At 74.8% G+C, this 55,094-nt stretch carries 57 protein-coding genes, 1 pseudogene and 1 riboswitch (2 of these 59 only partly in view); of the genes and pseudogenes, 33 read left to right on the top strand and 25 right to left on the bottom strand.

Features of this window, described 5'->3' with window-relative positions:
• Together LUW75_RS13920 and LUW75_RS13925 are read right to left on the bottom strand one after the other, a co-directional pair.
• A protein-coding gene (locus LUW75_RS13920) for an alpha,alpha-trehalose-phosphate synthase (UDP-forming) (RefSeq protein WP_250335889.1) crosses the window boundary here: on the bottom strand, positions 1–230 show its 5' end (the start). It extends 1,165 nt beyond the left edge of the window; 230 of the gene's 1,395 nt are visible here — the first part of the coding sequence; it begins with the start codon at positions 228–230; its stop codon lies off the left edge, out of view.
• Positions 231–274: 44 nt separating this feature from the next.
• Positions 275–1,231, bottom strand: coding sequence for a glucosyl-3-phosphoglycerate synthase (locus tag LUW75_RS13925; RefSeq protein ID WP_250335890.1), 957 nt, complete (start codon positions 1,229–1,231; stop codon positions 275–277).
• Positions 1,232–1,382: 151 nt separating this feature from the next.
• Positions 1,383–1,527, top strand: a riboswitch (SAM riboswitch).
• 18 nt (positions 1,528–1,545) lie between these two features.
• Here LUW75_RS13925 and thrC point away from each other — a divergent pair.
• Both thrC and LUW75_RS13935 read left to right on the top strand, forming a co-directional pair.
• Positions 1,546–2,835: a threonine synthase gene (thrC, locus tag LUW75_RS13930; RefSeq protein ID WP_250335891.1), complete on the top strand. Its 1,290-nt coding sequence runs from the start codon at positions 1,546–1,548 to the stop codon at positions 2,833–2,835.
• Between the two features lie 19 nt (positions 2,836–2,854).
• Complete coding sequence (locus tag LUW75_RS13935; RefSeq protein WP_250335892.1) at positions 2,855–3,133, top strand: MoaD/ThiS family protein; 279 nt, start codon at positions 2,855–2,857, stop codon at positions 3,131–3,133.
• Positions 3,134–3,704: 571 nt separating this feature from the next.
• Here the strand turns inward: LUW75_RS13935 and LUW75_RS13940 are convergent.
• On the bottom strand, positions 3,705–4,514 hold the full coding sequence (locus LUW75_RS13940; RefSeq protein ID WP_250333783.1) for a transposase family protein: 810 nt from the start codon (positions 4,512–4,514) through the stop codon (positions 3,705–3,707).
• A gap of 222 nt (positions 4,515–4,736) precedes the next feature.
• On the opposite strand from LUW75_RS13940, the gene LUW75_RS13945 reads away from it, so the two are divergent.
• The 4 genes from LUW75_RS13945 to LUW75_RS13960 all read left to right on the top strand — a co-directional run bounded on the left by LUW75_RS13945 (position 4,737) and on the right by LUW75_RS13960 (position 7,650).
• Entirely contained in the window at positions 4,737–4,940 is a 204-nt protein-coding gene (locus tag LUW75_RS13945; RefSeq protein WP_010474007.1) for a cold-shock protein, read from the top strand.
• A gap of 351 nt (positions 4,941–5,291) precedes the next feature.
• Positions 5,292–6,914: a chaperonin GroEL gene (gene groL / locus LUW75_RS13950; protein ID WP_250335893.1), complete on the top strand. Its 1,623-nt coding sequence runs from the start codon at positions 5,292–5,294 to the stop codon at positions 6,912–6,914.
• Positions 6,915–7,201: 287 nt separating this feature from the next.
• Positions 7,202–7,405, top strand: a complete 204-nt coding sequence (locus tag LUW75_RS13955; RefSeq protein ID WP_250337663.1) for a hypothetical protein — start codon at positions 7,202–7,204, stop codon at positions 7,403–7,405.
• Positions 7,402–7,650, top strand: a complete 249-nt coding sequence (locus LUW75_RS13960) for a hypothetical protein (protein ID WP_250335894.1) — start codon at positions 7,402–7,404, stop codon at positions 7,648–7,650. The genes LUW75_RS13955 and LUW75_RS13960 overlap by 4 nt, the downstream gene beginning before the upstream one ends.
• A 43-nt stretch (positions 7,651–7,693) precedes the next feature.
• Here LUW75_RS13960 and LUW75_RS13965 read toward each other — a convergent pair whose 3' ends face one another.
• The 4 genes from LUW75_RS13965 to LUW75_RS13980 all read right to left on the bottom strand — a co-directional run bounded on the left by LUW75_RS13965 (position 7,694) and on the right by LUW75_RS13980 (position 11,551).
• The gene (locus LUW75_RS13965) at positions 7,694–8,683 is read right to left on the bottom strand and encodes an aldo/keto reductase (RefSeq protein WP_250335895.1); all 990 of its coding nucleotides are present in this window, start codon (positions 8,681–8,683) and stop codon (positions 7,694–7,696) included.
• A gap of 403 nt (positions 8,684–9,086) precedes the next feature.
• Entirely contained in the window at positions 9,087–9,668 is a 582-nt protein-coding gene (gene thpR, locus LUW75_RS13970) for an RNA 2',3'-cyclic phosphodiesterase (RefSeq protein WP_250335896.1), read from the bottom strand.
• Between the two features lie 12 nt (positions 9,669–9,680).
• Complete coding sequence (locus LUW75_RS13975) at positions 9,681–11,069, bottom strand: MFS transporter (protein WP_284453834.1); 1,389 nt, start codon at positions 11,067–11,069, stop codon at positions 9,681–9,683.
• A gap of 29 nt (positions 11,070–11,098) precedes the next feature.
• On the bottom strand, positions 11,099–11,551 hold the full coding sequence (locus tag LUW75_RS13980) for a MarR family winged helix-turn-helix transcriptional regulator (RefSeq protein WP_250335897.1): 453 nt from the start codon (positions 11,549–11,551) through the stop codon (positions 11,099–11,101).
• 477 nt (positions 11,552–12,028) lie between these two features.
• On the opposite strand from LUW75_RS13980, the gene LUW75_RS13985 reads away from it, so the two are divergent.
• From LUW75_RS13985 to LUW75_RS14010, 6 genes and pseudogenes are all read left to right on the top strand, one after another.
• A complete protein-coding gene (locus LUW75_RS13985; protein WP_250335898.1) occupies positions 12,029–12,364 on the top strand; it encodes a WXG100 family type VII secretion target in 336 nt (111 codons plus the stop codon).
• A gap of 19 nt (positions 12,365–12,383) precedes the next feature.
• Positions 12,384–12,689 (top strand): WXG100 family type VII secretion target, encoded by a 306-nt coding sequence (locus tag LUW75_RS13990; protein ID WP_250335899.1) that lies wholly within the window; start codon positions 12,384–12,386, stop codon positions 12,687–12,689.
• On the top strand, positions 12,689–14,458 hold the full coding sequence (locus tag LUW75_RS13995) for an RNase A-like domain-containing protein (protein WP_250335900.1): 1,770 nt from the start codon (positions 12,689–12,691) through the stop codon (positions 14,456–14,458). Before LUW75_RS13990 ends, LUW75_RS13995 begins: the two co-directional genes overlap by 1 nt.
• A gap of 24 nt (positions 14,459–14,482) precedes the next feature.
• Entirely contained in the window at positions 14,483–15,049 is a 567-nt protein-coding gene (locus tag LUW75_RS14000; protein WP_250335901.1) for a hypothetical protein, read from the top strand.
• 36 nt (positions 15,050–15,085) lie between these two features.
• A pseudogene (locus tag LUW75_RS14005) lies at positions 15,086–15,386 on the top strand (RNase A-like domain-containing protein).
• A 12-nt stretch (positions 15,387–15,398) separates the two neighbouring features.
• Positions 15,399–16,055: a contact-dependent growth inhibition system immunity protein gene (locus LUW75_RS14010; protein WP_250335902.1), complete on the top strand. Its 657-nt coding sequence runs from the start codon at positions 15,399–15,401 to the stop codon at positions 16,053–16,055.
• 177 nt (positions 16,056–16,232) lie between these two features.
• On the opposite strand, the gene LUW75_RS14015 is transcribed toward LUW75_RS14010, so the two are convergent.
• Positions 16,233–16,625: a WXG100 family type VII secretion target gene (locus LUW75_RS14015; protein WP_250335903.1), complete on the bottom strand. Its 393-nt coding sequence runs from the start codon at positions 16,623–16,625 to the stop codon at positions 16,233–16,235.
• Between the two features lie 439 nt (positions 16,626–17,064).
• Between LUW75_RS14015 and LUW75_RS14020 the strand changes: the two genes are divergently transcribed.
• Positions 17,065–17,247: a ribbon-helix-helix protein, CopG family gene (locus LUW75_RS14020; protein ID WP_250335904.1), complete on the top strand. Its 183-nt coding sequence runs from the start codon at positions 17,065–17,067 to the stop codon at positions 17,245–17,247.
• A gap of 80 nt (positions 17,248–17,327) precedes the next feature.
• Here LUW75_RS14020 and LUW75_RS14025 read toward each other — a convergent pair whose 3' ends face one another.
• Complete coding sequence (locus tag LUW75_RS14025) at positions 17,328–18,776, bottom strand: NCS2 family permease (RefSeq protein WP_250335905.1); 1,449 nt, start codon at positions 18,774–18,776, stop codon at positions 17,328–17,330.
• 169 nt (positions 18,777–18,945) lie between these two features.
• On the opposite strand from LUW75_RS14025, the gene LUW75_RS14030 reads away from it, so the two are divergent.
• Entirely contained in the window at positions 18,946–19,230 is a 285-nt protein-coding gene (locus LUW75_RS14030) for a DUF2530 domain-containing protein (RefSeq protein WP_250335906.1), read from the top strand.
• 214 nt (positions 19,231–19,444) lie between these two features.
• On the opposite strand, the gene LUW75_RS14035 is transcribed toward LUW75_RS14030, so the two are convergent.
• Together LUW75_RS14035 and LUW75_RS14040 are read right to left on the bottom strand one after the other, a co-directional pair.
• Positions 19,445–22,588: a sacsin N-terminal ATP-binding-like domain-containing protein gene (locus LUW75_RS14035; RefSeq protein ID WP_250335907.1), complete on the bottom strand. Its 3,144-nt coding sequence runs from the start codon at positions 22,586–22,588 to the stop codon at positions 19,445–19,447.
• Between the two features lie 493 nt (positions 22,589–23,081).
• Entirely contained in the window at positions 23,082–24,002 is a 921-nt protein-coding gene (locus LUW75_RS14040) for a DUF3027 domain-containing protein (RefSeq protein ID WP_250335908.1), read from the bottom strand.
• 278 nt (positions 24,003–24,280) lie between these two features.
• On the opposite strand from LUW75_RS14040, the gene LUW75_RS14045 reads away from it, so the two are divergent.
• From LUW75_RS14045 to LUW75_RS14060, 4 genes are read left to right on the top strand one after another with little or no spacing between them, the layout of a single operon-like run.
• A complete protein-coding gene (locus LUW75_RS14045) occupies positions 24,281–25,756 on the top strand; it encodes an MFS transporter (protein WP_250335909.1) in 1,476 nt (491 codons plus the stop codon).
• Entirely contained in the window at positions 25,753–26,250 is a 498-nt protein-coding gene (locus tag LUW75_RS14050) for a DUF2771 domain-containing protein (protein ID WP_250335910.1), read from the top strand. Before LUW75_RS14045 ends, LUW75_RS14050 begins: the two co-directional genes overlap by 4 nt.
• Positions 26,247–27,005 (top strand): futalosine hydrolase, encoded by a 759-nt coding sequence (locus tag LUW75_RS14055; protein WP_462933733.1) that lies wholly within the window; start codon positions 26,247–26,249, stop codon positions 27,003–27,005. The genes LUW75_RS14050 and LUW75_RS14055 overlap by 4 nt, the downstream gene beginning before the upstream one ends.
• A 6-nt stretch (positions 27,006–27,011) precedes the next feature.
• Positions 27,012–27,851: a 1,4-dihydroxy-6-naphthoate synthase gene (locus LUW75_RS14060; RefSeq protein ID WP_250335911.1), complete on the top strand. Its 840-nt coding sequence runs from the start codon at positions 27,012–27,014 to the stop codon at positions 27,849–27,851.
• 125 nt (positions 27,852–27,976) lie between these two features.
• On the opposite strand, the gene LUW75_RS24335 is transcribed toward LUW75_RS14060, so the two are convergent.
• Positions 27,977–28,360, bottom strand: a complete 384-nt coding sequence (locus LUW75_RS24335; protein WP_168439385.1) for a cold-shock protein — start codon at positions 28,358–28,360, stop codon at positions 27,977–27,979.
• A 128-nt stretch (positions 28,361–28,488) separates the two neighbouring features.
• Between LUW75_RS24335 and LUW75_RS14070 the strand changes: the two genes are divergently transcribed.
• Positions 28,489–28,746 carry a hypothetical protein gene (locus LUW75_RS14070; RefSeq protein ID WP_250335912.1) on the top strand — a complete coding sequence of 86 codons (258 nt, stop codon included), beginning with the start codon at positions 28,489–28,491 and terminating at the stop codon, positions 28,744–28,746.
• Here LUW75_RS14070 and LUW75_RS14075 read toward each other — a convergent pair.
• Both LUW75_RS14075 and LUW75_RS14080 read right to left on the bottom strand, forming a co-directional pair.
• Positions 28,716–29,339 carry an HAD family hydrolase gene (locus LUW75_RS14075; RefSeq protein ID WP_250335913.1) on the bottom strand — a complete coding sequence of 208 codons (624 nt, stop codon included), beginning with the start codon at positions 29,337–29,339 and terminating at the stop codon, positions 28,716–28,718. The genes LUW75_RS14070 and LUW75_RS14075 overlap by 31 nt on opposite strands.
• A gap of 299 nt (positions 29,340–29,638) precedes the next feature.
• A complete protein-coding gene (locus tag LUW75_RS14080; protein ID WP_250335914.1) occupies positions 29,639–31,675 on the bottom strand; it encodes a HelD family protein in 2,037 nt (678 codons plus the stop codon).
• 552 nt (positions 31,676–32,227) lie between these two features.
• On the opposite strand from LUW75_RS14080, the gene LUW75_RS14085 reads away from it, so the two are divergent.
• Positions 32,228–32,416, top strand: coding sequence for a hypothetical protein (locus LUW75_RS14085; protein ID WP_250335915.1), 189 nt, complete (start codon positions 32,228–32,230; stop codon positions 32,414–32,416).
• Positions 32,417–32,544: 128 nt separating this feature from the next.
• Here LUW75_RS14085 and LUW75_RS14090 read toward each other — a convergent pair whose 3' ends face one another.
• Together LUW75_RS14090 and LUW75_RS14095 are read right to left on the bottom strand one after the other, a co-directional pair.
• Positions 32,545–32,757: a DUF397 domain-containing protein gene (locus tag LUW75_RS14090; RefSeq protein WP_250335916.1), complete on the bottom strand. Its 213-nt coding sequence runs from the start codon at positions 32,755–32,757 to the stop codon at positions 32,545–32,547.
• Positions 32,754–33,584, bottom strand: a complete 831-nt coding sequence (locus tag LUW75_RS14095) for a helix-turn-helix domain-containing protein (protein ID WP_250335917.1) — start codon at positions 33,582–33,584, stop codon at positions 32,754–32,756. The genes LUW75_RS14090 and LUW75_RS14095 overlap by 4 nt, the downstream gene beginning before the upstream one ends.
• 138 nt (positions 33,585–33,722) lie before the next feature.
• Between LUW75_RS14095 and LUW75_RS14100 the strand changes: the two genes are divergently transcribed.
• Both LUW75_RS14100 and LUW75_RS14105 read left to right on the top strand, forming a co-directional pair.
• On the top strand, positions 33,723–33,965 hold the full coding sequence (locus tag LUW75_RS14100) for a hypothetical protein (RefSeq protein WP_250335918.1): 243 nt from the start codon (positions 33,723–33,725) through the stop codon (positions 33,963–33,965).
• Positions 33,965–34,417, top strand: a complete 453-nt coding sequence (locus tag LUW75_RS14105) for a hypothetical protein (RefSeq protein ID WP_250335919.1) — start codon at positions 33,965–33,967, stop codon at positions 34,415–34,417. The genes LUW75_RS14100 and LUW75_RS14105 overlap by 1 nt, the downstream gene beginning before the upstream one ends.
• Before the next feature lie 47 nt (positions 34,418–34,464).
• Here LUW75_RS14105 and LUW75_RS14110 read toward each other — a convergent pair whose 3' ends face one another.
• Positions 34,465–36,108, bottom strand: a complete 1,644-nt coding sequence (locus LUW75_RS14110) for a DNA repair helicase XPB (protein ID WP_250335920.1) — start codon at positions 36,106–36,108, stop codon at positions 34,465–34,467.
• 114 nt (positions 36,109–36,222) lie between these two features.
• On the bottom strand, positions 36,223–38,730 hold the full coding sequence (locus LUW75_RS14115; protein ID WP_250335921.1) for a helicase-associated domain-containing protein: 2,508 nt from the start codon (positions 38,728–38,730) through the stop codon (positions 36,223–36,225).
• Positions 38,731–38,814: 84 nt separating this feature from the next.
• Between LUW75_RS14115 and LUW75_RS14120 the strand changes: the two genes are divergently transcribed.
• From LUW75_RS14120 to LUW75_RS14130, 3 genes are all read left to right on the top strand, one after another.
• Entirely contained in the window at positions 38,815–39,999 is a 1,185-nt protein-coding gene (locus tag LUW75_RS14120; protein ID WP_250335922.1) for a hypothetical protein, read from the top strand.
• Between the two features lie 423 nt (positions 40,000–40,422).
• Positions 40,423–41,088, top strand: coding sequence for a winged helix-turn-helix domain-containing protein (locus tag LUW75_RS14125; protein ID WP_250335923.1), 666 nt, complete (start codon positions 40,423–40,425; stop codon positions 41,086–41,088).
• Positions 41,085–42,449 carry an MFS transporter gene (locus LUW75_RS14130; RefSeq protein ID WP_250335924.1) on the top strand — a complete coding sequence of 455 codons (1,365 nt, stop codon included), beginning with the start codon at positions 41,085–41,087 and terminating at the stop codon, positions 42,447–42,449. The genes LUW75_RS14125 and LUW75_RS14130 overlap by 4 nt, the downstream gene beginning before the upstream one ends.
• A gap of 156 nt (positions 42,450–42,605) precedes the next feature.
• Here the strand turns inward: LUW75_RS14130 and LUW75_RS14135 are convergent, their stop codons facing one another.
• Complete coding sequence (locus LUW75_RS14135) at positions 42,606–43,508, bottom strand: aminoglycoside phosphotransferase family protein (protein ID WP_250335925.1); 903 nt, start codon at positions 43,506–43,508, stop codon at positions 42,606–42,608.
• Positions 43,509–44,411: 903 nt separating this feature from the next.
• Between LUW75_RS14135 and LUW75_RS14140 the strand changes: the two genes are divergently transcribed.
• Entirely contained in the window at positions 44,412–45,107 is a 696-nt protein-coding gene (locus LUW75_RS14140; RefSeq protein WP_250335926.1) for an HD domain-containing protein, read from the top strand.
• 134 nt (positions 45,108–45,241) lie between these two features.
• Here LUW75_RS14140 and LUW75_RS14145 read toward each other — a convergent pair whose 3' ends face one another.
• On the bottom strand, positions 45,242–45,517 hold the full coding sequence (locus LUW75_RS14145; protein WP_250335927.1) for a DUF4031 domain-containing protein: 276 nt from the start codon (positions 45,515–45,517) through the stop codon (positions 45,242–45,244).
• Positions 45,514–45,870, bottom strand: coding sequence for a hypothetical protein (locus LUW75_RS14150; protein WP_250335928.1), 357 nt, complete (start codon positions 45,868–45,870; stop codon positions 45,514–45,516). The genes LUW75_RS14145 and LUW75_RS14150 overlap by 4 nt, the downstream gene beginning before the upstream one ends.
• 57 nt (positions 45,871–45,927) lie before the next feature.
• On the opposite strand from LUW75_RS14150, the gene LUW75_RS14155 reads away from it, so the two are divergent.
• From LUW75_RS14155 to LUW75_RS14165, 3 genes are all read left to right on the top strand, one after another.
• The gene (locus LUW75_RS14155) at positions 45,928–46,866 is read left to right on the top strand and encodes a MurR/RpiR family transcriptional regulator (RefSeq protein WP_462933734.1); all 939 of its coding nucleotides are present in this window, start codon (positions 45,928–45,930) and stop codon (positions 46,864–46,866) included.
• Positions 46,867–47,310: 444 nt separating this feature from the next.
• Positions 47,311–48,270 (top strand): N-acetylmuramic acid 6-phosphate etherase, encoded by a 960-nt coding sequence (murQ, locus tag LUW75_RS14160; RefSeq protein ID WP_250335929.1) that lies wholly within the window; start codon positions 47,311–47,313, stop codon positions 48,268–48,270.
• A gap of 26 nt (positions 48,271–48,296) precedes the next feature.
• Positions 48,297–49,793, top strand: coding sequence for a PTS transporter subunit EIIC (locus LUW75_RS14165; protein WP_250335930.1), 1,497 nt, complete (start codon positions 48,297–48,299; stop codon positions 49,791–49,793).
• 203 nt (positions 49,794–49,996) lie between these two features.
• Here the strand turns inward: LUW75_RS14165 and LUW75_RS14170 are convergent, their stop codons facing one another.
• On the bottom strand, positions 49,997–50,344 hold the full coding sequence (locus tag LUW75_RS14170; protein WP_250335931.1) for a DUF1036 domain-containing protein: 348 nt from the start codon (positions 50,342–50,344) through the stop codon (positions 49,997–49,999).
• 19 nt (positions 50,345–50,363) lie between these two features.
• Entirely contained in the window at positions 50,364–50,570 is a 207-nt protein-coding gene (locus LUW75_RS14175; RefSeq protein WP_250335932.1) for a hypothetical protein, read from the bottom strand.
• Positions 50,571–50,833: 263 nt separating this feature from the next.
• Here LUW75_RS14175 and LUW75_RS14180 point away from each other — a divergent pair, with 263 nt between their 5' ends.
• Together LUW75_RS14180 and LUW75_RS14185 are read left to right on the top strand one after the other, a co-directional pair.
• Positions 50,834–51,346: a 2OG-Fe dioxygenase family protein gene (locus tag LUW75_RS14180; protein WP_250335933.1), complete on the top strand. Its 513-nt coding sequence runs from the start codon at positions 50,834–50,836 to the stop codon at positions 51,344–51,346.
• Positions 51,347–51,405: 59 nt separating this feature from the next.
• The gene (locus LUW75_RS14185; RefSeq protein WP_250335934.1) at positions 51,406–52,026 is read left to right on the top strand and encodes a LysE family translocator; all 621 of its coding nucleotides are present in this window, start codon (positions 51,406–51,408) and stop codon (positions 52,024–52,026) included.
• A 161-nt stretch (positions 52,027–52,187) separates the two neighbouring features.
• On the opposite strand, the gene LUW75_RS14190 is transcribed toward LUW75_RS14185, so the two are convergent.
• A complete protein-coding gene (locus LUW75_RS14190; RefSeq protein WP_250335935.1) occupies positions 52,188–52,784 on the bottom strand; it encodes a TetR/AcrR family transcriptional regulator in 597 nt (198 codons plus the stop codon).
• A gap of 94 nt (positions 52,785–52,878) precedes the next feature.
• On the opposite strand from LUW75_RS14190, the gene LUW75_RS14195 reads away from it, so the two are divergent.
• The gene (locus LUW75_RS14195) at positions 52,879–53,736 is read left to right on the top strand and encodes an alpha/beta fold hydrolase (RefSeq protein ID WP_250335936.1); all 858 of its coding nucleotides are present in this window, start codon (positions 52,879–52,881) and stop codon (positions 53,734–53,736) included.
• Positions 53,737–53,904: 168 nt separating this feature from the next.
• Here the strand turns inward: LUW75_RS14195 and LUW75_RS14200 are convergent, their stop codons facing one another.
• Positions 53,905–54,246 (bottom strand): hypothetical protein, encoded by a 342-nt coding sequence (locus LUW75_RS14200; RefSeq protein ID WP_250335937.1) that lies wholly within the window; start codon positions 54,244–54,246, stop codon positions 53,905–53,907.
• Positions 54,247–54,596: 350 nt separating this feature from the next.
• Here LUW75_RS14200 and LUW75_RS14205 point away from each other — a divergent pair, with 350 nt between their 5' ends.
• Positions 54,597–55,094, top strand: partial view of a GNAT family N-acetyltransferase gene (locus LUW75_RS14205; protein ID WP_462933735.1) — the 5' portion only. The gene runs 99 nt beyond the window's last position; only the first 498 of its 597 coding nucleotides appear in the window; the start codon lies at positions 54,597–54,599; the stop codon falls past the right edge of the window.

Here is a 55,094-nt window from a genome sequence, read left to right on the forward strand (position 1 = left end):
TCGACGTCCAGCATCCGGACACCCTTTTCGCCGACGCCGCGCCGCACCGCCTCCCGGTCGCCCTCGCCCAGCGCCGCGCACACCCACACCGCGCCCGCCTCGGGCCCGATCGCGGAGAGCCCCGACACCAGCCCCCCGCCGCCGCGCCGCGCCTCCAGCCCGCCGTCCGCCCCGCGCAGCGCGTAACTGACCGGACCGCGATTCGATGCCACCAGGATGTCCGAGACCATGAGCCCAACCTAGCCCGACCGGGAAACGCTCAAACGTGCGGGGATCAGGCCACCCGGCGCCTGTGCAGGTACTCCGCGACCTCCCGCATCGGCGGCCGCTCCTCGGTGTCCACGGGGTGGGTGCGCGGCGTGAAGCCCGCCTCCGTACGGTCGAACTGCGTCAGCCGGGGCCGTACGAGGTGCCCGCGCGACAGCCGCAGTTGGGCGGTCCGGTAGATCGCCGCGGCCATCCGCCCCAGGGCCCGGTCGTCCTGGTGCCGGTGCAGCCGCACGCCCACGTCCACCTGCGCCAGCGCGTCCAGGCCCACCAGGTTCAGCGCGCCCACCAGCAGCCCCAGCTCCACCCCGTACCCCACCGGGAACGGCAGCCGCTCCAGCAGCGTGCGCCGGGCCGCGTACTCCCCGCCCAGCGGCTGGACGAACCCGGCCAGCCGGGGCCAGTGCAGGTTCAGCAGCGGCCGCGCGACCAGCTCCGTCACCCGCCCGCCCTGACCGCCGGCGCCGCCGGCCGTGAACGGGCGGTCGTACATCGCCTTCACGAACTCCACGTCCGGGTCGGTCAGCAGCGGGCCCACGATCCCGGTCACGAAGTCCGCGTCGAACTCCCGCAGGTCCGCGTCGACGAAGCACACCACGTCGCCGTCGGTCGCCAGCAGGGAACGCCACAGCACCTCGCCCTTGCCGGGCAGGGCGGGTATGCGCGGCAGCACGTCGTCGCGCGCCACCACCCGCGCGCCGGCCGCCGCGGCGACCTCCGCCGTGCGGTCCGTCGACCCCGAGTCGACGACGACCAGCTCGTCGACGAGCGGCACCGCCTCCGACATCAGGTCCCGGCGGATCACGGCGACGATCTCGCCGACCGTCGCCTCCTCGTTCAGCGCGGGCAGGACGACGCTCACCGTCGTGCCGCCGGTCAGCTTCGCGGCGAGCAGCCGGTCGATCGGCCGGTCGGCCACGGACCAGGACCGCCGGGCCAGCCAGCGCTCCACCTCTTCCAGCACGCGCGCCACTCCTCAGGTCGTTCCGGGGACGTAGGGGATCCGTCTCGTGGTGCGGACGCCCGTCTCCGACGCCCGCCCCTTCGGCTACAGTCTTGAGCAACGCGCGAGACCGCCGCATGCCGGGGGTCCCCCCGCGCCGACAACCGCATACCGCTCATCCAGAGGGGCAGAGGGACACGGCCCGATGAAGCCCCGGCAACCCTCCAGTCGGTTCTCGCACGTCCACGCGGGGTCCCCGGCTAGGGAAGGTGCCAAATCCGTCTCACGGCGACGTCCGCCGGTGAGGAAGATGAGGAGAAAGGGCCTCGCCACTCATGGCTGTGCAGACCGCCGCCCCCACCACCACCCCCGCCGTCGACCTCGGCCCCGCCGCGGGCCTCTCCTGCCGCGAGTGCGGCGAGCGCTTCCCGCTCGGCCCCGTCTTCGCCTGCGAGCACTGCTTCGGACCCCTGGAAGTCGCGTACGACCTGCCGGACTGCGGCCCCGAGGAGCTGCGCCGGCGGATCGAGGCCGGCCCCGCCAGCATCTGGCGCTACGCCCCGCTGCTCCCCGTCCCCGCCGACGTGGCGGACAGGCCGAACCTCCACCCCGGCTGGACCCGGCTCGTCAAGGCCGACAACCTCGCGCGCGAGCTGGGCGTGACCGGCGGGCTGTACGTCAAGGACGACTCGGGCAACCCCACCCACTCCTTCAAGGACCGGGTCGTCGCCCAGGCCCTGGAGGCGGCCCGCGCCTTCGGCTTCACCACCCTGTCGTGCTCCTCCACCGGCAACCTGGCGGGCGCGGTCGGCGCCGCCGCCGCCCGCGCGGGCCTCCGTTCCTGCGTGTTCATCCCGCACGACCTGGAGCAGGGCAAGGTCGTCATGGCCGCGGTGTACGGCGGCGACCTGGTCGGCATCGAGGGCACGTACGACGACGTCAACCGCTTCTGCTCGGAGCTCATCGGCGACCCCCTCGGCGAGGGCTGGGGCTTCGTCAACGTCAACCTGCGGCCGTACTACGCGGAGGGCTCCAAGACCCTCGCCTACGAGATCTGCGAGCAGCTCGGCTGGCGCCTGCCCGACCAGCTGGTCGTCCCGATCGCGTCCGGCTCCCAGCTGACGAAGATCGACAAGGGGCTGCGGGAGCTGATCGCGCTGGGCCTCGTCGAGGACAGGCCGTACCGGATCTTCGGCGCGCAGGCGCAGGGGTGCTCCCCGGTGTCGGCGGCCTTCAAGGCGGGCCACGACGTGGTACGGCCCCAGAGGCCGGACACGATCGCCAAGTCGCTCGCCATCGGCAACCCGGCCGACGGCCCGTACGTCCTGGACATCGCCCGCCGCACCGGCGGCGCGGTCGAGGACGTGGACGACGAGGGGATCGTCGACGCGATCAGGCTGCTCGCCCGCACGGAGGGCGTCTTCGCCGAGACGGCGGGCGGGGTGACCGTCGGCGTCACGCGCAAGCTGATCGAGAACGGGCTGCTGGACCCGTCCCTCACCACCGTCGTCCTCAACACCGGCGACGGCCTGAAGACCCTGGACGCGGTCGCCCCGACGGCCGGGCCCACCACCACGATCCGCCCGAGCCTGGACGCGTTCCGCGACGCCGGCCTCGCCCACTGAACCCCGGGAGAACACGAACATGAGCGTGAACGTCCGCATCCCCACCATCCTGCGCACCTACACCGGAGGTCGGGCCGAGGTCCCGGCCGAGGGCGCGACCCTCGCGGAGGTCATCGAGTCCCTGGAGAGGAACCATCCCGGCATCGCCGCCCGGGTCCTCGACGACCAGGGCAGACTGCGCCGCTTCGTGAACGTGTACGTCGACGACGACGACGTCCGCTTCGAGAAGGGCCTTGAGACGGCCACCCCGGAGGGCGCGGGCGTCTCGATCATCCCGGCGGTCGCCGGCGGCTGCTGACCCGCCGGCGTCGGGCCGCCCCGCACGGCCCGTACGCCTTCGCGTGCCCCGTGCGCCTTCGTGCGTCCGGGGCGCGCACCGGACGGAACCGTCCCGAGCCCCGGGTCCCGCGAGGACGCCCCGGCCCTCCCGCGGGGGCCGGGGCGTTGCCCTGCCCGCCGTGCCCCCCCGCCCGCTCGTGCCGCCCCCGGACGCGGCGGGGCGGGCCCGGCGAAAGGGACGGTCCGTGCGCCCGGGTCGGGCGGCCGGGAAACGGAGGCGGTAATTCTGGGGATTGAGCGCGGTAGAGTTGGGGAAGTCGGGGCTGCAGCCCATACCGGGAACATATGAGAATGCGCCGGGGCCCGAAAAGAAGCGGCCAAAGTGCCGCCGCTCAATGCGCACTTCGCGGCTTTTGTCCGGCCCGACTTGCCCGGGATCCATACGGTTCCGGCCGCTGTTTCCCTTCGTCGGTATCCGGCTTTTCCGTCCGATCGACCTGTTGCTGAAGGCAGTCCGGCCGATACATTCGCCGCGGTCGACGCGTTCCGGCGCACGCCCACCCCTGTCAGTGAGGTTTTCTCAGCGGTGTTCACTTCCAGATTTCGTTGAGGACGAGGGCGGCTCGGGCGATGTCGCCGATCCGGTTGGGGCTGAGCGTGACGTGCTGCAGGGTGCGCCATCGCTGCTTGAGTTCGGCGGCGGTGCGCTCACCCAGCGCCCTCACGTGCCGTACCAGGGCGTTGAACATGCGGGTGTCGGCGTGGAGTGCCTGTTCCGACTTGCCCTTCGGGCGACGGACGGGGACGCGGATGCCGATACCCGCGCCGGTGTAACCCTTGTCCGCCAGGGTCGGCAGGCCGCTGGCCGCTGCTTTGTACAAGGCGGGCAGGGCGTGGGTGCGGGCGGCGGTGATGTCAGGGGTCGAGCCGGGTTCGACGTCGGAGACCCACAGCGGGGTGCCGTCCGGAGCGGACAGGAACTGGACGTTCCCACCGAATGCCTTGTGCTTCTGGCTGAACCACAGGTCGTTGCCGTTCTCACGGACGCCGGCCACGCGGTCGCAGGGGATGAGCGTCCCGTCGAGGATCACGTGTGTCATGCCGGCGCGTCGGCAGCGGGAGAGGACCTCGTGCAGGTCCGGGGCCTTCTCGGCGAGGACGTCGATGCCTTCGTGCAGGTAGCGGTAGCCGGTGGCCTGGGAGATTGCGGCGTCACGGGCCAGACAGTGCACACACCCCCGCTCGCGAAACCAGCGCAGCACCAGCACGGCCTGGCGGAACGGGCCCAGCGCCCGCGAGCCCTTCGGCGTGCCGATGCGCCGCCGGTGCGCGGCCAGCAAGCGGGACAGATACTCCACGACAGGGCGCGGGACGTCGAGCGTGGCAACATAGGTGACCAACGTAAAGCCTCTGGTTCAGCGGACATGATCTTGGCAGACCTGTTCCTACCAGGGGCTTTACGTCTGTCCAGAGCCGGGGCCGCCTGGCCCGATCCACCCGGACATGCATCGATCAGCCCGCTTCGCGGAGATCATTCCGCTGAGAAAACCTCAGTGGGCGAGGTCTGACCCGGGTCCGCGAAGTGCGGTCCTGTGCAAGGGCCAGTAATAGGGGAGTTAGGCATGGCTCAGGGCACCGTCAAGTGGTTCAACGCGGAGAAGGGGTACGGCTTCATCGCGGTCGACGGTGGTGCGGATGTTTTCGTGCACTACAGCGCGATCCAGATGGACGGCTACCGCACCCTTGAGGAGGGCCAGCGGGTCGAGTTCGAGATCTCGCAGGGTCAGAAGGGTCCGCAGGCGGACATGGTCAAGATCGCCGTCTAGCCACGACGCGTTCCGGCCAACGGTACTGGGCGGAGGGCCCGCACCCCACCGGGGTGCGGGCCCTCCGTGCCTGTGCCGCCCGGCCGGAAAGCCCCCGGACGGGGCCCGCCGCCGCCCCGGAGCGCTTGCACTCTCCTAGGGCGAGTGCTAATGATTGCGTTAGCACTCTCCCAGTGAGAGTGACAACGAAAGGACCTCGTCGGTGAGGCCCGCAGGACGCGTGGGGCAGGGAACCACGCGGCACGCGGGTCGTCCGTCGCGGGCGCCAGCGCGGTCCGGAGCAATCCTTCCCCAAGCTCTCAACTGCGTTCGAGCAGGGGAGACCCCATCAGTCCGGGAGGACCACTTCACATGGCCAAGATCATCGCGTTCGACGAGGAGGCACGGCGCGGTCTCGAGCGCGGGATGAACCAGCTCGCCGACGCCGTCAAGGTCACCCTTGGCCCCAAGGGTCGCAACGTCGTCCTCGAGAAGAAGTGGGGCGCCCCCACGATCACCAACGACGGCGTCTCCATCGCCAAGGAGATCGAGCTCGAGGACCCGTACGAGAAGATCGGCGCCGAGCTGGTCAAGGAAGTCGCCAAGAAGACGGACGACGTCGCCGGTGACGGTACGACCACCGCGACCGTGCTCGCCCAGGCGCTGGTCCGCGAGGGCCTGCGCAACGTCGCCGCCGGCGCCAACCCGATGGCCCTGAAGCGCGGCATCGAGAAGGCCGTCGAGGCCGTCTCCGGCGCGCTGCTGGAGCAGGCGAAGGACGTGGAGACCAAGGAGCAGATCGCCTCCACCGCCTCCATCTCCGCCGCCGACGTCCAGATCGGCGAGCTGATCGCCGAGGCCATGGACAAGGTCGGCAAGGAAGGCGTCATCACCGTCGAGGAGTCCAACACCTTCGGCCTGGAGCTCGAGCTCACCGAGGGCATGCGCTTCGACAAGGGCTACATCTCGGCGTACTTCGCGACCGACATGGAGCGCATGGAGGCCGTCCTCGAGGACCCGTACATCCTCATCGTCAACTCCAAGGTCTCCGCGGTGAAGGACCTCCTCCCGCTGCTGGAGAAGGTCATGCAGTCCGGCAAGCCGCTGCTGATCATCGCCGAGGACGTCGAGGGCGAGGCGCTGTCCACGCTGGTCGTCAACAAGATCCGCGGCACCTTCAAGTCCGTCGCCGTCAAGGCCCCGGGCTTCGGCGACCGCCGCAAGGCCATGCTCGGCGACATCGCCATCCTCACGGGCGGCCAGGTCATCTCCGAGGAGGTCGGCCTCAAGCTGGAGAACGCCGGTCTGGACCTCCTGGGCCGCGCCCGCAAGGTCGTCATCACCAAGGACGAGACGACGATCGTCGACGGTGCCGGTGACAGCGAGCAGGTCCAGGGCCGCGTCAACCAGATCCGCGCCGAGATCGAGAACTCCGACTCGGACTACGACCGCGAGAAGCTCCAGGAGCGCCTGGCGAAGCTGGCCGGCGGCGTGGCCGTCATCAAGGCCGGTGCCGCCACCGAGGTCGAGCTGAAGGAGCGCAAGCACCGCATCGAGGACGCGGTGCGCAACGCCAAGGCCGCCGTCGAGGAGGGCATCGTCGCCGGTGGTGGCGTGGCCCTGCTCCAGGCGTCCAGCGTCTTCGAGAAGCTGGAGCTGGACGGCGACGAGGCCACCGGTGCCGCCGCCGTCAAGGCCGCCCTGGAGGCCCCGCTCAAGCAGATCGCCGTCAACGCCGGCCTCGAGGGCGGCGTCGTGGTGGAGAAGGTCCGCAACCTCACCCCGGGCCACGGCCTGAACGCCGCGACCGGCGAGTACGTCGACCTGGTCGCCGAGGGCATCATCGACCCGGCCAAGGTGACGCGCTCCGCGCTGCAGAACGCCGCGTCGATCGCCGCGCTGTTCCTCACCACCGAGGCCGTCATCGCCGACAAGCCGGAGAAGGCGGCCGCGCCGGCCGGCGGCGGCATGCCGGGCGGTGACATGGACTTCTGATCTCCGGATCGGACCAGTCCAGCGGTACGGACCGAGGGCGGCACCCCCAGCGGGGTGCCGCCCTCGGGCGTGTCCGGCCCCGCCGGGCGCCCGGTCCCTCCGTCCGGGGCGCGGGCGCCCGGCACCGGGCGCCCGCAGGAGGGGGCCGGGCCGGGACCCGCCGGCGGGCGCGGCGCAACCCCGGTTAGTCAGATGGGGTTGTCAGGGCCGCGACTCCACTCGGACCGCCGACTCTTTGACCACGCTGTGTATGGGATACCAATACCCTGCGTGTGGAGGTGCTTGTCATGAAGGAGCGGCTGCGGGCGGCGGAGGAGGCGGTGGCCAGGTTGCGCGGCGAACTGCTCAAGGCCGGTGTGGTCCTGCCGTCGCTGCGGGTGGACCTGGTGACGACGACGAGCGAGGTACCGTACCCGCTGGTGGAGCTGGGGCGGTGCAATCTGGACACGGCGGCCCGGCTGGCGGCGGCACTGGAGGGGGCGAGGAAGTGAACCTCACGGACGGCGGCGGAACCGGCACGGCGGGGGACGGCCCCCGCACCGCGGGCGCGTACGTGGTCGACGTGCGCGACGGGCGGGTGGGCCAGGTCATGGGCCACGTCGGGGGGTACGTGCAGCTGCGGCCGCCCGGCGGCGGCCGGGAGTGGGACTGCCCTCCCGACGCGACGGCCCTCGCCACGCCGGACGTGGTCCTGCGCGCCCGGGTGCGGGAGCTGAACCGGGCGAGCCTGCGCTGACCCCGGGGCCGGTGCCCGCGGGGCGGCGCACGGGTCCGCCACCTCACCACGCGAAGGCTTCGGGGGACGGTCCGGGACCGGGGAAGATCTCGTCCAGGGACGCCAGCAGCTCCTCGCCCAGCTCCAGTTCCAGGGCGCGCAGCGCCGAGTCCAGCTGCTCCCGCGTGCGGGGGCCGACGATCGGGCCGGTGACGCCGGGGCGGGTCAGCAGCCAGGCGAGCGCCGTCTCACCGGGCTTCAGGCCGTGCTCGCCGAGCAGGCCCTCGTACGCCTGGATCCGCTCGCGCGTCCCGGTGTCCTCGAGCGCGTCGGCGGCGCGGCCGCTCGCCCGGCGCCCCGGCACGGCCTCCTTCCCGAGGACGCCGCCGAGCAGTCCTCCGTGCAACGGGGACCAGGGGATGACGCCCAGGCCGTAGTCCTGCGCGGCCGGGATGACCTCCATCTCGGCGCGGCGCTCGGCGAGGTTGTAGAGGCACTGCTCGCTGACCAGGCCCATGCGGCCGTGCCGGGCGGCGGTCTCGTTGGCCTGGGCGATCTTGTAGCCGGGGAAGTTGGACGACCCGGCGTAGAGGATCTTGCCCTGCCGGACCAGGACGTCGATCGCCTGCCAGATCTCCTCGAACGGTGTCGACCGGTCGACGTGGTGGAACTGGTAGACGTCGATGTAGTCCGTCCGCAGCCGCGTGAGGGAGGCGTCGACGGCCCGGCGGATGTTCACCGCGGAGAGCCTGTCGTGGTTGGGCCAGGCCTCACCGTCGCCCGCCATGTTCCCGTACACCTTGGTGGCGAGGACCGTCCTGTCCCGCCGCCCGCCGCCCCGGGCGAACCAGGCGCCGATGATCTCCTCGGTGCGGCCCTTGTCCTCACCCCACCCGTAGACGTTGGCCGTGTCCACGAAGTTCAGACCCGCGTCGAGGGCGGCGTCCATGATGCCGTGGCTGGTCGGTTCGTCCGTCTGCGGGCCGAAGTTCATCGTGCCGAGAACGAGTCGGCTGACCTTGAGCCCGGTGCGTCCGAGCTGTGTGTACCGCATGGGCCACAAGCCAACTGCTTCGAGTCCGCTCCGGGCAAGGACATCGGGCGCGCCGCCGTCGGAAGTCGCCTGAGGGGCGGCGGTACGGCGTGGCCCGGGAGGCGCCCGGGGCCCCGGCGGGGTCCTCGGCACGTCCTCGCCGAGCCGCCGCGCGACGCCGGTCGCCGGCCCCCGCGAGGGGCGGCGCGCGATCCCACGGCGCGTCCCGGCCGTGTCGCTCCGGGGTCCGTCCCCCCGGATCCCGGGCCGTCCCCGCGGGGACTCCGCCCGGCGGGCGGGCGCCGTGGAGCGGCGGCCGGACCGGCTACCGGCCGGACGCCGCCGCCGCCGCGGTGACGGCGAACATCAGGACGAGGACGGCGGCCATGATGCGGTTTCGGGTCTTCGGGTCCACCCTTCGAGGTTAACCGGCGGCCGGGCGCGGTCCGCCCAGGGGCCACGTGGCGACCGTCTCGTAGCGGGGCGCCTCCCCGGGGACACCGGAGACCGGGAGGTTACTGCGGACCAGGGCCAGCTCCGCGACCTCCCAGCGGTCGCCCTCGAAGTGCTCCAGCTCCGCCACGAACGGCCGCAGATCGGTGTCGGCCCGGCTGCGGGCGAGGGTGAGGTGCGCCTGGTACCGGTGGTGCCCGTCCATCGCGACGCCGGCACGCCGGGCCGCCGCGTCGGAGCGCTCGGCGAGCAGCCGCATGTCGTCGAGGCCGCCCGCCGCACCCGCCCACAGGGCGCGGTGGCCGAACCGGCCGCCCCCGCGGACGCGCAGCGGGAACGGCCCCGTGCGGTGGGCGGCGCGGGCGAGCCGCTCCGACAGCTCCGGCAGCAGGGCCTCGTCGACCTCGCCCATGAAGGCCAGCGTGTAGTGCCAGCCGGGGCGGCCCGTCCAGCGCAACCCGTCCGCGCCCGGCATCCTCCGCAACCCCTCGACGAAGAGCGCCAGTTCCTCGACGGCCGCACGGGGCGGCAGCACGGCAGCGAAAAGCCTCATGCGGCGAGTCTGTCACGCCGTCGCGGCGAGGCGGGCGCGCCCTTCACGCCCTTCCCGGGGCACGAAACGCACCTGCGGGTGGCGGCCGCGGCGCCCCGGCCGCAGCTCGACGCGCAGCCGCACGCCGGTCGCCCGGGACAGCAGCGCGCCGATCACCACCGCGGCGACCAGCGACACGACGCCGCCGGTGGCGAAGCCGACGCGTGCGCCGTACGTGTCGGTGACCCAGCCCAGCAGCGGCGCGCCCAGCGGCGTACCGCCGACGAAGACCATCATGTACAGGCTCATCACCCGGCCCCGCATCGCGGGGTCGGTGGCGAGCTGGACGAACGAGTTCGCCGTGACGTTCACGGTCAGGCCGAACATCCCGATCGGGACGAGCAGCAGCGTGAACAGCCAGAAGCCGGGCGCCGCCGCCGCGGCGACCTCCAGCACGCCGAAGACCGCGGCGGCGCCGATCAGCAGCCGCAGCCGGGAGGTGCCGCGCCGGGCCGACAGCAGCGCGCCCACCAGCGAGCCGACCGCCATGAGCGTGTTGAGCAGGCCGTACGTGCCGGGGCCAACGTGGAAGACGTCGTCGGCGAAGGCCGTCAGCCAGATCGGGAAGTTGAACCCGAAGGTGCCGACGAAGCCGACGAGCGCGATCGGCCAGACCAGCTCGGGCCGCCCGGCGACGTACCGCAGGCCCTCGCGGAGCTGGCCCTTGCCGCGCGGGGCGCGTGCGGCCGGATGCAGCTCGGCGGGCCGCATCAGCAGCAGCGCGGCGAGCGGGGCCAGGAACGACAGGCCGTTGACGAGGAACGCCCAGCCGCTGCCGACCGACGCGATCAGCAGGCCCGCGACGGCGGGGCCGACGAGGCGGGCGGACTGGAAGTTGGCCGAGTTCAGACTGACCGCGTTGCGCAGCTGGCCGGGGCCGACCATCTCGGAGACGAACGACTGGCGGGCCGGGTTGTCCACGACGGTGACCATGCCGAGCAGGAACGCGACCAGGTACACGTGCCAGACCTGGACGTGCCCGGACAGGGTGAGTACGGCGAGGCCGATCCCGCACAGGCCGAGGGCGCCCTGGCTGAGGACGAGGAGGCGCCGCTTGGGGTACCGGTCGGCGATCACCCCGCCGTACAGGCCGAACAGCAGCATCGGGAGGAACTGCAGCGCCGTGGTGATGCCGACGGCGGCGGCGGAGCCGGTGAGGCTCAGGACCAGCCAGTCCTGGGTGATGCGGGCCATCCACGTCCCCGTGTTGGAGACGATGGCCCCGGCGAAGAAGAGGCGGTAGTTCCGCACTCTCAGCGAGGCGAAGGTGCCGCCTGCGGCGCGGTGCGGGGCGCGGGGGGTGCGGTTCGGGGGTTGGGGGGTGCGTCCGGGGGCGGAGAGTTCTCCGGTTCCCGTACTCAAAAGGGGTCGCCTCCTCGTCTCGGGTCGTCCTACAGGTGCGCGAGCTTCTCCAGTACGGGGGCGGCGGCGCGCAGCCTGGCCCACTCGTCCTCGTCCAGACCCTCGGCGAGGGAGGCCAGCCAGGCGTTCCGCCGGCGGCGGGACTCCTCCAGCATGGCCTCGGCCCGCTCGGTCTGGCTGACCACCTTCTGGCGGCGGTCGTCCGGATGCGGTTCCAGCCTGACCAGGCCCTTGGCCTCCAGCAGGGCGACGATGCGGGTCATCGACGGCGGCTGCACGTGCTCCTTGCGGGCCAGCTCGCCGGGGGTGGCCGAGCCGCACTGGGCGAGCGTGCCGAGCACCGACATCTCGGTCGGGCTCAGCGACTCGTCGACGCGCTGGTGCTTCAGGCGCCGGGACAGCCGCATGACGGCGGAACGGAGCGCGTTGACGGCGGCCGCGTCGGCGTCGTCGCCGGCTCCGCCGCGGGACAGGTCGGGCATGTTCTTAGCGTAACTCATTACTCTGTCTAACGACTAGTCGGATGGTCGCATGGCGCCCCGCGGTGAGGGACGTCACCCCGTTCCGTCGGCGTGAGGGTCGTGGCCCGCGTATGGGCGAAGTGGGGTGGCCGCCGCGTACCGCCTGGCCGGATGCCGTGCCGACCTGCCGAGATCCGTTGATTCCCGAGCTCGGATCGCGGGTTCCGATCCCCCTCCCCCGCTCCGGGGCCAAGCGCCCAGGCCGGCGACCTGGGGCTTCGTCGCTTTCCAGCTTTTGCGCGGCTTTTGATCAGCTTTTGTGTGGCTTTTACGCGGCCCCGGCTTCGATCGGGAGGGTGCTCCCCGCGTAGGGTGATCAGTCGTACAGGGAGGCACACGCGTACGAACAGCGTGCGGAGCGGGGGCTCGGGATGCGGAACGCCGAGGGGGGACGTCCCGGAGGACGGCCTCACCGGGTCGGCAGACGACGTCGACACGGTGCGGCGCCGTCCGGAACTGCGGACCGGCACCGCGGACGGGGCCATCGACGAGACCGCCGCGTGCGGGGAGGGACCCACCGCCACCGCGTACCGCTCCCTGCGCGCCGGCGTCGCCGGGGAGGCCGTACGCATCCGCCAGGCGACGGTCCTCCCCGAAGCGGCCAGCCGCGCCTCGCGCGACGGCTCCACCGGGCGGGAACCCGACACCCTCGCCCGTGGCCGGCGGATGCGGGACGGGGAAGACGTGTCCGCCGCCGCCCACGCCCTCACCGTGCCCGAACCGGCGCCCGCACGGAACGCCGGCCGGCCGAAGAGCCGCATTCCGAACATGTGAACCACGGGGGATCAGCACCATGCCCGACGAAGACCGGATCACCGTCGACTTCGCCACCCTGCAGCGCCTTTCGGGGGAGCTGGAGGACATCCTCCGCGCCCTCAACGAGAGGCTGGAGCACCTGTACGGGCGCGTCGCCAAGGTCGTACTGACCTGGGAGGGCGAGGCCCGCGAGGCCTTCATCGACGAACTGGACAAGTGGAGTCGCTCCGCCGACGACCTCAAGGCCGCCCAGGCATGGCTCCACGAGGTCGTCGTCAAGGGGCACCTCAACTACGCGGCGGCCAACAGGTCCGTACTCGAGGGCTGGGGAGGCGGCGCCTGATGGCAGGGCCCTCCGCGCCCGCCCAGTCGCCGGGCGGCAACGGCACCATCGACGTCAAGCCCAGCGACCTGTGGTCGGTCTCCGGGCGGGTCGCCGCGCAGCAGGACTTCCTGATACGGACCGCCAACAAGCTCATGGAGGAGCTCGGCAAGTACCCCGACGCCGGGGGCGCCGGCACCGAGGCGCAGAGGTTCGCCCAGGCGTACAAGAAGACCGGTGACCGCTGGCTGGAGGTCCTGGGGCGGTCCGTGCTCAGCGTCGGCGGCGCCGCGGTCGGGTTCACCGAGACGGCCAACGCCTACACCAGGGCCGACGCGGCCGCCCACCCCAAGCCGGGGAAGACGGCCGAGCAGCGCCCGCGGCCCGCGGTCGTCGACAAGGCCCCCGACTTCGGCCCCATGCCCCTCATCAAGTGGGGCGACGACGACGGCGGCGACGACTTCGAGCGGCGCGCCATGGAGGGCATCCCCGAGATCGTCCGGGACGTCCTCCAGCCCCTGTGCAGGAACGTGCTCCGGATCGGGCGGGTCGCGGACGTCTTCCCGTACCCCCAGCAGCACTACCTCAACTCCCTGCACCACAGCTGGATGAACACCGCCATCGCCGTGACGACGGGCGCGGACCAGCTCACCCAGGCCGTCGGCGCGATCACCAACCCGCAGCAGGCGGAGTGGGAAGCCGCCATGAGGACGTTCTGCAGCGCGCTGTGGGGTGCGACCGCCTGGGGCCAGTCGCGGCACGGCAAGCAGTGGGCGCAGACGGCCAACTCCGGGCCGGGCACGCCCCGCACCCCCACTGACAGCCAGCCGGTCCTAGCCGTACTGAAGGACACGGCCGACGACATCGCCACCATCCTGCGCGAGTACGCCGAGGCGGCCGTCGACCTGAACCGCGACGTCATCGACGAGGTCCACCGCGCCATGCTGGTGGCCGCCAAGGAGATCCTCGACGACCTCGCCAGACCTTCGAGCCCCACGAGCCTCCTCACCGGCGCCACCTCCGTCATCGGCAAGGGCGTGGGCCTGATCCTCTCGTTCGACGTCAAGACCGTCCTCAACATCAACACGGCGAAGCTCAACCGGATCGTGGACACGTACACCGGCATCCTCGACGGGCTGACCACCCGCATGGAGGCGCTGAAGGCACCGCTGGACGAGGCGTACCTGAGCGCCCCCAAGTTCGAGGCCGGCGTCGCCCGCGCCCGGGGCTTCGGCATGCGCGCCCTGGAGGAGTTCAAGGAGTCGCAGGTCTGGCTGAAGGTGGACTCCACCGGGAAGTACGACCTCAACCTCGCCGCCAACGAATACTTCGAGCACGGCCACACCCTGGATCGACACGTCGGCAAGACGGACGAGCAACTGGCGCAGCGCCTGCGCGACCAGCAGACGGCCGGGCCGACCCAGGCCTGGCCGTACGGCAAGCCGAAGCCCGGTGCCGCTTCGGCCTTCCCGAACTACCAGCGGGCCGAGGAACTGACCGAGTACAACCTCAACCAGAACAAGGCCGCCATCGAGGCGTGGATCAAGGGCCCGCCGCCGCCGGGGGACGGACAGGTCAAGGACTTTCACTCGACCGCGCCCCACGGCGAGACGAGCGGCCGCAGTGTGTTCAAACAGCCGGTGGACCCGAACGACCCGACGTCCGGGTACAAACAGGGCGGGATGGGCGCCAAGGCATACGACGTGAACGGCATCGACACGCGCATCCGGTACGACAGCAGCCGCACCCCGCCGTTCACCGTCATGACGTCGATGCCCTCGAAGTCCTAACGCCCCGAGGAAGGCCAGCACCACATGTCCGTCGACCAGACGTCCTGGGAAGCCGCTGTACGCCACCTGTTCGAGGACGCGTATCCGTTCGACGCCACGGGTCCGCGCCGTCACGAGGACTGGGTCCTCGACGTCCTCGCGCTGATGGCGCGGGCCGTGCCGGACCCGCGGGGCTGGGCCGGTCTCGACGACCCGGCGCAGGCCCCGGAACGCGAGTGGAATCCCTCGTACCCGTTCGCCGTCCATCCCCCGGAGTACATCGCGCGGCGTCTCACCGAGATCGACCGGGCCAGCGCCGAGAACCTGCTGCTGGCCCTCACGGACGACTGCTGCACTCTGTCCAACCTGCGGCGCTTCACGGAGAGCGAGGAGGAATTGCGGGCGATGGCCCGCACGGTCCTCGCGCGGTACGGAGACGCGGCCACCTACCACACCAACGTCAGCAGGCCCGGCCCCGTGCCCGGCACACTCGACTTCACAACATCGCACTGGGGGTACAACCCGCTGAGCGACGTCTACTCGGAGGACTGCGGCCTGGTCGTCGTCTCCGACACCGAGGTGGGCATGTTCTGGAACTTCTCCGACTACTGACCCAGCCGCCGACCAGGTGATTTGAGAGGATGCCCCGTGCTGACCCGTTCCGCTTCCTACCCCGACCGGGAGACCGCCCGGTGGGCGACCCAGCAGGTGGTGACCGCCAACGAGCAGGCCATCCACCGCTGGCTGGCCCAGGGCACCCGGCCCCGGCTCACCATCGAGGCCGCCTGGCCGTCGCGGGAGGAGCCCGTGGGGCGGGTGCAGCTGGAGGGGGGACCTGCTGGCCGGGCGCGGACCGGTCGATGTCCGGGCGGCGCGCGTGGTGCTGCGCCGGGAGGCGTCCAGCCCGTACGGCTTCGTCGTCCACGCGACCTTTCCGTTCTACCTGTAGGGGCGTACGCCGATGTCCATGAAGCCGCTCGAACACGACCGCCGGTACGGTGAGCTGGACCAGGTGATGCGCGCGTACCTGGGGCAGCCGGCCGACGACACCCCGGAGCGGCGCAGCCGCGCTCTGGACGCGTACCTCCGGCACACCTGGCACACGCGCCCCTCCGCCATCGCGGAGGCGGAGCGCCAGCTGCGTGAGTACAGCCGCAATCCTCCGGGCCGCATCCGGCAGGAGCTGGGCGAGTTCTACGCGATCCCGGACGTCGGGCTTCCCCAGTCGGGCATCGGCGACTGGCTGACGGTCCTGGCCGACCACCTGAAGGAAAGCATCGAGGAGGGCGACGTCCCGGAACCGTCGTCCCCGCAGACGCACTGGGAGTGGCACGCGCGCTTCCCGGAGACCGCGCAACTGCTCGGCGGCTGGTTCTCGCAGGACGTCGTCGACGAGTTCCCCGACCACGACGCCGCCCTCGCCGACTACGCCGCCACCACCCATCCCCAGCTGGTCGCCCGCCTCGTCGGCGAGCTCCACGAGCTGCTCGCCCTCCCCCTGGACGAAGGCGACTACGCCTTGGCCGCCGCCGAACTCGGCATGGAGGTCGGCCCGCCCGCGCCGTTCTCCTACGGCGCCTGGTTCCAGTCGGCGGCGACGACGCTGTCCGGTGTCTGATCCGGACTTGGTGGCCGGTCCTCGCTCGTCCCGGACGGAGTCGCGGAACCCGGAAGGCCGACCGTGGGTCGTGGAGGGTTGCCTCACTCGTGCCCCGGCCGCACTGCTTCACCGCGGAGGGCAGCGGTCGACACGAGTTTCCAAGGCCGCTTGCCGGCTCTCGCGGAGCCGCCGGACTCAGTAGTCGGAGATCCGGCTGCGCGACGGGGCGGAAGCGTCCGAGTGCGGCGTGGAGAGGTCACGCGCTTCGGCGGCCACGTCCACATCGGCCTGGACCTGACGGAGCTGCTCCATGACGTCCAGGTCCTGCGCTGAGAAGCCGTCCCGGCTCAGGCGTACGGCCTGCTCCAGCCGTTGCAGGACCAGCCGGATGCGTACGGCGTCCTCCGCGGCGCCCCGGTGCAGCGACCGGTAGGCCTCGGCCGCCGGTCCGCGCCAGCCGGCCTCGATGCCGTCGACGATCGCGTCCATGCGTTTGACCTGCCGGTCCAGGTAGACCTGCGTCTCGTCCAGGTCATCGGCGAGCGCGGTGAGCTTGTCACGTTGCGCTTTGAGCCTGGGCTGGTCCATGCGTCCCCCGGTGTGCATCCGTCGTGGCGGCCTCGGCGAAGGCGACTGGGCAACCCTAACGAACGCCCGGGACGAGGGCTCTTGCCGGTCCGGAGTGTCAGTACGCCTCGAACCGCCGGAGGCAGGCGGCGCCGGGAGGGTACCGGTCGAGCAGGGTGCGGGCGGTCCCGCGGTGAAGGGTACGGGGCCCCGAGCGCCGGGTTCGCCGCGATCTCCTGGTCCACCCACCGCAGTGTCGGCCGGCCGCGCGGGTCCCGGACGGCGCGGGCCGCGGCCGCGAGTGCACCGGTACGCCGCTCCTCGTGGCCGCGCCGGCCCGTGGCCACGGCGGGCCCTGTACCGGAGGCCGCCGGGTGGCGGGAGGGCGGATCACCCGTAGGGGTGATAATCCGACGAAAAGAGGCGCGGGTGCGGAGCGGGTACCCGGACGCTGGGCGGCATGGGATCGACAGTGCTGAGCCTGCGCATGGACGGGGAGCTGCTCGACCGGCTCCGGCAGCACGCCGCGAGAAGCGGGACGAGCGTCCAGGACTACGTCGTCCGGACGCTCGTCCGCGAGGACTTCGACGAGCGGTTCAGGGCGGCCGTCTCCGAGACGGAGAAGTTCTACGGCGCCACCTGAGTTCCCGGCGCCCGGCCGGCGCGCCCCGGCCCCGACCGCCTGCCGGGGCCGGGGCCGCCCGGCGGGGACGCGGGAAAGGGCTACGTCAGGCCGAGCGCCGGCATGGCGTAGTAGAAGACGAACACCGCCGACACCGCGTACATCGGGACCGGCACCTCGCGGCCGCGGCCCGCGGCCAGGCGCAGGACGCTGAAGGCGATGCAGCCGATGCCGATGCCGTTGGTGATCGAGTACGTGAACGGCATCATCACCATCGCGAGGAAGGCCGGCACGGCGATGGTGAAGTCGTCCCAGTCGATGTCCCTGACCGACCCGGCGAGGATCAGGAACCCGACCGCGACCAGGGCGGGGGTCGCCGCCTGCGACGGGACCATCGTGGCGAGCGGCGTGAGGAACAGCGCCACGGCGAACAGACCGCCGGTCACCACCGAGGCGAGGCCCGTGCGGGCGCCCTCGCCGACGCCGGCGGTCGACTCGACGTAGCAGGTGGTCGCGGACGACGAGGTCGCGCCGCCCGCGGCGACGGCGAGGCCGTCCACCAGGAGGACCTTGTTGATGCCGGGGAAGTAGCCGTCCTCGTCCGTGAGCTTCGCCTCGTCGCCGACGCCCAGGATCGTGCCCATGGCGTCGAAGAAGCAGGACAGCAGGACGGTGAAGACGAAGAGGGAGCCGGTGAGCAGCCCGACCTTCTCGAAGCCGCCGAACAGGCTGACCTGCCCGAGCAGCCCGAAGTCCGGGGTGGAGAGGGGGTTGCCCGGCCAGGTGGGGGCGGTCAGACCCCAGGACGGGACCTCGGCGACGGCGTTCAGGATCATCGCGACGACGGTCATGACGACGATCGAGATCAGGATGGCGCCCGGCACCCTGCGGATGAGCAGGGTCAGGGTGAGGAGCGTGCCGAGGGCGAAGACCAGGACCGGCCAGCCGCCGAGGTGGCCGTCGGCGCCGAGCTGGATCGGGACGGTGGTGTGGGCGGCGTCCGGGATGCGGGAGACGAACCCGGAGTCGACCAGGCCGATCAGCAGGATGAACAGGCCGATGCCGATCGCGATGCCCTTGCGCAGGCCCGTCGGGACGGCGTTCATGACGCGTTCGCGCAGGCCGGTCGCGACGAGGAGCATCACGACGACGCCGGCGAGGACCACCATGCCCATCGCGTCCGCCCACGCCATGCGGGGCGCGAGCTGGAGGGCGACGATCGTGTTGACGCCCAGGCCGGCGGCGAGGGCGATCGGGACGTTGCCGACGACGCCCATGAGGAGCGTGGCGAACGCCGCGCTCAGCACGGTCGCCGTGACCAGTTCGCCGCCGTCCAGCCGGTGTCCGTACACGTCCTCGGCGCTGCCGAGGATGATCGGGTTCAGCACGATGATGTAGGCCATCGCGAAGAACGTCGCGAAGCCGCCGCGTATCTCGCGGCCGACGGTGGAGCCACGCTCCGAGATCTTGAAGAACCGGTCCAGGACGTTGCCGGGGCCGGCCGGCTGCCGTCCGGACGCGGCCGGGGGAGCGGTGACCGTGGAGGGCATGCGGAACCTCGTGGTGCGGGGGCGGTGGGGGCGGCGTCGGCCGCGCGGAACCCGGTTCGTCTGTTCGTACGAGGGGAACAGGCCAGCGGCAAACGTTTTCAGTATGAACATATGGGGCGAAGATCGCCACCCCCGTGCCGGGGGCGGCGGGCCGCTTACGATGAGGAGCATGGCCAAGTGGACCCCCAAGTACGAGGCGCCCGAACCCCTGGAGGGGCCGGTCGTCGCCACCGTGACCGGCGGCACGATCATCTGGTTCGCCCTCTTCCTGGTGCAGGTCCCCTTCTACGGCTGGTTCGCCGACCGGGACCTCGCCTGGTGGGTGTGGACCTGCCTCGCGGGCGCGGGACTGGGCCTGTTCGGGATCTGGTACGTGCGCAGGCGCGACGCCGCGATCAGGCGTGCCGCCGCCGGGCGCGCCGCCTCCGGGGACGGGTCCCGCCCCGCCGTCTGACCCGGCGCCCGCGCCCGTTCCCCGCTCCCGTGGAGGCCGGCGCCCGCGCCCGTTCCCCCGTTCCGGCCCGGTGCCGGGCCGGTGCCGGGCCGCGGCCCCGTACCCGTCCTCCCGCCGCGGCGTCCGCCCGCCGGCCGGTCGGCCCGGCGTCCGCCCCCGCCCGCCGGCCCTCCGGGCGCCCCGCCCGCACGCCCGCCGACCCGGTGTCCGCCCGTCAGTCGAACCAGCGGTCCCGCGCCAGCTCCTCCGTCCTCGACGGGTCCTCCAGCAGCGCCGCCACCTCGAACCGGCGCGGCCACTGCCCCGCCGCCCAGGCCAGCCCCGCCGCCACGCCCTCCAGCGTCGCCGCGTGCAGCGTCCCGTCCGGCGTGATCCGCCAGTCCAGCTCCACCCCGCCGGCCACCAGCTCCCCGTGCTCCACGTACGTCGCCGGGGTCGCCGGACCCAGCAGCGCGTGCACCGGCGCCGGGACCTCGTGCTCCTCGCCCTCGGTCGTCACCTCCGCCGCCACGACCTCGCCCAGCCGCCGCACCTGCAGCAGCTCCGCCAGGTCCGCCGCCCGCCCCGGTGCCACCGGCAGCAGCGGCCGCCCGCCCGCCAGCGGCAGCAGGTCCGGCGCGTCCGCGATCACCGCGTCCGCCGCGTCGACCACCCGCACCTCGCCGTCCACCACGGCCCGCAGCTCGTCCGGGAGCGTCACCTGCTCCGGGTCCAGCCCCGCCAGCGCCGAGTACAGCCCGTGCAGCTGCGCGGCCGTCACCTCCCGGCCGGGGTCCGCGAGCCGGCCCAGCAGCTCCGCCGCGCCGCCCGGCTCGTCCAGCAGGGCCGCCACCGACGTGCGGACGCCCAGGGCGCGCAGCACCTGCGCGTCGTCGAAGCCCGTCGTGTCCACCGGCTCGTACAGGCCCTCCAGCAGCGGGTCGGCGCCCGCCGCGCGCAGGCCCGCCGGGCGGCGTCCGTCCAGCACCGGGTGGTCGCGCAGCCACCACGCCGTGTAGGAGCGGACCGTCTCCGTCGTCCCGTCCGGCAGCAGCACCCGCACCGGCTGGGTCAGCGCGTCCCGCAGCGGTGGGCGGGACAGCAGCGCCAGCGCGCGCGGCCACGCGTCGTCGTCGACCAGGTCCAGGTCCCGCACGGCGACGATCTCCGCGGCGACCGGCGGCAGGGCGGTCCGCCCCCACCCCCCGTCACCGCCGCCGCGCGGCGGCGACTCCAGCCGGTCCAGCACGTCCTCGCACCACACGTCGACGGCGTCCAGCAGGCCCACGTCGTCCGGCTCGGCGTAGTCGGAGTCGCGGGGCTCCAGCTCGTCCGGGTCGAGCACCACGTCCGACGCCCGTACCAGCGCGAAGTCGGCCAGCACCCCGCACGCCGCGAGCGGCTGCCCGCCCCAGCGGGCCGCCAGCTCCTCGTCGCACAGCGCCAGCTCGCCCTCCCGCATCACCGACGCGAACGGGCTTCCCGGCAGCACCAGTTCACCGGCCGGGGCGAGCTCCCCGTCCTCGTCCGGCAGCGCCAGCGCGCCCAGCCACGGCTCGTCGCCCGGCTCCAGGCCCGCGTCCCGCACCAGCGCGAGGACGGCCTCCGCCAGCTCCTCGGCGTCCACGCCGTCCTCGTCCCACACCTCGTCCGCGTCCAGCGACGCCGCGACCGCCGCCCGCACCTGCGGGGTCGTCAGCACCGCGCGCGGGGTCGCCGGGAGGGCGCCCAGCTTCTCCAGGACCGGGTGCGCCGCGTCCGGGTGGGCGATCCTCAGCCCGAGCCGGGCCAGGTCCGCCGGGGTGTCCGGCAACGGCAGCAGGACCTGCCGGGGGCCGGTCGCCGTCCGGCCGTCCACCAGCGGCACGGGCAGGCCGGTCAGCCGGTCCGGGGCGACGCCCGCCAGCGAGTCGTACAGCCGGCGCCACCACTGCGGGGCCCGCTCCACGCCCGCCAGCCGGTCGATCGCGTCGCCCAGCGACAGCCGCGCCACCCCCAGCGCCCGCAGCTCGGAGCGCCGCTCCAGGCCGGCGGGAAGCAGTGTCGGCAGCACCTCCGCCAGCACCCGCACGGTGTCCGCGCCGGCGCCCTCGACGACCTCCGCCTCGAACGGGCGCAGCGCCGTCAGCTCCTCGGACGGCGCCGCCGGGGCGAGGAAGGGGACGCGGGGGAGCAGCTCCAGGACCGCCCCGCGGATCGCGCCGTCCAGGACGCCCTTGCCGAGCGGGCCGGGCACCAGGTCGATCGTGCCGGTCGACACGGGCCGCCACGCGGCGAGGAGTTCGGCGTACGCCTCGGCGGCGCGGGCCACCGTGAAGTCGGTGAGGGGGCCGGGCGCGGGGTGGCGGCGCGTGGAGTCCAGCGGGAACGACGCGATGAGCAGCGCCGGTACGGTCAGCGGCTCGTCGGTCGGCGTCGGCGCGTGCACGACGGGCGCCGTGTCCGGGCGGACGGGTGCGCCCTCCGCGTCGACCGGGACGGCCCAGGTGACCGACCATTGCGGGCGCAGCCGCTCCTCGACGGGGCGGTCCTCCAGCAGCTCGGGCGGGGTCGCCCCGGTGCGGGTGGCGGTCCGCCAGCGGGTGGTGCCGCGCACGGAGTCCTCGACGACCGTGTACTCCCCGTCCCGGCCGCGGGTGAGGGTGCGCGTGCCGGAGGGGGTCTCCACGACGATCTCCACGAGCCCCGCCAGGGTGAGCAGGAGCGCGTCCCCCACCCCGGCGAGGAGCCGCTCCACCAGGTCCACGGCCGCCGCGTCGCGCAGCGGGAGGACGACCACCGTGTCGTAGCCGGCGGGCGGGGCGCCCTCGGCGGGCAGCGGCAGGCGCAGCAGCGGCACGTGGCCGTCGCGGCGGCGCAGTTCGTCGCCGAGGCCGGGGCTGACCCTCGCCGCCTCGGCGGCCATGTCGCGGGCCTCCGCGAGGGACCAGCGCACGCCGCCGTACCGGCCGATGACCGCCGGCTCGTCGCTCACCGCGAGGACCGCGGCGAAACCGACGCCGAACCGGCCGACCGCCCCCTCGTGGCCCTCCCGCTTCGCCGAGGCGCGGAGCGTGGACAGCGACTCGACGCCCGTCGCGTCCAGCGGCGCGCCCGTGTTGGCCGCGGCGAGCACGGCCGGGCCGTCCGCGCCGGCCGGGTGCAGGGTGAGCCGGAGGCGGCCCGGCACGCCGGCGCGGGCGGCGGCGTCGGCGGCGTTCTGCGCCAGCTCCACCACCAGCCGGTCGCGGTAGCCGCCGAGGCTCAGCTCCTCCTCGGCGTTGGCGTCCTCCCGGAAGCGCGCGGGTCCGGCGCCCCACGCGTCGAGCACTCCGCGCCGCAGCCGCGCGGTCCCGAACGGGTCGGCGCCCTCGCCCGCCGCCGTCGCCCTCACGCTCACGATGTGCTCCGCTCTCCTCGACGTACGAAACGGTCTGCGGCCGAAGGTACCGCGCACTCCTCCGCCACCCTGAACGAGCAGGTGGGGAGGGGCGTGCGGGGTCCCCGGGAGGTCGCCGGAACCTCCCGGGGACCACCGGCGGCCCCGGGAAGGCCGCACGTCCGCCCGCGCGGGGGCGGACGTGCGGCCGCCGGGGCCGGGAAGGGGGCCGGGGGTGGAACGGGGGCCGGGCGGAGCCCGAACGGCCGTCGGGGCCGTGTGCCCCCCGGCGGGAACCCGTCACGCACGAGCGCCTCCCGTCCTCCCCCGGCGCCCGCCGCGCACGCCGAGGGGCCGCGCCGTGACACCACGGCGCGGCCCCCGGGGCGTACGCGGTCGGGTACGCGGTCGGCACGTACGGCCGGCCCGGATGACCGGACCCGACGGTCGAACCGCGCGGTCGGACCCGGACGGCCGGGCCGCGCGGCCGGACCGCGCGGCCGGCGCGGGCGGGCTACGAGTGGCCCAGGTCCTCCGACGCGGGGTCCGGGACCACCGGGACCGAGCCGGGGGACGGCGTCGGGTGGAGGGGGAAGGCGTCCGCCGCCATCGAGTCCAGCACGGGCTCCGCGGGGCGCGGAGGCTTCGGCATGACGGCCGCCTCCGAGTGCCCGCCGCACCCGTAGTCCAGCGACACGACCCGTCCGTCCGCGGGCGAGAACTCGTTCGCGCACACCCCGAAGGCCTGCCCCAGCGACCCGCCGACCGCCATCAGGAAACCGCAGGACACGCAGGACGCCGGCGCCGCCTGGGCCATCGGGGTCTTCGCCCCGTACGCCTCCTCCCAGCGGTCCGCCGCCATGTGCAGCCCGTACCGGGACAGCACCCGGGCGCGCCGCATCCCGAGCTCCTCCGCGACGGCCGCGATCGCGCCCCGCGACGGTGTGCGCGACACGAACTCGGCGTCCTCGGCCTCGGCCCGGTCCGTCAGCTCCTCCGACACCGCGGAGTCCGGCGGCGGCTCGTCCTCACCGGCGTACCCCGGCTCCAGCCTCGGGTCGTCCGCCTCGGTCGGCAGCAGGTCGCCCGGCCCCATGTCGCCGGGGCGCAGCCGCTCGCTCCACGGCACCCACTCGGGCGCGAGCAGCGCGTCCGGGCCGGGCAGCAGGACCGTCTCGTCGAGTGTGACGTTCTTCGCGCGCGACGCCCGGGCGACCGTCACCGCCCAGCGCCAGCCCCGGTACCCGGGCTCGGCGCACTCGAAGAGGTGCGTGACGACCCGGTCGCCCTCGGCCACCGCCCCCACGTGCGCGCCGACGACGCCCGGCGCCGCCGCCTCTTCGGCCGCCTCCCGTGCGAGGTCCACCGCCTCGGCGCACAGGCGGTCCAGGGCGGGGGCACGCCGGGCACGGCTTCGCGTCGTCGCAGCACTCACAGGTTCGCTTCTCTCCTACGCCGTCTTGACGGTGCACCGGCCGACGCGCGACTGCACGGGCGGCGGACGGAGCGGACCGGAGGACCGCATCGACGTCCGCGCCCGACGTGCTCGGGCACACCTCACGTCACCCATTCTGCGGGATGCCGAAGAAGCACGCGGCCGAGACCTTTTCCGTCGGTGGCGCGTTACGCACGCTACCCCTTCCGCAGCCCGCCGCCCACACGGCCGCCCCAAGTGACCCTCCGCGAACGGGGGCGGTGGGGCACTATGACGACGTGGCATCCGCGCGGTGGTCCCGGAAACCGTCGCAGCGCGCCGACCGGTACGGACGCGCTGGGCGGGTCCGCGCGGCGGCCCGGCACCTCGGCCGCGCCGCCCGCCTGCCGTTCGCCTCCACCGCCCGGGGCGTCCGCCGCGTCACCCGCGCCCAGGGCGCCGGGGAGTCCGGCCTGGGCGAACTGATCGAACTGCACGCCGTGAACGGCGCGGGCGACGTGATGATCACCGTGGCCCTCGCCGCGACGGTGTTCTTCTCCGTGCCGACCGACGAGGCGCGCGGCCGCGTCGCCCTGTACCTCGCCGTCACGCTCGCCCCGTTCACGCTCCTCGCCCCCGTCGTCGGCCCGCTCCTCGACCGCGTGCCGCACGGCCGGCGCGCGGCGATGGCGGGCGCCATGCTCGCCCGCGTGCTCCTCGCGCTCGCCCTGTCGGGCGCGGTCGCCACGGGCGGCCTGGAGCTGTACCCGGCGGCGCTCGGCGTGCTCGTCGCCTCCAAGGCGTACGGCGTGGTCCGCTCCGCCGTCGTCCCGCGGCTGCTGCCGCCCCGCTTCTCGCTGGTGAAGGCGAACTCCCGGGTCACCCTCGCGGGACTCCTCGCCACCGGCGCGGCCGCGCCCGTCGCGGTCGGGCTGCACCGGATCGGGCCGGAGTGGCCGCTGTACGGGGCGTGCGCGCTGTTCGCGGCGGGCGCCTTCCTGGCGTTCACGCTGCCGCACGGGGTGGACTCCGCCAAGGGCGAGCGCAAGGCGCACATCCTCACCCACGGCGAGCGCAGGCCCGGCCTGCGCACCGTCGGCCCGGCCGTCCTGCACGCCCTCCAGGCCAACGCGGCCCTGCGGGCGCTCTCCGGGTTCCTCATCTTCTTCCTGGCGTTCCTGCTGCGGGTCCACCCGATCGGCGGGCAGAGCGCCGCCGTCTCCCTCGCCGCCGTCGGCGTGGCGGCCGGCGCGGGCAACGCCTGCGGCACGGCGGTCGGCGCCTGGCTCAGGGACCGCGCCCCCGAGGCGATCATCGCCACGATGCTGGCGCTGGTGCTGACCGTGACGATCCTGACGGCGGTCTTCTTCGGCGGGCCGCTCGTCGTCCTGCTGGGCGCCGTCGCGGGGCTGGCACAGGCCCTGTCGAAGCTGTCCCTCGACGCCCTGATCCAGCGGGACGTGCCCGAGTCCGTCCGCACGTCCGCGTTCGCCCGCTCCGAGACGCTGCTGCAGGCGGCGTGGGTGGCCGGCGGCGCCGCCGGCATCGTCCTGCCGCTGGACGGCACGCTCGGGACGGCCGCGGCGGCGGCCGTCCTCGCCGCCGGGTCCGCCGTCGCCGGCCGCGGTCTCCTCCACGCGGCGCGGGACGGCGGACGGGCGCCCCGGGGGGCCGCGCACGGCACGGGACCCCGGGCGCGCCGGGTGAGCGTGCGCGCGTCGCGCGAGCCCCCCATGCGCCCGCGGCGGCCGAGACCGATACCCTTCGGCCCATGACCGTTGCGTTCTTCTCCGGAAAGGCCCGCCGGGCCGGCGTCGCCCTGGGTGCCGTCTCCGCCGGCCTGATCGTCCTCTCCGCCTGCGGCTGGTCCAAGCCGACACCGATCGCGACCGTGACGGTCGGCTCCGACTCCTACAACACCGAGGCGGCCGAGAGCTGCTACGACGAGGGCGGCCTGAAGGAGTCCCGCGTCCAGGAGTGCCTCAGCGCCAAGGGCGGCAAGCCCGTCGAGGTGTCCGTGGACGACCGGATCCGCTTCGGCGTCGACCCGGAGATCGCCGAGAACGGCTGGACGATCTTCCTGGACGGCGAGCGCGCCGAGCAGGAGCCGTACACGAAGACGTACCGGACGATCAGCGCCAGCTCGTTCTTCGCCGGTCCGGCGATGGGCGGCCAGTCGCCCTCCAGCATCCGCGTGGCGATCCTGGAGACGGACACGAAGACGAAGAAGGCCATCGGCGTCTACCGCTTCCTCCTCAAGAAGGTGTGACCCTGCGCGTCCTGGTGGTGACCGCCGTGGCGGCGGAGGCGCACTCCGCCGCCGGCGGACTCGTCGGCTGCGCCGCCCGCTCCTCCCGGCCGCTGCCGAGCGGCCACACCGTGACGAGCCACCTGCTCACCGGCCACACCCTGGCCCGGCTGACCGGGTCCGCCGCGTCCGCCGTGGACGTCCTCGCGGCCGGTGCCGGGCCCGCCGCCGCGGCGGTCGGCACCGCGACCGCGCTGGCCACCGCCCCCTACCCGTACGACCTGGTGATCAGCGCCGGGATCGGCGGCGGCTTCGCGCCGCGCGCCCCGCTGGGGTCCCTCGTCGTCTCCGACCGCATCGTCGCCGCCGACCTGGGCGCCGACACCCCCGACGGCTACCTGCCGGTGGAGGAGCTGGGCTTCGGCCGCTCCGTCCACACCCCGCCCGCCGCGCTGACCGCCCGCATCGCGCGGGCCGTGCGCGACACCGGCCGGCCCTGCCTCGTCGCGCCCGTCCTGACCGTCTCCACCGTCACCGGCACCGCCGCCCGCACCGCCGAGCTGGCCGCCCGGCACCCGCGGGCCGGGGCGGAGTCCATGGAGGGCTTCGGCGTCGCGGAGGCGGCCGCCGCGCACGGCGTGCCGGCCGTCGAGATCCGCGCCGTCTCCAACACCGTCGGTCCCCGCGACCGCGCCGCCTGGCGGATCGGCGGGGCGCTGGACGCCCTGCGGTCGGCGTTCGGGCCGCTCAGCACCCGCGTCTTCAGAGAGGAGTGAGGGCCAGTGGCGACGCGCATCGCGTACTCCCCCTGCCCGAACGACACGTTCGTCTTCCACGCGTGGGCGCACGGGCTGGTGCCCGGCGCGCCCGAGCTGGACGTCACCTTCGCCGACATCGACGTCACCAACGGCATGGCCGAACGCGGCGAGCTGGACGTCCTGAAAGTGTCGTACGCCGTGCTGCCGTGGGTCCTCGACGAGTACGCCCTGCTGCCGTGCGGCGGTGCGCTCGGACGCGGCTGCGGACCGCTGGTCCTCACCCGCGAGCCCGGAGCCGACCTGTCGAGCGGGACCGTCGCCGTGCCGGGCGAGCGGTCGACGGCGTACCTGCTGTTCCGGCTCTGGGCCGCGCAGGCCGTGCCCGGCGGGGTCGGAGAGGTCGTGGTGATGCCCTTCCACGAGATCATGCCCGCGGTGCGGGACGGGAAGGTCGACGCGGGGCTCGTCATCCACGAGGCGCGGTTCACCTACCGGGACTACGGGCTGCACCGCCTCGCCGACATGGGCGAGCACTGGGAGGCCGCGACCGGGCACCCGATCCCGCTGGGCGCGATCGTCGCGAGGCGGTCGCTGGGCGAGGAGGCGCTGCGGGGGCTCGCGGACGCGGCGCGGGAGTCGGTGCGGCGGGCGTGGGCGTCGCCGTCGGCGCCGCTGCCGTACGTGCGGGCGCACGCGCAGGAGATGGACCCCGGGGTGGTGGAGCGCCACATCGGGCTGTACGTGAACGCGTACACGGAGGACCTGGGCCCCGACGGGTACGAGGCGGTCCGCACGCTGCTGGCCCGCGCGGCCGCCCACGGCCTGGTGCCCGCGGTCCGCGCGGAGGCCCTGGCCTTCCCGTAGGACCGGCCCGCGGGACGGCGCGCCCGCCCCGCAGGACGGCGAGCCCCGCAGGACGGCGTGTCCTGCGGGGCGGTGTGTCCTGAGGGCGGTGCGGCGCCGCGGGGCGGGTGCGCGGCGCCGGGGGATCAGACGTCGAGCTGGTCGGCCACCGCGCGCAGCAGTCCGGCGATCTTCCCGCCGTGCGCCTTGTCGGGGTAGCGCCCCCGCTCCAGCATCGGCGTGATGTTCTCCAGCAGCGTCGTCAGGTCCTGCACGATCGACGCCAGCTCGTCCGGCTTCCGCCGCTGCGCCGCCGCCACCGAGGGGGCCGGTTCGAGGATCGTCACCGACAGCGCCTGGTCGCCCCGCTGCCCGGCGACCACGCCGAACTCCACGCGCTGGCCCGGCTTCAGGCCGTCGACCCCGGCGGGGAGCACCGACGAGTGCACGAAGACGTCGCCGCCGTCGTCGCGGGAGAGGAAGCCGAAGCCCTTCTCGTTGTTGAACCACTTGACCTTGCCGGTAGGCACGTCCTCGTCCTCGTCCTCGTACTCGATGGGTCCGCGATGAGCGGCTCAAGGCGTTAAGGCTAATGGTCCCGGTTCCCGTGGCAAGACGTCACCGGGTGGTTCCCCCGGCGGGGAACTACCCTGGCCGGATGCACAGTGAAACCAACGCGAGCGACACCCTGCCGGGGGACGGCCTCATCCGCGTCGGGGGGATCCTCTTCGTCATCGGGGCGATCGCCACGCTCGTCACCGTCGCCCCGCTCTTCCTGGGGACGGAGCCGTTTCCCACGATCGTGTACCTCGTGGCGATGCTGATGGGCGTCGGCTTCCTCGTCGCCGCCGCCGGAGTCCTCCGCTCCATCGCGGCCCAGCGGCGTCAGGCCCGGGAGAGCGCGCCCCCCGCGTAGGTCGCCCACCACGCCGGGAACGCCGTCAGGTCGGCCAGGACGACGTCCGCGCCGGCCTCGCGCAGGGCCTCCTCGCCGTACGGCCCCGTCGCCACCGACACGGCCAGCGCGCCGGCCGCGCGGGCGCCGCGTATGTCGCCCAGGTGGTCCCCGACGTACACGCTGGCGCCGTGCTCCCGCAGCGCCTCCGCCTTCGCCTCGGCCCAGAGCCACCCGATCACCGCGTCGGGCTCCATGCCGAGGTGCCGCAGGTGCAGTTCGGCGTGCGGCTCGTTCTTCGCCGTGACCACGACGGTCCGCCCGCCGGTCTCGCGAACGGCTTGGATCGCCTCCCTCGCACCGGGCAGCGCGAGGGTCGGCTCGATGGCGTACGCGGGGTAGATCTCCCGGTACGCGGCGGCCATCTCCGCCACCCGCTCCTCCGGGAACCAGTTGGCGAGTTCGTGCTCGAGCGGCGGGCCGAGGCGGGAGACCACCAGATCGGCGTCGATCCACACCCCGGTGCGCGCCGAGAACTCCCGGTACGCCGCGTGGATGCCGGGACGGGAGTCGATCAGGGTCATGTCGAGGTCGAACCCGACGGTGAGAGGCATGGGGGCATTGTGCCCCGAGCCGGCAGACGCGTGCTGTCCACACTCGGCCTCGCCCGACCGGCCCCGGCCGGTTTTCGTCCCCGTGTCCCGGGCGGACTCCACCCGCGCGTCCCGTGCCCTTCGACCGCCCGCCGCCGGGCGTTCCCGCCGGGCCTTCCGCCGGGCCGGCCGGCCCGGTCCCGTGCCGGTCCGCCCGGTGCCGCGTCGGCCCGGCCGGACCGCGTGGTCGGTGCCCGTCCCGCCACCCGCCCGGCGCCGTGCCCTCCGCGGTCGGCGGGGCGCCGCGGCGCCCGCGGCCCTCAGCCGAGCTGCTCCGGGAGCGGGGCGGAGTGCAGGACGCTCAGGCCCGACACGGCGCGGGTCAGCGCCACGTACAGGCGGCGCAGGCCCGTGCGGTCGTCCGGCTCCGCGGCCACCACCGCCGCCGGCTCGTCGAGGACCACGTAGTCGTACTCCAGGCCCTTCGCCAGGGACGCCGGCACCAGCGTCAGCCGCACGTCCGGCGTCGTCTCGTCACCCGGCGACAGGAACGGCACCCCGGCCTCCCGCAGCGCCCCCGCCAGGGCCGCGACGCGCGGGTCGGCGGCGATCAGGCCGGTGGAACCCTCCTCGCGGAGGAACGCCGCGCAGGCGGCGACGGCCTCCGCGTCCCGCCGGCCGGCCTCTACCGCCCGCACCTCCAGCGACCCCCGGTTCTCCCGCACCGACCGGACCGCCGCCAGGCCCGGCGCGATGTGCGGGAGCAGGCGCGACGCGTACGCGATCACGTCGCCCGGCACGCGGAAGCCGGCCGTCAGCTCCTCCACCACCGCGTCCGGCTTGCCCAGGTGCGCCAGGGCCTCCGCCCAGCTCCGCGTCGCCCACGGCGTGGTGCCCTGCGCCAGGTCGCCCAGGACCGTCGCCGAGCCGGTCGAGCAGCGCCGCCCCACCGCCCGGTACTGCATGGGCGACAGGTCCTGCGCCTCGTCCAGCACCACGTGGCCCAGCGAGGGGGTGCGGGCCACCAGGTCCGCCGCCTCGTCGACCAGGACCGCGTCGGCGGGCGACCACCGCGCGGACTTGACGCTCCTGGGAGGCTTCGCCCACAGGATCGCCTTCTGCTCGTCCTCGTCCAGGACGCCGTGCGCGTGCTCGGCGAGGAACTCCGGGTCCGACAGCAGCCGCAGCACCAGCTTCGACGGGTCGACCGGCGGCCAGATCGCCTTGACGGCGGCCTTCACCGCCGCGTTCCGCGCCACCTGCTCCTGCACCCGGTCGTCCGGCGCCTCCCCGGCGGCCTCCATCCGCACCAGCACCGCGTGCGCGATGCGCTGCGGCAGCGCCTCGCGCGCCGCGCCGTACCGCATGTCGCGCGCCAGCAGTTCCACGACGATCTCCTCCACCTCGTACGCGGGGATCCGCCACCGCCGCGACCCGCGCACCACCACGACGGGCTCCGTCGGCGGCGTCACGTGCGACCGCAGCGCCCGGCGCAGCACCTCGGCCATCCGCGCGTCGCCCTTCACCGCGGCCGCCGCCGGGTCGTCGGCGCCCCGCACCTCGACGTGCGCGCCGACCAGGTCGTCGACGGTGGCCTGCCGCACCTCCAGCTCGCCGAGGGCGGGCAGCACCTGCTCGATGTACCGGAGGAACGACCGGTTCGGCCCGACCACCAGCGTGCCGGTGCGGGCCAGCCGCTCCCGGTGCGCGTACAGCAGGTACGCCACCCGGTGCAGGCCCACCGCTGTCTTGCCGGTCCCGGGCCCGCCCTGCACGCACACCGTCCCCGACAGGCCGCCGCGGACGATCTCGTCCTGCTCGGGCTGGATCGTCGCCACGATGTCCCGCATGGGCCCGACGCGCGGCCGTTCGATCTCCCGCTGGAGCAGGCGGCTGACCGTCTCCGTCTCCGCCTCGGCCGGGTCGGTGAGGTGCTCGTCCTCGTACGCGGTGAGGTCGCCGCCCGTGTAGCCGAAGCGGCGCCGCAGCCGCACGTCCTGCGGGTCGCGCCGGGACGCCCGGTAGAACGGCTGCGACACGGGGGCGCGCCAGTCGATCACCATCGGGTCGCCGTGGCCGTCGTGGACGTGCCGCCGCCCGATGTAGAACCGCTGGCCCTCCTGCACGGTGGGCAGGTAGTCGAGCCGCCCGAAGAACAGGGGGGTGTGGGCGAGGTCGGCGAGCGCCTTGACGCGCTCCTCGATCTGCCGCTCCAGGACGGCGGCGTTGACCCAGTTGGCGGTGACGTCGCGGATGTCCAGCGCCTCGACGTCCTCCCGCATGGCCCGCAGCGCGGCGCGGGACGCGGCGAGGTGGGCCCGCTCGCGGTCGAGGGGGTCCGGGGTGGTTTCGGGCATGGCGGTGCCTCCGGCGCAGGTGCGGAACGGGTCGATGACGGCCGTCCGGTTTCCGACCGGAGGGCGGCGCTCCCGACGGGGAGGCGGGCGAGCGGGAGATTGTAGTGAGGGTGAGGGGATGGGCGCGAACGGTTTTCCGGAAGGGGCCGGGTGTTCGGACGCCCTGCCCCTTCCGCAATCTCCCCGGACGGAGGGGCCGCCACGCCGCGCCCCCGGTCACCGCCGTCCTCCCGAGTACCCGAACCCGCACCGCACCGCCGGTCGGAGACGGGGGCGGACGGTCAGAGCGGTGGCGGGTGCTCCACGGAGCGGTGGAGGTGCCGACGCCCGGCAGTGCTCCGAAGGCCGAGCGCTGTTCGCCGTCCCGGCGGCGCTGGACCGACCCCAGTCCACGGCGTCCCGCACCCGGACCGGCACGCGTCAGCCGCCACTCCTTGTTCGAGGTCGTACGACCCGTAGGGGAACCCGTATGCCCGGAGTCGTATGCGGGCGGGGTGCGGGTTCAGTCCGCCGGGCGATGTCCCCCGATGGCCTGGAACCCACCATGGAGACATGAGTGCAACGACCTTCACCTCCACGGCCGGTGCGTCCCGCACCCCGCAGGCGCCCGGTGCCGCGACGCGCCCCGCCTCCCGGCTCGGCGGCGCGCTGCGCGCGGTACGGGTCTTCGCGACCGCGGCGTTCGGCGTCGTGGTCCTCGGCGACTACGACGCGGACGCGGCGGGCGTTCGGCGCCACTGACCCGACGGGCGCCGACCGCCTGGAGGGACGCCCTAGAGGGCGGCTGGCCCGGGACCCGCTCACACCCAGGTGTGGAGAGGCGCCCCACTCGGCCGGGACCGGGCGGGGCGCCTCGCTCGGGCCGTGGCTCAGCCGTGCAGCCTGGCGAGTTCCACCAAGCCGGTGAAGGCGTGACGGCCGAGGGTCAGCCGGGGGCCGTCGGGGTTCTTGCTGTCGCGGACCAGGAACTCACCCGTCGCGCGCGCGTGGCCGGGCGCCCATTCGAGGCACTGGCCCCCGTCGCCGCCGCTGTAGGTGCTCTTGACCCATTGCAGGGGCTGAGGGGTGGACGTGCTGTTCATGTGGCGTGGTCCTCCGTGATCTGGCGAAGCAGGGTCAGCGACGCGTCCTCCGACAGCGCCGCCATGCGGAGCCGGTCGAACATACCGACGGCTCTCGTGACCACGCTAGAGGTGTCGTCCACCTGACCACCATGTGTGGCGCTCTCGGTGTAGACGGCATGGGGCGTCCCGCCCGACGAGAGCAGCGTGAACGGCAGATGACTGGGAGCCGCACCAGCCGAGTACGGCAGCACCTGGACCGTGATGTGCGGTGACGTCATATGCGCGGCCAGGTGTTCCAACTGTCCGACCATGACGGCCGGGCCACCGACGCGGGTGCGTAGAACCGCCTCATGGACTACGACCCATAGGAGCGGGGGTTCCTGGCGGTCCATGACCGCTTGACGTCGCATGCGTAGTTCCACGCGTTCTTTGAGGACGTCCTCCGGCTCACGAGGGTGAGCGGCACGGAAGACCGCCGTGGCGTACTCCTGCGTCTGCAACAACCCCATGAGGAACGTGCACGAGTAGTCCGTGATGCCACTCGCGGACTCCTCCAGGGTGATGTACGGCACGAACCACTCCGGGTGCCCCTGCTTGCTCAGTCTGGCCCGGAGGCGCGCGTACACGCCCGGTGTCCCCGCCACCCGGTCCATGGCCTCCGCGAAGGCCGCGGAGGCGAGCACGGCGCCGTTCTCCACCTTGCTGACCTGTGCCTGCCGGTAGTGCAGCCGGTCCGCGAACTTCTCCTGGGAGAGCCCGAGGGCCTCCCGCAGCGCCCTGGTCTCCTCGCCGAAGTACGCGGCGCCGTTCGCGGGTCCCCGGGCCTGGTCGGCGGCTTCGCTCACCTGTTCAACTCCCTCGCATTCCAGCTGCGTTGGCATGGCTCCAGACCTGGCGAGCGTATGCACTCGCCCGTCATCGTGTGAGCGGAAGGTCACGCGGAGCACGCGGACGAGCGACCAACGGTGTACGGAGCGGCAGGCATGGCGAGGACGGGCCGACAGCGGCGAACGGACGACAGGGTGCGGGAGGCCGAGCGGGCGTGCGGGGAGCTGGGCGAGGCGCTGGAGGCGGCCGGGGTGCGCCTGCCGTCCCTCGGGCTGGACCCCGTCTCGTGCGCGGGTTCCGCCCCGCTCGGGCTGATCGAGCTGGGGCGCTGCAACGTGGAGACGGCCCGCGCGCTCGCCGCCGCGCTCCGGTCGCGGACGGCAGGAGGCACCTCGTGATGTTTACCCCGGCCGTGGAGCGCCCGTGGCGCGACGCGTGGCCGCTGGCCGCGCGGTCGGGCGACGGGAACCCGTGGACCACGGGAGTGTGCTGGCTGTTCTGCCGCCGCACCGGTGTGGCCGTGCTGTGGGTGGGATCGGTGACGACGCCGGGCGCGACGGGCGACGTCTACGCGTGCGGCCCGTGCCTCGCCGAGCTGGACCACATGGTCCGCGCCCAGGCGCACGACCGGGAGAGGGACGGGGAGAGGGACGGGGACCACGGCGACCGGACTGCGCGGGCCGCCGGGCTCACCGTACGCGCGCACGTACCCCCGTCGCCCCCGTCGCCCCCGCCGTCCCCGCTGCCGTCGCCCTCCGTGAGCAGGTCCGGCACGTGCGAGCACCGGCGGACCGAGCACCGCGTCGGGAAGACGTACTGCCGTGGCTGCGGACGGCAGCTCTACCTGTGAGCACCACCCTCGGGACCTCGCCCCGGCCGGATCGTTCCGGGGCGGGCTCACGCCCCGTTCAGCAGTTCGCCCGCGTCCATGATCCGGTACGCGTAGCCCTGCTCCGCCAGGAACCGCTGCCGGTGCGCGGCGAAGTCCTGGTCGATCGTGTCGCGTGCGACCACGGAGTAGAAGTGCGCCTGGTGGCCGTCGGACTTGGGCCGCAGCACCCGCCCCAGCCGCTGCGCCTCCTCCTGGCGGGACCCGAACGTCCCCGACACCTGGATCGCGACCGTCGCCTCCGGCAGGTCGATGGAGAAGTTCGCGACCTTCGAGACGACCAGCACGCCGATCTCCCCGTTCCGGAACGCCTCGAACAGCTTCTCCCGCTGCGCGTTCGGCGTCTCGCCCTTGATGACGGGTGCCCCGAGGTGCTCGCCGAGCTCGTCCAGCTGGTCGATGTACTGCCCGATGACGAGGATCTGCTGCCCCGCGAACTTCCGGACGATCGCCTCGGTCACCCGCCGCTTCGTGTCCGTCGTCGCGCAGAACCGGTACTTCTCCTCCGCCTCCGCCGTGGCGTACGCGAGCCGTTCCGACTCGGTCAGGTCGACGCGGACCTCCACGCAGTCGGCGGGCGCGATGTACCCCTGCGCCTCGATCTCCTTCCACGGGGCGTCGAACCGCTTCGGCCCGATGAGGGAGAACACGTCCGACTCGCGGCCGTCCTCCCGCACCAGCGTCGCCGTCAGGCCGAGGCGCCGCCGGGCCTGGAGGTCGGCGGTGAACTTGAACACCGGCGCGGGCAGCAGGTGCACCTCGTCGTAGACGATGAGGCCCCAGTCCCGGGAGTCGAACAGCTCCAGGTGCGGGTAGACGCCCTTCCGCCTGGTCGTCAGCACCTGGTACGTGGCGATGGTCACCGGGCGGATCTCCTTGCGGGTTCCGCTGTACTCGCCGATCTCGTCCTCGGTGAGCGAGGTCCGCTTCACCAGTTCGTGCTTCCACTGCCGGGCGGAGACGGTGTTGGTGACGAGGATCAGCGTCGTCGCCTTCGCCATCGCCATGGCGCCCGCGCCGACCAGCGTCTTGCCCGCGCCGCACGGCAGCACCACGACGCCCGAACCGCCGTGCCAGAACCCCTCGACGGCCTGCCGCTGGTACGGGCGCAGCGCCCAGCCCGACTCGTCCAGGTCGATGCGGTGCGCCTCGCCGTCCACGTACCCGGCGAGGTCCTCGGCGGGCCAGCCCAGCTTCAGGAGGGTCTGCTTGATCTGGCCGCGCTCGGAGGGGTGGACGGCGACCGTGTCCGGGTCGATGCGCTCCCCGACCAGCGGCTTGATCCGCTTCGACCGCAGCACCTCCTCCAGGACGGGCCGGTCGGTGGTGGCGAGGACCAGGCCGTGCACGGGGTGCTTGTGGAGGGTGAGCCGCCCGTACCGGGCCATCGTCTCGGCCACGTCGACGAGCAGCGCGTGCGGCACCGGGTACCGGGAGAACTCGACCAGCGCGTCGACGACCTGCTCCGCGTCGTGCCCGGCGGCCCGTGCGTTCCACAGGCCGAGCGGGGTCACGCGGTAGGTGTGGATGTGCTCGGGCGCCCGCTCCAGCTCCGCGAAGGGCGCGACGGCGCGGCGGCAGGCGTCGGCCCGCTCGTGGTCGACCTCGAGCAGGAGCGTCTTGTCGCTCTGAACGATCAGCGGTCCGTGCACGCCTCACCCTTTCCGTACGGCCTCGGGACGCGGCCAGCTCTCCAGTCTGCCGCATCGCTCCCGGAAGGGATGCCGCTCAGGGGCGGGGAGCGCGGGGGCCCCGGGCGCGGCCGGTCACTCCTCCGCCAGCTCCGCGACGCCCGTGATGCGGTGCAGGGGGAAGGTGCGCACCCCGTCGGCCGTGTGGTCGTAGGCGGTGACGTGGCCGCCCTCGACGCGGACCGGTGCGATGACGTGCTGGCTGGCGGCGCCGTCGGCGTTGACGTAGCCGATCCAGACCGCCGAGCCGGTCAGCGCGGCGGCCTGGACGGTGGCCAGGGTCTCGGCGGGGGAGGTGCGCGGCGGGGGGCCGCCGGCGCGGGCGTCCGCCGTCCCCGGCTCCTTGCGGGGGACGGTGGCGGCGAGGTCCCCGGCGCGGATGGCGCGGACGGCCGCTTCGAGCAGGGCGTCGTCGGGTGACGGCGGGCCGTCCGGGACGGGGACGGGCGGGGTGCGCGGCGGGGTGCGGTGGGCGCGGGCGCGGGTGACCAGCACGTCGCCCCCGGCGGACTCGGCGGCCGGGGCGAACCCCATGGACCGCAGTCCCTCCAGCAGGGCCGCCGGGTCGGCGCCGGCGGCCAGGACGGTCGGGGCGAGACGGCGCAGGCCCAGGGAGGCAGACCGCCGGTCGGCGAGGATCTCCCCGAGGACGGCGTCGTCGTCGCAGCGGACGTACGAGGAGGCGGCGCCCACCCGGAGGTGGCCGTGGCGACGGGCCACGTCGTCGACCAGGTACGCCAGCGGCTGCGGCACGGGCGTGCGGGAGTGCGCCGCGAGGAAGGCGTGGAGGTCGGCGGCGGTCCGCCCGGCGTCCAGCGCACGGCGCACGGAGGCGGGCGTGAAGCGGTACACGGTCGCGCCGCCCTTGGACTCGACGTCCGCGAGGACCGCCAGGGCGTCGGCGAGGGGACGGCGCAGCGGACCGGGGGCGACGGCGGTCAGGTCGGCCTGGAGCAGGACGTGGTCGACCGGTTCGGGCAGCAGCGGCGCCAGCAGCGCGACGGCGGCGTCCTCGCCGACCCCCTCCGCCGGGGCGCGGTCGTGCGCGGGCTCCGCCGGGGCGCGGCCGTGTGCGGACTCCACCAGGGCGCGGCCGTGTGCGGAGAGGGCGCCCCGGCCGGTGACGCCGAGCAGTTCGGCCTCGGCGAGCGCCCAGGTGGCGAGGCGGGCGCGCAGGTCGGTGCCGCCGCCGCGCAGGGGCCGCTCCCAGCGCAGCCGGGCCAGCACGGCCTCCGGTTCCGGTGCGGCGCCCGGCGGCAGCGCGGCGAGCAGTTCCAGTACCCGGCGGCGGACCTCGGGGGCGGCGCCCCGGTCCAGGTCGGGGCCGAGTGCGGACAGGGTGCGGCCCTTGGCGTCCTGGCCGCCGACCAGGCCCGGTGTGCGGGTGGCGGCGAGCCAGGCGGCGGCGAGGCGGACCCAGCGGCGGGGGGCCGGCAGGTCGAGCCACTCGTCGTACGCGGGGGTCGGCGCGTACCGCTCTTCGGCGGCGCCGTCCGGGGCGAGCAGCCCGGAGGCGTACAGCAGCTCCAGCCAGAACGCGGCGACCGGTTCGGTCACGCCGAGGAGGGCGGCGGTCCGCTTCAGGTCGCGGACGGACAGGCCGCCGGCGCGCAGGACGGCGGGCCCGCCCTCGTCCCACTGCTTCAGCAGGTCCTCGGCGGTGGCGAGCGCCGTGTACGCCTGGCCGGCCGCCGTGGTGTCCACCACCCGCGGAGGGTGTTCGCGGGCCGCCTCCACGGCCGGCGGCACCGGTTCCGGCGCGCGGTGCGCCCGCCCGGCCCGCAGGTGCAGCGCCACCTCGCGGGGGAGCGCGACGGTGCGGGCGGTGGTCGGCAGGAGCAGGCCGCGGTCGCGGAGCCAGCGCACCGGCGGCGTCGGGTTGGCGGTCACCTCGCCGTACGGCGGCCCCCACACGAGCCGGTCCAGTACGCCGAGGGCGTCCGCCGGGGCCTCGTCGAGGAGGGCGTCCATCCGGGGGCGGTCGGTGAACAGGCCGGTCAGCGCGGCGACCGCCGAGACGGAGTCGTGGGTGGTGGGCAGTCCCAGGGTCCGGAGGATCTCCTGGAGGCGGCCCGGTGACATCCCGGCGGTGGCCTCGGCGACGGTCGGGCCGAGGCCGGTGGGGGAGGGGTGCCGCGGGGACGGGGCGAGTACCTCGCGCGCGGTGCGCACCAGCCGGAGCCGGTCGTCGCCGCCCCACACGAGGGCCCGGTCGCGCAGGGCGCCGACGGCGGCCGGCAGCGCGGCCTCGACGGCCGGGTCGCCGCCGTCGCCGGCCATGAGCCGGAGCAGCACCGGGTACGGCGCCGGGTCGGGCGCCACGGCCAGCGCCTCGGCGGTCTGGAGGGTGAACCGGTCCAGCCGTTCCAGGGCGCGGACGACGGAGGTCCGGGTGCCGGCCCTGGTCGCGAGCTGGGTCAGGTCGTTCGGTACGGGGACGAGCAGGTCGGGCCGGGCGCGCAGCAGCACCGCCAGTCCTCCGTCGCCCCGGGCCCGCAGCGCCTCCGCGAGGGTGCGGGGCGCCGCCGTACCGCCGTGGTCCTCGGGCACGTGCGCCTCCCACTCGGTCTCGCCGGTCGCCATCCGCACCACGTTAGCCCCATGCCGCCCGTCCCAGGCGCTAACGTCGGGGCGTCGGCCAGGTGGCGGGCGGCATGGAGGGGCGCGGTGGGCATCGAGAGCGACCAGCTGGTCTTCGACTACCTGAGCAGGGTCGGGGACCTGGCCCAGCAGCGGAAGCTGCCGTCGAAGGCGCGGATGGGCCTGGTGGCGTCGCTGCGCGACGAGATCGCCCGGCAGCGGAAGGACGGCGGCGGCGCGGACAGCCCGGCCGCGGTCCGCCGCATCCTGGCCCGCCTGGGCACGCCGGACGCGGTGGTGTCGGCGGTGGAGGACGGCGGGCCGGCCGTGCCGGGCCAGCGCGCCGCCGAGGACCCGGAGCCGCGGGGGGCGGAGGACTGGGGGGCCGAGGTCTGGGAGGCGGAGGCCAGAGGAGCCGTGACCCGGGAGGCGGAGGCCCGGGACCCGGAGGGTCGGGGACCGGAGGGACTGGGCGCGGAGGGTCGGGGACCGGAGGGACTGGGCGCGGAGGAGGACCCGGAGGCCCGGGGTCCGGGGTCCCGGAAGGCGGGGGCCCGGGGCGCGGAGAGGGATCCGGGGCCCCGGGGCGCGGAGGTCCGGGATGCGGAGGTCCGGGGGTCCGGGTTCCGGGACCCGGAGGAAGACGCGGGGTCCCGAGATTCGGGGGAGGCCCGCGGTCCGGGATCCCGGGGGAGGGGCGGAGGTCCCGGGGGGCCCGGGCAGGCGGCGGAACCGGACTGGTGGAGCGTGGTGCCCGGGTTCACGGGCGGGGTGGAGGTCCCGGAGCTGCTGGCGCCGCCCGAGCCCGCGCAGGACCCGGCCGAGGCCCCGGAGGCGAAGGCGGGGAAGCCCCCGGGCCGGGGCCTGCGCGGGCTCCTCCGCCGGAGAGGAGGGGGCCGGTCGGAGGCGGTGGGGACGGCGGCGGCCCCGGCGGCCCCGGCGGCCGGTTCGGGCGCGGTACGGGGACGGCGGTTCCCCCTCCGCGGGCGGAAGGCGGCCCCCGCCCCGGCCGCCGCCCCCGCGCGGGGGCTCGGCGACCCGGTGCTGCTGCTGGCGGCGGGGTGCCTGGTGGTCGGTACGGTCACCGGCTCGTGGGTCGCGCTGGCGGCGGGCTGGCTCCTGGCGTACACGACGCGCCGCCTCAGCCGGGGCGAGGCGAAGTGGGGCGTGCTGGGCCTGCCGGGCGCGATGGCGGCGGGCGCCGCGGCCTGGCTGTGGGGCCGCCTGGACGGCCGCTGGGGGAGCCGCTCGCGCCGGACGGCCCGGCCCTGACGCAGGCCCTGCGGGAGGCCTGGCCGTGGACGCTGCGTGCGGCGGCCCTGGCGACGGCCGCGTACCTGGTCTGGCGGGCCCGCCGCCGCTGACCCACGGGGGCGCCGGGGCCCCGGCCGCCGGGCCCCCGGGGCGGACGCCGGTGCGCGGTCCGTACGGGCGGGCCGCCCCGCCCCGAGGCGGCGGCCTGCGGCGGCTGCCCGGGGCGGAGGACTGGGGCGGAGACCTGGGGCGCGTCGGGTGTGTCGGGTGTGTTGGGCGCGTCGGGCGTGTCGGGGTGGTGTCCGCGGGCCGTCGTTCCCCGGCCGGGTCGGGGCGTTCAGCGAGCGGACGGCGACGCGGTCCCGGGGGTGCGAAAAACCGCAAAGACTCCTTCGCAAAGAGGCTTTCGCAAAGAATTCTTTGTGGTCTAGTGTGCGCGGGATGACCCAGGAACCGAAGGGGCCGGACGGCCCGCACGGCGAAGAGGACTCCGTCGTACTGGACGCCAAGGGGCTGCGCGCCATGGCGCATCCGGTACGCGTACAACTGGTCGGGCTGCTGCGGAAGCACGGGCCGTCGACGGCCACCCGCCTCGCCGAGCGGCTGGGCGTGAACTCCGGGACGGCCAGTTACCACCTGCGCCAGCTCGGCGCGGCCGGCTTCGTCGAGGAGGACGCGGAACGCGGCAACGCGCGGGAACGCTGGTGGCGTGCGGTGCACCGGACGACCGAGCTCAACGACCGGGGCCTGGCCGACCGGGAGCCCGAGGCCACCCTGGCCTTCCTGCAGTCCGTCGCCACCGCCTACACCCTGCGCACCCAGCAGACGCTGAACGAGCTGCAGACGATGCCCCGCGCGTGGCGGGACACCCTCGACATGAGCGACTGGCTCCTGCGGCTCACGCCCGAGGAGGCCGTCGCCCTGCGCCGGGAGCTGAGAGACGTGATCGCCCGCTACCGCAGGGACACCCCCGAGGCGGCGGCGACCGCCCCGGAGGGGGCCGAGCGGGTGGGCCTCGTCGTCCACCTCCTGCCGGAACCGGACGCACCCGCCCGGCCGGAGGCGCGCTCCGGCCCCGAGGCCGCGGCAGGGACGGAGGCGTCGTGACGGGGCGTGACCCGGGTGCCGACGGCGCGCCCGGGAAGCGGTCCTTACGGCCCCTGGGAGGGGTGCTCGCGGCCATGGCCGTGTCGCTGGCCGGTACGCGGGTGTCGGCCGTGGCGCTGCCCTGGTTCGTGCTCGTCACGACCGGCAGCGCCACCCGGACCGGACTGGTCGCCTTCTGCGAGATGGCCCCCTACGTGGTGGTCAAGGCGCTCAGCGGGCCGCTGGTGGACCGGATCGGCCCGCGGGCCGTCTCCTGGACCACCGACCTGGCGAGTGCGGGCGCGGCCGCCGCGATCCCCCTGCTCCACGCCCTGGACCTGCTCTCCTTCCCGCTCCTGCTGGCCCTGGTCGTACTGATCGGCGCGGCCCGCGGCCCCGGCGACCTGGCCAAGGAGGTCATGGTGCCGGAGGCGGCCGAGCGCGGCCGGGTGCCGCTGGAGCGGGCCGCCGGCCTGTCCGGGGTGGTCGAGCGGCTCGCCTCCACCGCCGGCCCGGTGGCCGGTGGCTCCCTGGTGGCACTGCTCGGCCCGCTGACGGGACTCGCCGTCAACGCGGGCTGCTTCGCGCTCGGTTCGGTGATCATCGCGTTCGCGCTGCCCCGCGGCACGGGGCGGGCCGTCGAGGAGGCGCCACCGCGGCCCGGAGAGGCGGGGGCGGGCTACTGGCGGCGGTTCGCGGAGGGCTTCGCCTTCCTGCGCGGCGACCCGCTGCTGCTGACGGTCATCGTCATGGTGGGGATCACCAACCTGCTGGACGCGGCGTTCGCCGCGGTGCTCGTGCCCGTCTGGGCCGAGGAGTCCGGCGGCGGGCCGGTCGCGATCGGCCTGATGGGCGGCGCCATGGGGGCCGCGGCGGTCGCGGGAAGCCTGATCGCCGCGGCGGCCGCGCACCGGCTGCGGCGCCGGGTGGTGTTCTTCGCCGGCTTCCTGCTGGCCGGCGCGCCGAGGTTCCTGGTCCTCGCCTCCGACGCCCCGCTGGGGACGGTACTGGCGGTGTTCGCGGTCAGCGGGTTCGGCGCGGGTTTCGTCAACCCGATCCTGGGGGCCGTCTTCTTCGAGCGGGTCCCGCGCCGGATGCTGGGCCGGGTCAAGGCGCTCGGCGCCTCGCTCGCCTGGTGCGGCATCCCCTTCGGCGGGCTGATCGCCGGGGCGGCGGTGACCACGGCCGGGCTGCTGCCGGTGCTGCTCGCCTGCGGGGCCGCGTACTTCCTCACCACGAGTCTGGCCGCAGTGCGCCCGGAGTGGCGCGCGATGGACGGCGCGGGCGGACCGGAGGGACCGGACGGACCGGGCGGACCGGGCGGACCGGAGCCGGGTGCCGGTGAAGGCGTCTCGCGGAAGGACGCCAGCACCGCGGCGTGACCCCCGCCGGAGGCGGACCGTACGACGGTTCCCCGCACACCTTCCGGGCGGCGGTTCCTCCCGCGTTCTTCGAACGGAGGCCGCTCCCGTGCCTTCCTGGCGGCGGTTCCTCCCGTACTTCCGGGCGGCGGCCGTCCCCGCGGTCCTCGGGCGGGGTCAGCCGCCCGCCAGGGAGAGCAGGAAACGGGTCTCCGCGTCGTCCCGCCGCGCGCGGACCGCGGGGAGCGCGCTGAGGACGGCCAGGGCCCGGCACCAGCCCCGTAGCCGCTCGGAGGACAGACCGGGCACCGACGCCGCCAGTTCCCCGATCCTCTCCTCCAGCACGGGAAGGGCCGTGGCTCCCCCGAGCGCCCAGTCCACCGCGTCGAAGTCGGGGTCGCCCCACGCGGGCCGCGGGTCGATCGCCACCAGGCGGGCGCCCGGACCGGACAGCACGTTGGCCGGGTGGAGGTCGCCGTGCACCAGCCCCACGGGTCCGCCGGCCGCGAGTTCCAGGGCCGCGGCCCTGGACCGGCCGAGCACCGCCGGGCCGACCGGGTGGCCCGTGCCGGCCGCCGCCAGGCGCCGCCCGGCCAGGTCGAAGAGGAGACCGACCCGGTGCGACAGGGGCCGCACCGCCGTGAGCTCCCCCGGCGCGGGAGAGGCGGCCCGCAGGTCCCGCAGCAGCGCCGCCACCTCGGGCAGCCGCGAGGAGGCCCCTCTCACCGGCACTCCCGGCGCCACGTCCTCCAGCAGCAGGGCCCCGGCCCGCGGCTCGTACGCCAGCAGGGCGACGACCGAGGACGTACCCGACCAGGCGCACAGGGCCTCGGCCTCCTCGCGGGCGATGGCCGGCTCCGGCGTGAGCTTCAGCCACACCGGGGCGCCGGTGTCCCGCCGCAGGCAGCGGAAGACCCGCGAGGTGCCCCCGCCGCCCGCCTCGACCGGATCCAGGTGCCAGCGGTCGGCGAGTTCGCCGACGAGAGCCGGCAGCGCGTCGCACCAGGCGAGGGCCTGGGCCCCGAACCGGGCGACGAGCCGGTCCCGGATCTCCGGAGCGACGACGGCGGACTCCCCCAACTCCCCTCCCACGGCTGTTCGACGGCCCCCTGCCGCATCTTAGGAGGACGACCGGGGCGGTCCCTGCGCGCCGGAGGACGACCGGGGCGCCCATGCCCCTTCCGCCGCCACGAAGCACCCGGGGAGGCCGGGGCACCCGAAGGACCCGAAGTGCCGGAGGTGCCCGAAGCGCCTGAGACGAGCCGCCCCACCGAACCGCCCCGCCGAACCGCCCCGTCTGTCCGGCCATGCCGTCCGCCTGCCCGGCCCGGCCGCCCCGCACCACCCCGCCGGACCGTCCCGCCCGGTCCGGCCCCGGCGGGCGGCTGCCTGCGGGCCGTGCCGGGCCGGGACCGACATCGGTGTCGACCCCGGCCCCGGGCCCCGCCCCGGTGTCGGGGCCGACGCCGCCGCCGTCCCACGTCACGGCAACACCCTGTCCACCGTGGGACACGGAGGGGGAGCGGGCGGGCACCCCCTGCCGCGGCGGAGGACGAGACGGCCGGCCCCGTGGCCGCGTCCGGCACCGCCGAGGCGGAGCCGGCGGCCGGCGGTATGACCTGAGCCGCCCTCCCGCGCCGCGCGCGTCGAGAGGAAGCCCAGCCGCATGGGCGGCGTCGAGACCACCGCCGACCGCGCCGTCGGGAAGGCGAAGGTACGCCACCGGGGCGCCGGCGTCCCCGTGGAGGGCCCCGTCACCGCCGTCGAGGCCACCGGTGCGCGGCCCGGCCGCCCGCCGTGCGGACACGGGAGGAGCCCGGGAAGAGGCTCCCGACGGCGGAACGGTCCAGGAGTCCGGGGAGAAAGGGGCCTCCGCCAGGCGGGAAACGGTCCGGAAGCCGGGAGGGGCCCTCCGGCGGCGGCACGGTCCGGAAGCCGGGAGGGGGTTCTCCGACGGGGGAACGGGTCTGGAGAATGGCCCCCATGACCGCCCCGCCGACCCCGCACCCCGCCCACGGCGAACTGCGCCGCCGCTGGGCGCGGACCGTCCACCACGCACGGGACGGGCGCCCCGCCGACCCCGGCGCCCCGCCGGACGACCGGTACGCCGACGACCTCCTGTGCCGCTGGGCCGAGCCGCAGCGCCGCTACCACACCACCGACCACCTCCTCGCCGTCCTGCGCCGCGTCGACGACCTCGCCGGTCACGCCGGGGACCCCTCCGCCGTACAGCTCGCCGCCTGGTTCCACGACGCGGTGTACCTGCCCGACCGGGACACCAACGAGGAGCGCAGCGCCCGGCTCGCCGAACGGGCCCTGCCCGAACTGGGGGTGGACCCGGCCCGCACGGCGGAGGTCGCCCGGCTCGTCCGGCTCACCGCCACCCACGACCCGGCGCCCGGCGACCGCGACGGGGAGGTGCTGTGCGACGCGGACCTGGCCGTGCTCGCCGGTGGGTCGGAGGAGTACGAGGCGTACGCGGCGGCCGTGCGCGAGGAGTACGGGTTCGTACCCGACGACGCCTACCGGGAGGGCCGCGCCGCCGTCCTCGGGCAGCTCCTCGCCCTGCCGCGCCTGTTCCGCACCCCCTACGGCGCCGAGCGCTGGGAGGACGCCGCACGCCGCAACGCGACCGCCGAACTGGAGCGGCTGGGCGGCCGGAACGCGTCGCGGGGGTAGACCTCGACCGTGAAACGACCGGCCTTCCCGGCCTGACCGGTCATGTGCTCACCGGGAGACGGCCGACGCCCGTCCCTCGGGCGTCATCCGCCACGAACAGCAGGCGCGGGCGCCGCGCGGCCCGGCGGCGGTCATCACGCGGAAGGCGCCGGGCGCCGCTTGGGGCGGCGGAGGCCGGCCTCGGTGAGCCGCCGCACCAGTTCCTTCGACCCGACCTCCACGGCGCCCGCCGCCACCGCGTCCGCGTACCGGTCGGACGGGATGTCGTAGTGGTCGCCGTCGAAGGCGCGCGGCGGGCAGCCGATCGCGGCGGCCGCCGCGTGCAGCTCCTCGAAGGACTCGTCGCTGACCAGGTGGGACCACATGCGGCCGTGCCCCGGCCAGTTCGGCGGATCGATGTAGAGGGTCACGTGAGGCCGCCGACCGGCGCGACCACCACACCGGCCCGCCCGCACACCCAGTGCGGGTCCGGGCCGAGTTCCGGCTCCACGTCCAGGGCGTGCGGGTCGCCCGAGGCGCAGACGGGACACAGCGGCCAGCGCCCGTACCGCTCCAGCAGCGCGTCCTGCACGTCCTGCGCGACCAGCCCGGCGACGTACGCGAGACCCTCCGGCCACTGCGCGGCCCACCACCGGCGGCCCGCGACCGCGTCCTCGACCAGCGAAACGATCTCCGCCTCGGCGACGTCCCGGGCGGCCAGGTCGGCGAGGACCAGAGCGCGTGCGGCGTGCAGTGCCCGCTCCACGGGGTCCGGTCGGCTCATACGGCCATTCTGACGTGCGAATTTGACGGCCACCAGCACGGAAAATAGGTTTCACGCGTGAACGCGGACCTGAAGGGGACTTTCATCGACGGGGTGGCGGTGGGCGGCGCCGTCCCCGACCCGCTCGCCGCGAAGGTGCGCACCCTGGCCCCGTCGATGACGCGGTCCATGCAGCGCGTCGCCGAGGCGGTCACCGCCGATCCGGCGGCCTGTGCCGCCCTCACCGTCACCGGCCTCGCCGAGCGGACCGGCACCAGCGAGGCGACCGTCGTCCGCACGGCCCGCCTCCTCGGCTACCCCGGCTACCGCGACCTGCGGCTCGCCCTCGCCGCGCTGGCCGCCCGGCGTGCCTCCGGCCGCTCCCCCTCGCTCACCTCCGACATCGCCGTCGACGACCCGGTCGAGGCCGTCGTCGCCAAGCTCGCCCGCGACGAGCAGCAGACCCTCGCCGACACGGCCGCCGCGCTCGACACCGCACAGCTCGCCGCGGCCGTCGCCGCCGTCGCCGCCGCCCGCCGCACCGACGTGTACGGCATCGGCGCCTCCGGCCTCGTCGCCCAGGACCTGGCGCAGAAGCTGCTCCGCATAGGGTTCGTCGCGCACGCCCACAGCGACCCGCACGTCGCCGTCACCGGCGCCGTGCAGCTCCGCTCCGGCGACGTGGCCGTCGCCATCACCCATTCGGGCGCCACCGCCGACGTCATCGAACCCTTGCGCGTCGCCTTCGAGCGGGGCGCCACCACCATCGCCGTCACCGGCCGCCCCGACGGGCCGGTGACCCGGTACGCCGACCACGTCCTGACCACGTCCACCGCCCGGGAGAGCGACCTGCGCCCGGCCGCCATGTCGTCCCGGACGAGCCAGCTCCTCGTCGTGGACTGCCTGTTCACCTGTGTCACCCAACGCACCTACGAGACGGCCGCGCCCGCGCTGTCCGCGTCGTACGAGGCGCTCGCCCACCGCCGGGCGCCCCGGCAGCGCACGGGCCCCCGCTGACCCGACGGCCCCGCTGACCCGACGGCCCCGCTGACCCGACGGCCCCGCTGACCCGACGGCCCTGCCGACCCGGACGGCCCCGACGAACCCGGACGTCCCTCCCCCCGCCCGACGGCCTCTCCCGGCCCTGACAGCCCCGACGGACCTCGCCCCCGACCCCCCGCTCCCCGGCCCCGACGACTCCGACGACTCCGACGACTCCGACGACTCCGACGGCCTCTCCCGGACCCGACGGACCCCGCCCCCGCCCTCCGACCTCGACGGACCTCCCCCCGGCCCCGACCGGCCCCGACCGACCCCGTACGACCCGCAACCTCGCCGACTCGCAGTACTCCACCGTCCTCACCGCCACCGCCGCCCCGCAGCTGCACCGCCACCGCCGCCCCGCAGCTCCACCGCCCCCACCGCCCCCACCGCCCCGCCGAGCACCGAGGGAGCCGCGCCGTGAACGACCCCGCCCCGGAGTCCGCCGCCCGCCGCCCGGAGCCCGCCGCCCTCCGGACCCAGTTGGGCGCCCTCACCACCGAGGAGTTCCGTCCCGACCTCGCGGACGTCGACACGCGGTCCACCCTCGACATCGCCCGCGCCATGAACGCCGGGGACCGGGCCGTCCCCGACGCGGTCGCCGCGCAACTGCCCCGCATCGCCGCGGCCGTCGACGCCATCGCGCCCCGCATGGCGCGCGGCGGGCGCCTCGTCTACGCGGGCGCGGGCACCGCCGGGCGGCTCGGCGTGCTCGACGCCAGCGAGTGCCCACCCACCTTCAACACCGACCCGTCGCAGGTCGTCGGCCTCGTCGCGGGCGGCCCCGACGCGCTCGTGCGGTCCGTGGAGAACGCGGAGGACTCGGCGGCCCTCGCCCACGGCGACCTCACGGCCCTCCGCCTCACCCCGGACGACACGGTCGTCGGCGTGTCCGCGTCCGGCCGCACCCCGTACGCGGTCGGCGCCGTCGAGTACGGGCGTGACACGGGCGCCCTCACCGTCGGCCTCGCCTGCAACGCGGGCAGCGCCCTCGCGGCCGCCGCCGACCACGCGATCGAGGTGGTCGTCGGTCCCGAGTTCATCACCGGCTCGACGCGGCTGAAGTCGGGCACCGCCCAGAAGCTCGTCCTCAACATGATCTCGACGATCACCATGATCCGCCTCGGCAAGACCTACGGGAACCTCATGGTCGACGTGCGGGCCACCAACGCCAAGCTCCGCGCCCGCTCGCACCGCATCGTCGCGCAGGTGACGGGCGCCGCCGACGGGGAGATAGCCCGGGCCCTGGAGGCGACGGGCGGCGAGGTGAAGCACGCCATCCTCGTCCTGCTGGGCGGGGTGGACGCCCCGGCCGCCGCGCGCCTCCTCAGGGAGCACCACGGTCACCTGCGCGCCGCGCTGGCAGCGGCGTCCCCCTGACGCACCCCGTATGCGAGGCCCCCCACATGACGACAACCGAAGACCCCCGCCCGTCGGACCACCGCTCCACGGCGGCCGCGCTGCTGCCGCTCGTCGGCGGCGCCGCCAACGTCGCGTCCGTCACCCACTGCATGACCCGCCTGCGCCTCGCCCTGCGCGACCGCGCCCTCGTCCGCGACGCGGAACTGCGCGCCCTTCCGGCGGTGCTGGGCGTGGTGGAGGACGAGCGGACGTACCAGATCGTGCTGGGGCCGGGGACGGTGGCGCGGGTCACCCCGGAGTTCCAGGCCCTCGTCGCCGCGGAGGCGCCCGCAGACCCCGCACTCGCCGAGCCCTCCGGCCCCGGCCCCGCGCCCGCCGGCCCCGGGGATCCCGTAGGGCCGGGCACCGCCCCCACCGGTTGCGGAGGTCCGACCGGTCCCGGAGGTCCTGCCGGGGAGGCGCGCCCGGTCCGCCGCGCCCTGCGCCGCGTCGCGAACGTCTTCATCCCCCTCATCCCCGCCCTCATCGGCTGCGGCGTCATCGCCGGACTGGGCGGCCTCCTCGTCAACCTCGGCGCACTGCCCTCCCTCACCCCCGCCCTGACCGCGATCGCGTCCGGCTTCATGGCGCTGATCGCCGTCTTCGTCGGCCACAACACGGCGCAGGAGTTCGGCGGCACCCCGATCCTCGGCGGCGCGGTCGCCGCGATCGTCGTCTACGCGGGCGTCGCCCGGATCGAGGTGTTCGGGCAGCAGCTCTCGCCCGGCCAGGGCGGGGTGCTGGGGGCGCTCGCCGCGGCGTTCCTCGCGACGCGCGTCGAGAAGTGGTGCCGCCGCCGCGTCCCCGAAGCCCTCGACGTCCTCGTCACGCCCACGCTGACCGTCCTCGTCGCGGGACTGGCGACGGTGTACGGGCTGATGTACGCGGCCGGGAAGGTCGCCTCGGCCATCGGCACCGCCGCCGACGGGCTCCTCACCCACGGCGGCGCGGCGGCCGGGCTCCTCCTCGGCGGGCTGTTCCTGCCGCTGGTCATGCTCGGCCTGCACCAGGCGCTGATCCCGCTGCACGCCACGCTGATCGAGCAGCAGGGGTACACGGTCCTGCTGCCGGTCCTCGCCATGGCGGGCGCCGGCCAGGTGGGCGCCGCGCTCGCCGTGTACGTACGGCTCCGCCGGGCCGAGGCCCTGCGCCGCACGATCCGGTCGGCGCTGCCCGCCGGACTGCTGGGCGTGGGCGAACCGCTCATCTACGGCGTGACGCTGCCGCTGGGCCGCCCGTTCGCGACGGCCTGCGTGGGCGGGGCGGTCGGCGGGGGAGTGATCGGCCTGTTCGGGATGGCGGGCGACAAGGTCGGCTCGACGGCGATCGGCCCGTCGGGCTGGGCGCTGTTCCCCCTGCTGGACGGTCCCGGCGGTGCCCTCGCCACGGTCGGCGCCTACGCGGCCGGTCTCTTCGCGGGGTACGCGGCGGGCTTCGTCGCCACGTACTTCTTCGGCCTGCGCGGCGTCACGGCGCCCCCGGACGCCCCGCCCGCCCCGTGACGCCGAGGAGCCCCGCGGCGTCGACGCGGCCCGCGGCGCCGGAGCAACCCGCGGCGCCGGTACCACCGGCGCCTCCGGTGGCGCCATCGGAGGCGCCGTCAGCCCTGCGGTACCGGCGCGGCCTCCGCCACGGGTGCGGCCCGCGGCGCCGGCCTGCCCCGGGGCGCCGGCGCGGTCCGCCGCCCTCGCGGGGCCCGGTCCCCTCAGGGGACGATGTTCCACGTCTGATCGGCGGCGCCGTCGACGTTGAACAGGAACATGTTGGCCTGGAAGGCGTCGGAGCTGCTGGTCCACTCGCACCAGCGGAACCTCCTCAGCGTCAGGTACCTGTAGATCCCCGAGCCGGGCCAGACCCTGCCGCCTCCCATGACGTAGTCGCACCACCACGGGTACACGGCGCCCAGGTCACCGCCGTACGCGATCGCGGACCCTCCCGCGGGGATGTTCCACCAGCCTTCTTTCGTCCAGTCGCCTCCGTCCGGGCAGTTGGGCGTGTAGCGCATGATCGCCACCGACACCGTGAAGGGACAGCTGTTCAGGTACTGCAACATCGCGTGGCCCCTTCCGGCGTCAGGGCTCTTCGGGGTTGGTGGAACGGCCCGAGGCGGGACGCGGAGCCGGGCGGCCCTCGTGTTCGACGAGGGCGTCGGGGGGCTGTTCCGTCTGGTACGGCCGGCGTACCGAGAAGTTGGACTTGCGGCCCTTCGCCTGGTCGGGCAGGACGCCGAAGTCGTTGGTCTCGGTGACCGGCACGGTGAAGTGTTCTTCTTCCGGCACGGTTCTCTCCTTGGGGCGGAGTGCCGAGGATCCGAGGGCTGGGAAGTCGCCTCGTCGGTGATCCGGAACGGGGACGCGATCGTCCCCGGGAGCGGCGCCGGCCCCACAGGCCCGGGTCCCGGCCGGCTCTGCTCGGATTCCTCCGCGGCGGGCGGGCGCCGAATCGTTCGTGCAGCGCCGAATGGCGCAAAAACCATCGTTTCACCGCGTTTGGGCGGTTTCAACCCCCTTGGGTTGCCGGAACACCGCCGGAGCGTTCCCTGGTGGGCACCGGAGGGCGGCACCGACCCCAAGGCCACGCCCCACCGGCCGCACCACCGGACCGTCGACTACAACCACCTCGACGGCGAATCGCCCGCCACCGCGAGCCGATCGAGGACCGCGTCCGCAGGGGCGGCGCCTTCGGGAGCCCGCTGACCCCGGGCGCCCGGGTCTCCGGCGCCCCCGCCCCGTTCTCGCGCCGGCACATCGGGGCGCACCGGTTCCGCGTCACCGCCGACGGAGCCCGGAGCGGTCAGCCGACACCGGAAGGCGCCCACCGCGACGGCGTCACCTTCGTCCTCATGGCGCTGGTCGGCCGCGAGGACGTCGTCGGCGGCGAGACGACCGTCCACGACCTCGGGAAGCAGCCGCTGGCCCCCTTCACCCTCACGGAGCCGCGCGAGCCGGTCCCCGTCAACGGCGAACGCGTCTTCCACGGCGTCAGCCCCGTCCTGCAGGACGGCCCGTCCTGCAGGACGACCCGTCCCACCCCGGCCGTCGGGACGTCCTGGTGATCACCTACCGTCACAAGGCCCGATCCCCGCCACCGCACAACAGTCAGGGAGCCGGTCCCGTGGCCGAGACCGCCGTCGCCGCCATCACGGTTCTGGCCGTCATCGGCCCCGGGGCCGACTTCGCCGTGATCGTCCGCAACAGCCACCTCTACGGTCGCACCGCGGGCCTGCTCGCAGCCGTGGGCATCAGCCTGGGCGTCCTGGTCCACGTCGCGTACACCATGCTCGGTGTGGGCCTGCTGTTGTCCGGGATCCCCGTCCTGTTCACCGTCGTCAGGATCGTCGGCGCCTGCTCCCTGGTCTGGATCGGCTACAGGACCTTCTCGACCCGTGCCGGGGAGATCGACGCCGCGACAGGGGACGCCGACGCGGAACCGCGCGCCTCCCGCCTGCAGTCCCTGCGCACCGGGTTCCTCACCAACGCCCTCAACCCGAAGACCACGCTCTTCGTCGTCAGCACCTACACCCAGGTCGTGCACCGCGACGCGCCCCCCGCACAACAGGCCGGCTACGGGCTCTTCACGGCCTTCGCCCACCTGGTCCGGTTCGGTCTCGCCGCCGGCCTCTTCCCCGCCCCCGTCCTCCGCAGCCGCGTGCTCCGCCGCCGGAAGGCCCTCGACCGGAGCATCGGCGCCGTCCTCATGGCACCCGGCGTCTCCCTCGTCCTCGCCTCCGCCTGAGCCGCCATCCCGTACGGGCAGAGCCGGTGCCCCGTGCCCGGCACGCCGGACGTACGGCCACGACGCCTGCGCCGACGGCTCCGCACGTGCGTCACTCCACCTCCGGACCGCCCCCGGCCCGGCACCCGTCCCGGCCCGGTCCTGCCGGGCGCCCGGCGGGGTCAGTCCCGGCCGGCCGGTTCGAGGGCGGCGCGCAGCAGCGCGGCCATGGACCGGCCGGCCACCCGCAGCGGCTCCGGGTCGCGGGCGGCCCGGGAGAGTACGAACGCCCCTTCCAGGAGCATGATCAACGACTGGGCGAGCGAACGCGCCGCGTCCCGGTCGGGCACCCAGCGGCCGAACCACCCCGCACCGGCGTCGATCCACCCGGCGAAGACGTCCGCCGTCGCGACCCGCAGGACCTCGTCGGTGCTCGCGACCTCCAGCGCCACCGTCGCGATCGGGCAGGCGTCGGCGTAGTCGGCCGCGGCGAGGTTCTCCGCGGCCGCCCCGAAGGCGCGCTCGACGGACTCGACCGGGTCCGCGACGCTCTCCAGCAGGGCCAGCACCGTCCGGCCGTACTCGGCGCCGGCCGTGCGGACCGTCACCTCGGCGAGCTGCTGCTTGCCGCCGGGGAAGAAGTGGTAGATCGAGCCGAAGGGCGCGTTCGCCTCCACCGCGATCCGCTTCAAGCCGGTGCCCGGGTAACCGTTGCGGCGGAACAGCGTCGTGGCCGCCTCCTGGATCCGGGTCCGCGTGTCCGGCTGCTCGTGTCCCATGGTCCTCCGCCCTCCGCCCTCCTGGCGGCGCGGTCTTGCGCACCCCGCCGCACTCGCTAGACTACAGTAGAACGATCTATCAAATGGGGGCATCATGCCGGGGATCGAGCTGTCGGCCGGACCGATCGACTACGAGGACACCGGCGGCGCGGGGCCGGTGCTGGTGTTCGGGCACGGCGTGCCGATGGACGGGAGGCAGTGGCGCAAGGTGGTGCCGCTGCTGGACGGGTACCGCTGCGTCCTGCCCACGCTGCCCTTCGGGGGGCACCGCCGGCCGATGCGCCCGGACGCCGACCTGTCCCACCGGGGGGTCGCGCGGCTGCTGGGCGAGTTCGTCGAACGGCTCGGCCTGGACGACGTGACCCTCGTCCTCAACGACTGGGGCGGCGGCCAGTTCCTGGTGCTGGAGGAGGAGGGCCGCAGGGTCGCGCGGATGGTACTGGTGGCCTGCGAGGCGTTCGACAACTTCCCCCCGGGGCCGGCCAGGGCGCTGGCCGCCGTGTGCAGGGTCCCCGGCGGCGTCCGGCTGCTGGAGCGGCTGATGCGCGTCCCGGCGATCCGGCACAGCCGCAAGGGGTACGGCGGGATGAGCCTGCGCGGGGTCCCGGACGACATCATGGACGGCTGGTTCGCCCCGGTGGCCGGGAGCCGGGCCGTCCGCAGGGACTTCGCCAAGTTCGCCACCTCGGCGCCCGGACGGGAGACCCTGCTGGCCTGGAGCAGGCGACTGGGCGGGTTCGACCGCCCCGTACTGGTGGTCTGGGCGACCGAGGACCCGCTGATGCCGCGGGAGCACGGCCCCCGGCTGGCGGAGCTGTACCCGCAGGGCCGGCTGGTCGAGATCGCCGACTCCTCCACCCTCGTCCCCGAGGACCAGCCCGAACGGCTCGCCGAGGTGATCACCGACTTCCTGGTCCGCACCGGCGCGGAACCGGTCCGCCGCACCGGCTGAACGGCCGACGGCCGCCCGGTCGGCGGCCGGACGGCGGCTGTGCCCGGGGCGTACGCGGGGCTCGCGGTGCACCGGGTCCGGCCCCGAGCGGTCGTGGGGCGGTGACCCGGTGGTCGTGGGGCGGTGACCCGGTGGTCGTGGAGCGATCACCCGGTGGTCGTGGGGCGGTCACCCGGTGGTGCCGTGCTGGAACGCGCCGTCCCGCAGCCACCGGGCACCCTGACGGCTCAGCACCACCCAGTCGCCCTCCGCGTCGACGCCGAGGTCGTCGACCAGGATCATCCGCTGCCGCAGCCACGCCACGGCCTCGCTGATCGCGCGCATCGCCTCGGGGTCCCCCCGGAGGTCGCGGCGGATCCGGCGCACCCAGTTGTGGATGCTCGGCGGGCCGCCTCCCGGTGCGAGCAGATCGGCCGCGACGCTGCGGGCGAGGGTTTCCAGCGGGAGCGCCGCCACCTGCTCGGCGGGGAGTGAGGAGAGGACGGGCGCGCGGCCCTGGGTGCCTGTCATGGGTGGAAGGTAACCCGGAAGCCCGGCGCCCCGGGACGTGCGGCACGCCCCGGGCGCCGGGCTTCCGGGTCCCGGGTCCCGTAGGGGGCGTGTCCCGGACGCCGGGACCCCCGCGCGGTGACCGGGACGCGCCCCCGCACGGCTGTCGCCCGGGTGCCCGTGGACCGCACCGGTCCCGCGGGAGCCCGAAGTCCGCGAGGCCGCGAGCCCGTGGACCCGCGGACGTGCGGACCTGCGCACCCACGGACCTGCGGACCCGCGAGCCCACGGACCTGCGGGCCTGCGGGTACACCGGGGAGGCCGCCTCGAAATGGGTGGAAGGGACGGGGCCGACTCGTCAGGATCGGTCCATGGACACCGTGGAGCCCTTCCTCACCACCGAGCGCCTCGAACTGCGTCCCTTCACCGCACGCGACGAGGACCTCCTCGTCGAACTGGACGCCGACCCGGAGGTGATGCGGTACCTCACCGGGGGGCGGCCGACCCCGCCCGAGACCGTACGGAAAGAGATCCTTCCGGGGATGCTGCGCCGGTACCCGTGCACCGGACTGCCCGGTTACTGGGCGGCGCGCGAGCGGGGGACGGGGGAGTTCCTCGGGTGGTTCGAGCTGCGGCCGCTGAGGGAGGACGGCGCGGAGGCCGTCGAACTCGGTTACCGGCTGCGCCGGGCGGCGTGGGGGCGCGGGTACGCCACGGAGGGCTCCCGGGCCCTGGTCGAACGGGCCTTCACGAAGCTGGGGGTGGAGCGGATCGCGGCCTACACCATGGCGGTGAACCGCGGTTCGCGCCGCGTGATGGAGAAGGCCGGCCTGGAGTACGTCCGCACCTTCTTCGAGGACTGGCCGGAG

The sequence above is a fragment of the Streptomyces sp. MRC013 genome (assembly GCF_023614235.1).
In the GTDB taxonomy this organism is placed as follows: Bacteria; Actinomycetota; Actinomycetes; order Streptomycetales; family Streptomycetaceae; genus Streptomyces.

Coding starts and splice junctions, on each gene's coding strand:
- thrC (WP_250335891.1), top strand. CDS start 1,546: ATGGCTGTGCAGACCGCCGCCCCCACCACCACCCCCGCCGTCGACCTC.
- LUW75_RS13935 (WP_250335892.1), top strand. CDS start 2,855: ATGAGCGTGAACGTCCGCATCCCCACCATCCTGCGCACCTACACCGGA.
- LUW75_RS13945 (WP_010474007.1), top strand. CDS start 4,737: ATGGCTCAGGGCACCGTCAAGTGGTTCAACGCGGAGAAGGGGTACGGC.
- groL (WP_250335893.1), top strand. CDS start 5,292: ATGGCCAAGATCATCGCGTTCGACGAGGAGGCACGGCGCGGTCTCGAG.
- LUW75_RS13955 (WP_250337663.1), top strand. CDS start 7,202: ATGAAGGAGCGGCTGCGGGCGGCGGAGGAGGCGGTGGCCAGGTTGCGC.
- LUW75_RS13965 (WP_250335895.1), bottom strand. CDS start 8,683: ATGCGGTACACACAGCTCGGACGCACCGGGCTCAAGGTCAGCCGACTC.
- thpR (WP_250335896.1), bottom strand. CDS start 9,668: ATGAGGCTTTTCGCTGCCGTGCTGCCGCCCCGTGCGGCCGTCGAGGAA.
- LUW75_RS13980 (WP_250335897.1), bottom strand. CDS start 11,551: ATGCCCGACCTGTCCCGCGGCGGAGCCGGCGACGACGCCGACGCGGCC.
- LUW75_RS13990 (WP_250335899.1), top strand. CDS start 12,384: ATGCCCGACGAAGACCGGATCACCGTCGACTTCGCCACCCTGCAGCGC.
- LUW75_RS13995 (WP_250335900.1), top strand. CDS start 12,689: ATGGCAGGGCCCTCCGCGCCCGCCCAGTCGCCGGGCGGCAACGGCACC.
- LUW75_RS14000 (WP_250335901.1), top strand. CDS start 14,483: ATGTCCGTCGACCAGACGTCCTGGGAAGCCGCTGTACGCCACCTGTTC.
- LUW75_RS14010 (WP_250335902.1), top strand. CDS start 15,399: ATGTCCATGAAGCCGCTCGAACACGACCGCCGGTACGGTGAGCTGGAC.
- LUW75_RS14015 (WP_250335903.1), bottom strand. CDS start 16,625: ATGGACCAGCCCAGGCTCAAAGCGCAACGTGACAAGCTCACCGCGCTC.
- LUW75_RS14020 (WP_250335904.1), top strand. CDS start 17,065: ATGGGATCGACAGTGCTGAGCCTGCGCATGGACGGGGAGCTGCTCGAC.
- LUW75_RS14025 (WP_250335905.1), bottom strand. CDS start 18,776: ATGCCCTCCACGGTCACCGCTCCCCCGGCCGCGTCCGGACGGCAGCCG.
- LUW75_RS14030 (WP_250335906.1), top strand. CDS start 18,946: ATGGCCAAGTGGACCCCCAAGTACGAGGCGCCCGAACCCCTGGAGGGG.
- LUW75_RS14050 (WP_250335910.1), top strand. CDS start 25,753: ATGACCGTTGCGTTCTTCTCCGGAAAGGCCCGCCGGGCCGGCGTCGCC.
- LUW75_RS14070 (WP_250335912.1), top strand. CDS start 28,489: ATGCACAGTGAAACCAACGCGAGCGACACCCTGCCGGGGGACGGCCTC.
- LUW75_RS14075 (WP_250335913.1), bottom strand. CDS start 29,339: ATGCCTCTCACCGTCGGGTTCGACCTCGACATGACCCTGATCGACTCC.
- LUW75_RS14080 (WP_250335914.1), bottom strand. CDS start 31,675: ATGCCCGAAACCACCCCGGACCCCCTCGACCGCGAGCGGGCCCACCTC.
- LUW75_RS14085 (WP_250335915.1), top strand. CDS start 32,228: ATGAGTGCAACGACCTTCACCTCCACGGCCGGTGCGTCCCGCACCCCG.
- LUW75_RS14090 (WP_250335916.1), bottom strand. CDS start 32,757: ATGAACAGCACGTCCACCCCTCAGCCCCTGCAATGGGTCAAGAGCACC.
- LUW75_RS14100 (WP_250335918.1), top strand. CDS start 33,723: ATGGCGAGGACGGGCCGACAGCGGCGAACGGACGACAGGGTGCGGGAG.
- LUW75_RS14105 (WP_250335919.1), top strand. CDS start 33,965: ATGTTTACCCCGGCCGTGGAGCGCCCGTGGCGCGACGCGTGGCCGCTG.
- LUW75_RS14115 (WP_250335921.1), bottom strand. CDS start 38,730: ATGGCGACCGGCGAGACCGAGTGGGAGGCGCACGTGCCCGAGGACCAC.
- LUW75_RS14125 (WP_250335923.1), top strand. CDS start 40,423: ATGACCCAGGAACCGAAGGGGCCGGACGGCCCGCACGGCGAAGAGGAC.
- LUW75_RS14140 (WP_250335926.1), top strand. CDS start 44,412: ATGACCGCCCCGCCGACCCCGCACCCCGCCCACGGCGAACTGCGCCGC.
- LUW75_RS14150 (WP_250335928.1), bottom strand. CDS start 45,870: ATGAGCCGACCGGACCCCGTGGAGCGGGCACTGCACGCCGCACGCGCT.
- LUW75_RS14165 (WP_250335930.1), top strand. CDS start 48,297: ATGACGACAACCGAAGACCCCCGCCCGTCGGACCACCGCTCCACGGCG.
- LUW75_RS14170 (WP_250335931.1), bottom strand. CDS start 50,344: ATGTTGCAGTACCTGAACAGCTGTCCCTTCACGGTGTCGGTGGCGATC.
- LUW75_RS14190 (WP_250335935.1), bottom strand. CDS start 52,784: ATGGGACACGAGCAGCCGGACACGCGGACCCGGATCCAGGAGGCGGCC.
- LUW75_RS14195 (WP_250335936.1), top strand. CDS start 52,879: ATGCCGGGGATCGAGCTGTCGGCCGGACCGATCGACTACGAGGACACC.
- LUW75_RS14200 (WP_250335937.1), bottom strand. CDS start 54,246: ATGACAGGCACCCAGGGCCGCGCGCCCGTCCTCTCCTCACTCCCCGCC.